This window comes from Vibrio sp. E150_011 (genome assembly GCF_053544015.1).
In genome coordinates this window covers 57,469-115,139 of record NZ_JBHFOL010000014.1, presented here as the reverse complement: position 1 = coordinate 115,139, position 57,671 = coordinate 57,469, and the positions used below count along the sequence as shown (strand labels likewise).

The window sequence follows — 57,671 nt, the reverse complement described above, 5'->3', positions numbered from 1 at the left end:
TGCCACTGAGAGCGTTGTTCTAAGCTAACGTCGGCATCTTCTTCCGATAAGATCGGAATGTCAGGAGTCAGTTGCGAAAGTTGTTCAAGTATGAGTTTGTGCGCCGCTAAATCCGCACTGGTTACAGGGGTGTCGTTGTCCTTGGTGTAAGACTCATACTCATTTTTTTCATAGATATCGAGAATCAGTTGTCCAGCTGAGCGAGCAATATCGATGACATCTGGAATGTGATGAGAAAGGTCAGGTTTGAAATTCGTCACGTTACAGCCCTAGTGTTGGTTTCATTTTGAGCATCAGCAGTAGAGCCGTGATGCAACGAGCTTCTGAGAAATCTAAATGTGTGAGTAATTCATCGGCTTGAGCGAGGGGCCATTTGACTATTTCTAATGGTTCTGGCTCATCACCCTCCAGCTTTTCTGGATAGAGATCCTGCGCCACGAACAGCGTCATGCGACTCGAAAAGTAGGAAGGCGCTAAAATGACTTCTTTGAGTGGTGTTAAAGAATGAGCACCAAATCCAATTTCTTCTTTAAGCTCTCTTATTGCCGCTTGGTCCGCAGACTCGCCCTCATCAACTAACCCTTTGGGAAAGCCTAGCTCATAGCGCTCGGTGCCAGCTGCGTACTCGCGCACTAATAAAAGATCCCCATGTTCAGTAATCGGAACCATCATGACCGCATTCCGGCCGCTTGGCTTCATGCGTTCGTAGGTTCGCTTAACCCCGTTTGAAAACTGTAAATCTAGCGCTTCGATTTTAAACAATCTAGATTCAGCAACGGTTTTTTGGGCTAAGATTTCGGGTCCTTGCTTGGACGACATGGGTATTCTCCTTAGCATTGCGCGACGACATATAGATATTGAGCCCATAGCGCAGTATTTATTGTAGTGGTTAATATATACCTAACTAACTTCAAGATGCTAGGTTAAGCAACAATTACTTATCGTTGGTATCTTGTTTGAGATGGATGCGTTGCGTTACGCCTGATTGTTAATACACGAATATCGACGTATAAAAAACGGAGCGTAAAGATAAACCTTACGCTCCGTTCATTGTGTCGGTGATTTACTCAAGGGTAAATCGTTCAGAGATTGACTCTAGTAGTAAGAGTGCTCGCCGCGATCGTGCTCTGTTACATCACGGACGGCGCTTAGCTCACCTGAGAACTCTTCTAGCAGTTGCTTCTCAATGCCTTCTTTTAGAGTGACATCGACCATCGAGCAACCGTTGCACCCACCACCAAACTGAACAATGGCGACGCCCTGGTCTGTGATTTCCATTAGGTTGACATGACCACCATGACCTGCAAGTTGTGGGTTCACTTGTGTTTGAATTGCGTATTCAACACGCTCCATTAATGACGCATCATCGGAGACTTTACGCATCTTAGCATTAGGTGCTTTAAGCGTGAGCTGAGAGCCCATTTTGTCCGTTACGAAATCAATTTCAGCGTCCTCAAGGAAAGGAAGAGAAAGCTCATCGACATACGCCGTTAAGATCTCGTATTTAAATTCTGTATCGTTGCTTTCAATGGCTTCTGGTGGGCAGTATGACACACCACATTCTGCATTTTGTGTACCTGGGTTCACAACGAACACACGGATGCTGGTACCTTCAGGCTGTTGAGCCAGAAGTTTTGAAAAGTGACTCTGTGCACTTTCTGTAATAGTAATTGGATTTGACACGACGAATACCCGAGTAAATATGTAGGTTATTGCCGCTATTCTACTCTTGAACTAAGCGGAAGCCAAAATTATTTGTTCACTGTCTGTACAGGACATCGAGTGAGCAAAATCAGTTTGGTGTGCGGCACAGACAGTAAATATCAATTTTTTCTACGCCCACTTCAAGTAATAATTCACTTAAATGTTTAACTGTAGCGCCAGTTGTGACCACATCATCAATAATGGCGACGTGTTTAGCGTGTGGTGCTTGTTGTAATGAGAAGGCGCGACGCACATTTTTTTGCCTTGATTTTCGGTCTAATGACTTTTGTTTTGGTGTGTTGAGGTGTTTTTTAAAGACTTGTTGCTGAACCTGACTATCTGGGCAAGCCGCGCTGAGTTGTTGTGCCATCATTTCACTTAGATTAAAGCCACGCCAAAGCTCTTGATACCACACCATTGGAACGGAGATAAGCACTGGTGCCGGTTTAGGCACGTGTTGTTGCAACATCTTAATAAAAGGTGGGAGTAGCCAGAATTGGCGCTGTTGTTTTATTTTTTGAATAAATAATGAAAGTGGATATCGGTAGTCGCCGACGCACTGCATGGTATGCCAAGGTGGTGGTGATTTGAGGCATTGGCCACAGAGGCGTGATTCATGAGACAAAGGTAAGGCACATTGTGTACATCGTGGTGCGCTTTGATCCAAATAGTGTTGGCAATAATGACACCATAGGTTATGCCCTAATGAGTGGGTTATGCTGAAGCCACAAATATAGCAACGCTTACGTATTAGAATAGTATTGCGCATTATGATGGTGCCAGTTGACGTTTGTGAGATAGTGATTAGCATGAAGGAAAATGAAGTAAACAAAGTTGGAAATCAGTAGGAGAGAATGTGAGTCAAGATGTGAAAGTTCACTGGCAAACTGATGGGCAAGGCCCGGACCTTGTTTTAGTCCACGGTTGGGGAATGAATGGTGCTGTTTGGGAGCAATGTACGCAACGCCTGAAAGGCTGTTTTACGGTACATACCGTTGACCTTCCTGGTTACGGATTGAGTTGCGACGTTTCATGTCAGTCACTACCTGAATTGGTCGAGCTTGTTCTACGAGATGCACCTGCGCAGGCTATATGGTTAGGTTGGTCACTAGGTGGTTTGGTTGCGACACAAATTGCGAGTCAACAGCCAGATCGAGTCTCTCAGCTTATTACCTTAGCCAGCTCACCTAAATTCTCTCAGGACTTACCGTGGAAAGGTATAAAAAAAGAGGTGTTGAATGCATTTACAGAGCAGCTTTCAGCTAATTTTTCGCTGACTATTGAGCGGTTTATGGCACTGCAAGCGATGGGAAGCCCAAGCGCACGTAAGGATGTGAAGCAATTAAAAGAAGCGGTATTGTCTCGTCCAGCACCGGCCCAAGAGGCACTCCATTTAGGGCTGGATTGGCTAGGTAATCTTGATTTACGTCCAGTGTTACAAGACCTAGAAATGCCAGTACATCGATGGTACGGACGCCTAGATGGTTTGGTGCCAGTCAATGTCGCCAGTATGCTTAATGATGAGCATCTTGATCACCATAGTCATATTTTTTCTGGGTCATCCCACGCGCCGTTTATTACCGAGTTGGATGCTTTTATCGATCAATTAACCTCGCTAATCGCTAATCGCTAATCGCTAATCGCTAATCGCTAAAGGCATTCTTGACCCTCAGAAAGCCTGAATTCTCGAAAAGCAGTGAGGTAACGTGGTTTTGCTGCTTTTTTATGCTAAATGAGTAAAGGTTTTGGGTAACTTTCCGATACGTTTATTAGACAAACTATAAATGTCATCTTTGTCGTAATGTGATGACGCCGTGAGGCTCATTCGTAAGGGGTGGCAGGGTTTGTGTTTTTCATGGCTTCTTTAAGTCCAGCGCTTAAAGCCCATTTTTTACTAAATTGTGCAGTATTAGTTTTTTCACTCAATAGAAAGGAGAGTGATAAGTGATAGTGTCGCCCAACAGTATTAGTGCCCCCATCGTCGCCTCTTCTGTTAACCCACAGACAGAGCAGGTTGCACGTGATAATAAAGTGCGGGAGCCGATCATCCCTACGGTAGAGCTTGCGAGAACCAATGCAGAGCGGCGACTCAACGAGGAAGAAAAAAGCCGGAAGCGCAATGCTTGGGATCCTGCAGAGCACCCTGAGTATGATGAAGAAGGTGAGCAACGGACATTGGATGACCCGATTGAGCGCTTATTTCACTTACTTTCAATCAATACCTACAGCGCGAGCCAAGGTAAGGGTTACGCCATGCGTTTCAGGTTGCCACCTAAAATATTAGAAGCCGCTATCATGGCTGGGCGTATGGCCAAAAGACGCACCGTGATTCGATATCATTATGGGCATTCGGTTGCCCCTAATACGCCGTCAGATATTATTGCCGTGACATAAAAAAGGAGCACCCACTCGGTACTCCTTTATCATGCTTAAAGACCGCGTGACCTATTTTTTTGCTTTTGCGAAAGCCGCTGCAAAGGCTCCACCCATGGCATTGTCATTAGACTCTGAGCGAGGAGTGCGAGGCTTAGTCGCGGGTTTATGTGTCGGCGTTGATTTTGCGCCGCGTGAGGCTCGGTTGTCTTGCCCAGGCTCGTCGTTCAAGCGCATAGATAGGCCGATTCGTTTACGCGCTGCATCGACTTCCATGACCTTAACCTTAACGATATCTCCGGCTTTGACAACTTCTCTTGGATCCGAGACGTAGCGGTCTGTGAGCGCAGAGATATGCACCAAACCATCTTGGTGCACGCCAATATCGACAAATGCACCGAAATTGGCCACATTGGACACCACGCCTTCCAATATCATTCCCGGTTCTAGGTCTGACACCGCATTAACGCCTTCGGCAAATGTTGCAGTTTTAAACTCAGGTCTTGGATCTCGACCTGGCTTGTCGAGCTCTTTGATGATGTCCGTTACCGTCGGCAGGCCGAAGCTATCGTTGGTATAGTCAACGGCTCTAAGTGAGCTTAAAAACGCACTATCGCCTAGCAACGATTTAATCGGCTTGTTTGTGTGCTCGGCAATGGCTTTAACGACGGGGTAGGCTTCAGGGTGAACGGAGGAAGCATCCAATGGGTTTTTCCCATCCATGATACGTAAGAAACCGGCACACTGTTCGAATGCTTTAGGGCCTAAGCGAGCGACTTTCTTGAGTGTCGTTCGAGCCTCGAATCGGCCATGTTCATCTCGATAATCGACGATATTTTGCGCCAGTGTTGTCGATAGGCCAGCGACTCGGGTTAACAAGGCGGAAGAGGCGGTGTTAACATCCACACCGACGGCGTTTACACAGTCTTCGACAATGGCATCAAGGCGCTTAGCCAGCATGGTTTGACTGACATCGTGCTGGTATTGGCCTACACCGATGGATTTTGGATCAATCTTCACCAACTCAGCGAGCGGGTCTTGTAATCGACGAGCAATCGAGACCGCACCACGCAACGAGACATCCATGTTGGGGAACTCTTTTGCCGCAAGCTCTGATGCAGAATAAACAGAAGCTCCTGCCTCACTCACAATGATTTTCTGAACCTTGTGATTGCCACGTTGAATAACATCAGCAGCAAAACTGTCGCTCTCACGAGAAGCGGTGCCATTGCCAATGGCAATAAGGTCGACATTAAATTTCTTAATCAATTGCTCAATAATATGGGCTGATTTGTCATACTGTTTTTGAGGTACATGAGGGTAAATAACATCGGTTGCCAGTACTTTACCTGTGGCATCAACCACGGCGATTTTACATCCCGTGCGTAAGCCCGGGTCTAGACCTAATGTGGCACGGGGACCGGCCGGCGCGGCCATCAACAGGTCTTTTAGGTTGGTAGCAAACACCTCAATAGCTTCAATTTCTGAGCGCTCTTTTAACGCGCCCATTAGCTCGGTTTCCATATGCATTGACACTTTGATGCGCCATGACCAGCTAATCACCTGCTTACGCCATGCATCGGCGGCAGCCGAGCTTAAGTGAATACCATAATGTTGGGCGATGATACTTTCACAGTAGGATTCACGAACCTTCTCTTCATTCGCTGGGTCGGCGTTAAGAGAGAGTTGCAGGTAACCCTCATTTCGGCCTCTAAGCATGGCAAGTGCTCGGTGAGACGGCACCTTATTAATGCTTTCGTTATGCTCAAAGTAATCTTTGAATTTTTCACCTTCGCTTTCCTTACCCGCGACGACTTTTGATGAGAGCTCAGCATGGCTGGTTAAGTAGCGACGAATTTTCTCAAGTAAGCTGGCATCTTCGGCTATGCGCTCCATGATAATAGCGCGTGCGCCATCTAGGGCTGCCTTGCTATCCGCAATGCCTTTTTCGGAATTGATGTAACCTTGGGCTGTGCTTTCGGGTTCATTATCAGGTTGATTCCATAACAGGTCAGCAAGAGGCTCTAAACCTGCCTCTATGGCAATCTGCCCTTTGGTTCGGCGCTTTGGCTTGTAGGGTAAGTAGAGATCTTCAAGGCGTGTTTTACTGTCAGCCGCGTTGATATCACGAGTTAATGCGTCGGTCAGTTTGCCCTGCTCATTAATCGACTTCAGAATGGTTTGGCGCCTATCGTCAAGCTCTCTTAAATAGCTTAAACGTGAGTCAAGATTACGCAATTGGGTGTCATCAAGTCCCCCGGTGACCTCTTTTCGATAGCGGGCAATAAACGGGACGGTGTTGCCGTCATCAATAAGTGTGACTGCGGCTTCTACTTGCTTTGCACTGACGTTCAGCTCTTTAGCAATTAGTTGACAGATAGCATGGCTCATCCGTGTAATCTCTTTTGTTATGTGAGAGAAAGGAAATATCCTTCCTTTGATATCCTTAGGATATAAGGGCTCGTGGCTAAGTTTGCAATTGCCTCGTCATTTTTCTCCATATTTCAAAGGTGAAAAACGGTATGAATTTGCTAATTTATTGATATGCGCGTGGATATTCCGTTAGTTTTCTGTAAAGTTAATAGAGTAGCGATGAGAAATATGGATGCTCGTTGTCTTATGTAATTCGGATACCCTCAGTCGGTCGGTCAGTGAATGGATGTATTATAATGAAAAAATCAGCAATTAAATTGGCACTAATTTTAGCCTCTATGACCAGCGGGTGGGCGTTGGCCGCACCTGATCTTTCTACGACCCAGGCCCCCTTATTGACGATTGAAGATAAGATCGTATTAGGGCGAGTGGAAAACGTCTATTACCCAAGTATTGAGGCGCTCGATGGCGTGCCATTTGTTGGTAAGATTGATACGGGTGCCGATACAACATCAATGCATGCTGAAGATATTGAAGTTGTCAGTAAAAACCCTAAATACCAAGGGCTGAGCAATGAAAAGCTCATGCAAACTATCGTAGATGAATACGGTGGTTCGGCCAGTGATTGGTGGCTAGAAGAATTCGATAATGATCAGCGTAATTTCCAAGGCACGGTTCGTTTCACTGTGCGTCACCCTTATACGGGTGAGAAAATCAAGATCGAGCGCCCTTTGACGCGAACAAGTGTTATCAGAAGTCGTACTAGCACGACCCCGATTTATAGACCTGTCGTGACCCTTCCAATGACCATTGCAGGTAAAACGGTTGATACTGAAGTCAACCTGACCAATCGTAATGACTTTAGTGCTCCGGTCTTAATTGGTAAAACATTCTTGGCGAACAATGCCTGGGTGATGGCTGGGTATGATTATTTACAGGCACAAAAAGACGCGCAAATCATTGGTCGTCGCGAAGTGGGCTCTGTGAATGATGTGGCTTTAGACGTGAGTGTCTCACTCAAAAATAATTACAGTATTTTGAATGCCCAGAATATCAAGGTGAACAAGAAAGACGCCACGGTGAGCTTTGATTTAGTCGGTAAAGATAAGACCATGAGCAAAGCCGTCACCTATCCTTTAGTCAAAATGCTCTCAGTTGGCGACAATGAATATCCATTGGTCTACGTCACCTTTAAAGGCGAAAAAGAGTTTGAGCAGCCAATCTTAGTGTATTTGAAAGACCGTTCATCAAATAGCACTCAACTTCGTTTGGGGCTTAATACGCTGAATCAGTACTTTATTGTTGATACAAACGCTAAGAATAAACTGACAAAGAAAAAGCAGAGCTTTAAAGCCCGAATGAGTGATGACCCACTCGTGATCTCTCCGGTTGAAAGTGTGATTTTGGATGGTTATAAATTGGCAGCTGAGCCATCGTTTACGGTGAGTACTCCGTTACTTAAAGTAGCCAGTTTCGAAATGATTGAAGCAAAAGGGCGAGATAAAGTGGAGTACTACCTATCCAACGCTCGTGGTAATGATGAGATTATTCGAAAAACCATTTTACGAAAGATAAAAGTAGGCGATACCGTTAGACCCGTGGTTGACGGAGAATTTATTGTTGGTGGTAAAGACGTCAATGTTGAATTTGCGTTGGAGGCTCTGGACAGTGATGAGGGTGATACGCCGTATTTAATCATAGGGAAGAAAGCGAATAAAGCCGGTGTACTGGTGAATACACGTAGCGAAAATTTACTCGATGCCTACCCGGTATTTACCGCAGGGCATATCGAGAATGCGACCGTCGAAGGGCTACAATTCCCAGTCAAACTTGATACTGGTGCAGATGTAAGTTCAATGAATGCCTTAAACATCAAGCAGTTTGAAAAAGACGGTAAAAAGATGGTCTCGTTTACTTATTCAAATGATATGGGCATGAAAGAGCAGTTCACTCGTGAAGTAGTCGATGTCATGCGTATTAAGGGTAAACAGGGAGAAAAAGCCAATGTACGCCCTGTCGTTGAGATGCGAGTAAAACTAGGGGATGTAGAGAAGACCATTCGAGTCAACCTACAAGACCGCGCGCGCTTCCATTACAGTATGATACTGGGGAAAAACTTCCTGAAATATGGGGTGGTAGTAAGCAGTGATGAAAACTTCCTACTTGGCAATGAAATTGGTAGTCATTAAGGCATCGTAGCAATGCGGTTTGTTATCAACACCATCGCGTGTTAATAACAAATGCTGATGTAACAAAAAACGCCAGTGAGAGACTCACTGGCGTTTTTTATGATTCTGATTATTCAGAGTCTTTTTTCGGCTGAGATTCCGAGGACCGTTCTCTGATCTCATCATCATCTTCATCAGAACCATCAATCATGCTGTGCTTTTCTTTCCAGTGCTCCCAGCGCTGTGATGCCAATTCCTGCATGTCTGTTGTTTTATCCGCTTCATCGACAATCTCTTGCCCGAGTAAATGCTCAAAGATGTCTTCCAGCGTGATAATGCCTTGAATCGTACCGTATTCATCAACAATCATAGCAATATGGATACGTGCGGCCATCATTTGCTCAAAGGCTTTGGGCAATATAATCGTATTAAACAGTACATGGATAGGGCGCATGACGGCCCCTAACTGCTGCTCACCGCCCCCTTGTTGCTGAAGCTTAAACAACTCTAATCGATGCACAAACCCCAAGATATTATCTTTCTGTTCACTGTAAACCAATGGTCGAGAGAACGGTGTTTCTTTGTGCTCATCGAGAAACGCATTAATCGTCATCTCTGCCGGCACTCTAAAGACAACCGGTCTTGGCGTCATGACATGGGTTACAGGGATATCTTGAATATTGATGATATTAGTCAACATGGTTGACTCACCCTCAGCAAACTCCCCACTTTCTTTGGCAAGTAACGCCATTGCAGAAAGCTCATCGCGCATTTTAGGCGCTTCATGGCCACGAGCAAGGCGCTTAGTGATTTGTTCAGAAAACCAAACAAAGGGTGTCAGTGCCCATACCATCCAACGTAGCACTGTTGCCGCTGACGGTGCCAATTGACGCCAGTATGTTGCGCCAATGGTTTTTGGAACAATCTCAGATAGGACCAATATACCTAGTGTCAGTACTGCAGAAAATACGCCTAACCATTCACTACCAAATACAACGGCAGCTTGTGCACCGGCCGTTGCTGCACCAATGGTGTGAGCGATCGTGTTGAGGGTTAAAATAGATGCGAGCGGTCGATCGATATCGGCTTTCAGTTGGGTCAGTCTTTCTGCTGCTGGGTGTTCTTGTTGACGCAGCTGCGCCAAGTAACTTGGGGTAATGCTAAGTAGCACGGCCTCCAAGACTGAACAGACAAAAGAAACACCGATCGCAATCGAAATATATACCGTTAAGAGAAACATTTATTTCCTAGTGTGTACACACATCAACCTAACTTTGCTGAAATTTCAACCTGTGCATTATTGGTGAGTGTAAATAAAATAGGGCTGCCAATTGGGTTCATCAGGCTTGTCTTTTGTGCAGCAGTGTCTTTATGCGGCTTTCTGATGCAAATTACAAGGCTTCAAATTCAATCTGCGTATAACAAATTGTGAGTTATTGCTCATAAAACGGCGAAATCTCAATCATTAGGGACAAAGATCGCCTACAAACCTTTGCCAGATGGGGGCTTTATGATTTAGAGTGGGCTTTAACTCGATAACATGAAAGAAGGGAAACCTAATGAATAAGACCCAATTAATCGACTTTATCGCTGAAAAAGCTGACCTATCAAAAGCACAAGCAAAAACAGCTCTTGAAGCAACCCTTTCAGGTGTTTCTGAAGCACTAAGCGAAGGTGACCAAGTTCAACTAATTGGTTTCGGTACGTTTAAAGTAAATCACCGTGCTGCACGTACAGGTCGTAACCCAAAAACGGGTGACGAAATCCAAATCGCTGCTGCAAACGTACCTGCATTCGTTTCAGGCAAAGCGCTTAAAGACGCTGTTAAGTAATAAATTGACACCGATGATACGTCATCGGTGTTTTTATTTCCGTTCAGAGGACTATCGGTAAACCTTTCTCGTCTTATCCGCTATTGTTTTACCAATATTTCCCTTTCTATTTTGTCATAATTGAAATGAACGTCATGCCATTATTGTGGTCTTATTAACATGCTCATTGTTTTGTGAGTGTCTGTCACTATCCAGAATTTATTCGGATACTTGAGGTATTGGAACGTTAATGAAAAAGACGCTATTGGTATCATTGTTCGCCATCGCCCTAGCTGGGTGTGCTTCTACGCCGTCACCAAGTATTAATCAATATTCGCAATTCACGGGCGGACAGACGTTAGGTGATGCAACAAGTTTGTATTGGTATACGGAGCGCTTAAGTAAGCCTTACAGTGCCGCTGATTACGTCGATATGAATGATTATGGTTGGTATAAATCAAACTATCGCTGGAATGGTGGGGAGCTACGTGAATTTGTGCGCGAGGGACTCCAAAAAGACGCGAACAGCAAGTCGATAAAGTATCGTATTCATGTCCGTTTTAATAAAGACGGAGAGGCGGTTTATCAGCAATATCGTCGCGATGGTAAAGTGTTACCGGTGAAACGTGCGCAGCTTGAGAATTATCAGCGTGAAGCGGCGCTTTTAGCGGAACGAGTCAAAGAACAAGATAAAGATGGCTTGGAGCTTATTCAGGGGCATTGGGATGGGAAAACGCTAGAAACATGCAATGACATAGCCTTCCAAAACATAAAGTTTGAGCAGAGTTTGCCTGATTTTGTCGTTAAGCGATTGGCTGAGGTCGAAAGCTATGTCGCCTTTCTCGGCAGTACTCGTTTGACTGGGGTACGCGTTGAGCAGTTGTTAATGTTGTCCGACGGCAGTACAAGTTGTCTCGAGAGACCGGTTTTGATTACCGAAGAATAGGCCACGATGGTTGTAGAAAAGGGCGCTCATAATGAGCGCCCTTTTATTTGCAATAAATAAAACTAAGTCTTTTATTTTTGTTGTTCACGAGCAATCGCGCGGTAGCCGATGTCGTTACGATGGAACATGCCATCCCAACTGACTTGCTTCGCGAGTTCATAAGCGCGTTGCTGTGCTTCTGATACGGTATTTCCCAGCGCGGTTGCGCAGAGAACGCGACCCCCATTGGTAACCACATTGCCGTCTTTATCGGCTGTGCCCGCATGGAAGATTTTTTCACCTTCGACATCTTGGGTGGACAGTCCAGAAATCACATCGCCTTTGTTGTATGCCGCTGGGTAGCCGCCGGCAGCTAAAACGATACCAATAGAAGCTCTAGGATCCCACTTAGACTCTACTTTATCGAGTTTTTTGTCGATAGCAGCAAGGCATAGCTCAACCATGTCAGATTGCATACGCATCATGATTGGTTGTGTTTCTGGATCGCCGAATCGACAATTGTATTCGATAACCTTTGGTGTGCCATCTGCATCGATCATCAAACCAGCATAAAGGAAACCAGTGTATGGATTGCCCTCAGCGGCCATACCGCGAACCGTCGGGTAGATAACCTCGTTCATGATGCGATCGTGGATTTCTTTGGTGACGACAGGAGCGGGAGAATACGCGCCCATACCACCAGTATTTGGTCCAGTGTCTTTGTCACCTACGCGTTTATGGTCCTGGCTGGTGGCCATTGGCAAGACATTCTCACCATCAACCATCACGATGAAGCTGGCTTCTTCGCCATCAAGGAACTCTTCGATAACAACGCGGCTACCGGCTTCGCCAAACGCGTTACCTGCTAACATGTCTTTGATAGCATCTTCTGCTTCTTGTAGCGTCATGGCTACAATCACACCCTTACCCGCAGCAAGCCCATCTGCTTTTACGACGATAGGAGCACCTTGCTCACGAACATAAGCCAATGCTGGCTCAATCTCGGTAAAGTTAGAGTAGTAACCGGTAGGGATATCATGGCGCGCTAAAAAATCTTTTGTGAATGCTTTTGAGCCTTCAAGTTGAGCGGCGGCTTCTGTTGGACCAAAAATTGGTAGGCCAGCAGCGCGAAATGCATCTACAACACCGATAACAAGCGGGGCCTCAGGGCCAACGATCGTTAATTCAATTTTTTTTTCTTGAGCAAATGCCACTAGGCCAGCGATGTCTTCAACATCAATCGCGACGTTTTCTAGCTTTGCTTCAAGTGCTGAGCCTGCATTACCAGGAGCAACATAGACAGTGTCAACATCTTGGTTCTGTGCGACTTTCCAACCTAGAGCGTGTTCACGACCGCCTGCACCAATAATTAATACATTCATTTCATTTTACCTTTGATAGCACCACTATGTTGCTGGGTAGACTCTCGCCTATTGCCCTCTGTTTTTCTTGGGATAGCAAACTAGTTTAGCTCTAAAATTAAAATTTCTAATCACTCTTTAATCAGACTAACGATCTGATATGGAAAGTGATTAGAACGAAAGAAAAGGCTCAAGCGCTTGGCGAGTGCCTTTATTATTTCTTAGTGACGGAAGTGACGCATGCCAGTAAAGATCATGGCCATGCCGTGTTCATCTGCTGCGGCAATGACTTCGTCATCGCGCATTGATCCGCCTGGTTGAATGACGCATTTGATTCCAGCTTCTGCCGCTGCATCGATGCCATCACGGAATGGGAAGAAAGCGTCAGAGGCCATCACACAACCTTCCACTTGCAACCCTTCGTCAGCCGCCTTGATACCTGCAATTTTCGCAGAATACACTCGGCTCATTTGGCCTGCGCCCACACCGATAGTCATGTCACCTTTTGAGTAAACAATCGCATTCGACTTCACGTACTTCGCTACCTTCCAGCAGAATAGTGCATCTTTCAGCTCTTCTTCTGTTGGTTGACGTTTAGAGACCACTTTTAAGTCGTCAGACGAAACCATACCTTGGTCTCGATCTTGAACAAGTAGGCCGCCGTTGACGCGTTTCACGTCAAAACCGGTTGTTTTCGTTGACCATTCACCACATTCAAGCAGGCGAAGGTTTTTCTTCGCTGCGATAATAGCCACGGCTTCAGCAGAAACGGATGGTGCAATAATGACTTCAACGAACTGACGCTCGGTGATAGCTGTTGCTGTCGCGGCATCCAGTTCGCGGTTGAAGGCAATGATGCCGCCAAATGCTGATGTTGGGTCGGTTTGGAAAGCACGGTCATAGGCTTCTAAAACATCTTTACCTAGTGCCACACCACATGGGTTTGCATGTTTCACAATCACACAGGCTGGTGCGTCAAATTCTTTCACACACTCAAGAGCGGCGTCAGTGTCAGCGATGTTGTTGTATGACAGGGCTTTGCCTTGGATTTGGCGAGCGGTAGAGACTGAAGCTTCTTCAGGATTTGCTTCAACATAGAATGCGGCAGCTTGATGGCTGTTCTCACCGTAGCGCATATCTTGCTTTTTCTCGAATTGCTGGTTGAACGTACGAGGGAACTTAGAGGCTTCATCGCCGTCTTTGTTCTCGCCGTAACTAGGAACCATAGTACCGAAGTAGTTAGCAATCATACCGTCGTAAGACGCGGTGTGCTCGAAGGCAGAAATAGCGAGGTCAAAGCGAGTCTCAAGAGTTAGAGAAGTCTCGTTTGCGTCCATTTCTGTAATAACACGTTGGTAGTCATGTGCATTAACAACAATCGCGACGTCTTTGTGGTTTTTGGCCGCAGAGCGAACCATTGTTGGACCACCGATATCAATGTTCTCAACGGCATCAGCAAGTGTGCAGCCTTCTTTTGCAACGGTTTCTGCAAACGGATAAAGGTTAACGACAACCATATCAATTGGGTTGATACCGTGAGTCGCCATGATCTCGTCGTCTTGACCGCGACGGCCTAATACGCCACCGTGAACTTTAGGATGCAGTGTCTTAACACGGCCATCCATCATTTCAGGGAATCCCGTGTAATCAGATACTTCAGTGACAGCGATGCCTTGCTCAGCCAGTAGACGAGCAGTACCGCCAGTAGAAAGGATATCAACACCGCGCTGTGAGAGTGCTTGTGCAAACTCAACAATACCAGTTTTGTCAGATACGCTGATAAGAGCGCGGCGAATTGGACGAGCGTTATTCATGCTTCTGTCTTCCTCAAAATTACAGAGTTAACGTTGCAGTGAGTAAGCCATTTGGTTGAACTTACTCACGGCCAAAGATGGTTGCCAAAACAGATGACTTTCCACGACCCTATGGACGGTTTATTATCTATTTAGGCAATGACCCTTGCACAAAAAAACATCAACGATGCCATTGGCGCGTATTCTAACCAATCTATTACAAAAAAGCTCGCGCAATCGTTTGGCATCGCATAAAAAAGTACATAAAAAAGCTTTTTACATCCATTTTATAATGAAGAGGTTAATTCAAACGGTTATGTTTCAGATAGGTGAGTTAGCAAAACGCTGCAAAGTCACAGCGGATACGTTGCGTTTTTATGAAAAGAATGGCTTGTTTCAACCCGCAGGGCGAAGTGGTTCTGGCTACCGACTGTATAGCGAAGAAAGTCAGGCACAGGTCACATTTATTCTCAAGGCTAAAGCGCTTGGGCTTAGTCTCGATGAGATTAAAGAGTTGTTGGGTATCAAGCTAGAAGCGACTGAGCATAGCTGCTCGGAGGTCAAGTCGATTACGTCGGCCAAACTTAAGGTTATTGACGACAAAATCGCGGAGTTAACTCGAATCAGAAATGCGTTGAAAAGGATTAATGATGCTTGTTGTGGAACTGGGCATGATGCCAGTCACTGCTCGATACTCGCGGCACTAGAATCAGGGGCGGATGATCGCCCTTGATTCTAGTGTGATATGTTTACGATCAAGATACCTTAAATGCACCTACGCCGTTAGTGAGGGTTTGCCCATCTTCTAATAGGCGTTCGCTAGCTTCAGCTAATGCTGTCGCTTCGAGTGCAGACTGGCTACCGTGATCAGCAATCTGTGTCAGATTTTGACTGATTTCATCGGTGGCAAGGGTTTGTTGTGAGCTGGCTTCGGCAATTTGCTGGTTTAATGAAAGGATCGAGTTAACCTGATCGTCGATCTCTGTCAGGGCGTTTTTAGCATTGGCTGCTTGCTCTAATGTCGCTTGTGATTGTTGTTGTGTTTGTGCCATGGATTGGCTTACTTCAGAGGCTTGAGATTGCAGCTTTTGAATAATTTGTTCAATCTCATCTGTACTAGATTGGGTCCGAGTGGCTAACGTTCGGACTTCATCGGCCACGACCGCAAATCCACGCCCTTGCTCGCCTGCTCTGGCCGCTTCGATGGCAGCGTTTAGTGCCAAGAGGTTCGTTTGCTCCGCCACGCCTCTGATGACCTCCAATACCGAACCAACCTCTTGGGTATCATTGGCCAGCATTTGAATATTTGAATCCGTTTCTGTAAGACGAATCGACAACGACTGCATATAGCTCGACGCCAACTCAATGACTTCTGTGCCGTGCCTTCCTTGTTCGCTGGCTTGTTTTGCTGCATTCGCGGCATGTTGAGCTGAATTCGCAACTTCTTGATTACTGGCGTGCAGCTCATTCATCGCTGATGCGACGGTATCGACGGCTTGCTGCTGCTGTTGAGATTTACTGGCACTACCCTGAGCTACCTTATTTAATGATACGGCTGCCTCGGTAATATTTTCAGTCACGGGTTTAATATCGTTAATGATAAGCCCTAGCTTAGTAGTGAAGCGGTTGAATGCTGCCGCAATCTGGCTGAGTTCGTCGCTGCCTTTTTCTGGCAGTTGACGGGTTAGGTCGCCATCACCGCTGGCGATGTCGTTGAGTGCGTTGAGTGTTTCTTGGCAAGGCGTTACGATGCTGCGGCTGAGCCAAGTCGCAAAGGCAAGCATAAAGAGGACAGCAACCCCAACGGAGATCATAACTCTTTTTACCTCTCCCCAGACCTGGGCTTGAATATCATCAACATACACCCCGGTACCCACGATCCAACCCCAAGGACTAAAAGTCTTGATGTAGGAGATTTTTTCTACTGGTGCATCGGCGCCAGGTTTTGGCCACATATAATTGACGAGCCCTTCTTGCTGGCTTTTTGCGACCTGAACGATATCCATGAACAAGCGCTTACCATTTGGATCAGCGACTTGGCTGAGATTTTGTCCGACGAGTGCCGGTTTTAATGGGTGCATGACCATTGTCGGCGTCATATCGTTGATCCAGAAATAATCCCCATGGTCATAACGAAGCGTCTTAATCGCTGCGATTGCGGATAATTGAGCTTCACTTTGAGATAGTTGACCGGATTGTTGCTGCTCGTAATAGTGATTGATGAGCGTGTGTGCGCTTTCAACTAAGTGACGGGTCTTCGTTTGTTTTGCTTCGGTCAAAGACTTGTCATAATCGACAAGCGATAATACGAGCGGAATAAGCAACGCAACTGAAACAACAAGGATCAGTAGGTACAATCGATTCTGAATAGACGTGTGGCGCAAAAACTGGGTATTCATTCTAAGAACTCCTTTTTCTTAAAGTGAACACATTACCAATGAAAAAACATTGGAATGCTGACTTTTAAGTAATCATGAACTAGGCAGTCTGACTGGTATTTATCATTATTATGAATGTACCTTACGGCATTCGCTTTGCGCAGGCTATCCCCGAGTAGCTGAAGATTTGAGCTAGCTTCAACTTTGTGCTGTGGCACGCAGTGGTAGGAGGAGAGGAAGTATTCAAGTGGTTGAGCATAAAAATAAAAAAGCCACGTTCCGAAGGAAGGTGGCTTTGGTGTTCAGCTAGTTACGAGAACCTATTAGTTCATGCCGTATTTTTTTAATTTCTTGCGAAGCGTACCACGGTTGATACCCATCATGGTTGCTGCGCGAGTTTGGTTTCCGCGTGTGTATTGCATGATGGTGTCTAGTAGTGGTTGTTCAACTTCTGCCAGCACTAGTTCATACAACTCAGTGACGTCTTGACCATTTAATTGAGCAAGGTAGTTCTTTAGAGACGCTTTGACAGAGTCACGTAGTGGCTTCTGAGTGATTTGGTCTTGAGATGTTACTGTCGTAACTGTCAATGGTTCTGAAGTCAAATTCTGTTCGAACATAATCGGTTTAGCTCTTCTCGTAATTATGATGCAACGTTTTTAAAATAGCCTTTTAATGAATCGATCTGTTCGTTAGCAGCATCAATAGCATTAAAGGCACGACGAAATTCACTGGCTTGTGCATGTTCTTTTAAATACCAGCCAACATGCTTGCGCGCGATACGTGGACCTAAAAACTCCCCATAAAACTCATGGAGGGCGTGAACATGGCCAAGCAAAATACTCTCAACATCCGCATCTGGACGCTCAGGCATCAGTGTGCCGTTTTCCAAGTAATGTTGGATTTCCTCGAAAATCCATGGCCGTCCTTGGGCCGGACGTCCAATCATCAAAGCGTCAGCGCCAGTATAATCCAAAACAAATTTGGCCTTTTCTGGGGTGTCTATATCACCGTTAGCAATAACGGGAATAGAGACGGCTTTTTTTACCGCTTTGATGCTGTCGTATTCTGCTTCACCTTTATACATGCAAGCTTTACTTCGACCATGAAGGGCGAGTGCTTGTATGCCACAATCTTCGGCAAGCCTTGCAATTTGGACGCAGTTTTTATTATCTGTGTCCCAGCCTGTTCGGGTTTTTAGTGTCACAGGGACATCTACTGCATCAACAACCGCACGCAGAATATCTTCAATAATATCTGGGTGCTTAAGCAGCGCAGAGCCCGCAAGCTTTTTATTTACTTTCTTTGCAGGACACCCCATGTTGATGTCGATGATTTGTGCACCGTTCTCAACACTGAATTGTGCCGCATCAGCCATAAGCTGTGCATCGGCACCTGCAATTTGCACAGAGCGAATACCGGATTCACCCTCGTGCACCATGCGTTGCTGTGACTTAGCTGTTTTCCATAGCTTAGGATTAGAGGACATCATTTCACTGACCGCCATTCCTGCACCGTAACGAAGGCACAACTCACGAAATGGTCTATCTGTCACTCCAGCCATAGGGGCGACGATAAGATTGTTCTTAAGTTGGTATTTTCCGATTTTCAAAACAGCGCCACAGGTTTACACAAGCAAGGGCGCGCATTTTACGCATTTTTTCGATGCGTGAAAAGACTAATATTTGAGCATTTACAATTTGTTTCTGCAAAATGCCTGATTTTCAGCCTTTTAGTGGCGAAAGTAATCTGAATTTGAATGGAGAAGTCGTCATCATTGAGTGGATTTATCGACTTCTCATTTACTTATTGCTATTTAGTGGCGGAAATACGGCACCATTCTTTGAGTTCAACAATCGGATCTACGCTCATGTCATCACGATAGTAGTTCGCTACATCTTCGGCTTGGGTATCGAGAACCCCCGACATCGCTAATTTGCCGTTTTCTTTAATGAGCGATTTAATGACACCAGATAAGTCACGAAGTGGACCGGCCAAAATATTGGCAACGACGACGTCTGCAAGTAGTTGCTCAGGCTGATCTTGCGGTAGGAAAAGCTCAAGTTGATCAGCAACACCATTGCGCTGGGCATTGTCTTTTGAGGCGACAAGTGCTTGAGGGTCGATATCGATACCGATGACTTTTTCCGCACCAAGCTTGATCGCTGCAATCGCAAGGATGCCCGAGCCACAGCCGAAATCGATGACGGTTTTACCGGCAAGATCGAGTGACTCAAGCCACTCTAAGCACAGTGCAGTCGTAGGGTGAGTACCGGTACCAAAAGCCAGACCAGGATCAAGCATCACATTGATTGCGTCAGGCTCTGGGACGTCTCGCCAACTTGGGCAGATCCACAGCCTTTTACCAAACTGCATTGGGTGGAAGTTATCCATCCATTCACGTTCCCAGTCCTTGTCTTCGAGTTGCTCAACCTTGTGTGCGAAGTTAGCGGCTAACATGTTACTTGCCGTGATTTGTGCAAGCACGAGCTTGGTGTCTGTCTCTGCATCATAGAGAGCGACAATATCGGTATCACCCCAAAGACGAGTCTCACCCGGTAGGGGTTCGAAAACCGGAGTATCATGGGCATCTAAGAAAGTGACAGAGAGTGCACCTGTCTCCTCCATTAACATATCACCGATAAGTTCAGCGTTGTCATTTGTGGCGTTGAGTTTGATTTGAATCCAAGGCATGAGTCGGGTCCGTGCTGAGTAATTTTGCGCAGAGTGTAGCAGATTCACGAAAATAGAGCATAAAAAAAGCCCACATGAGTGGGCTTAGTCATTTTGGAATACGGGTTTACTGCAGTCCGAGTTTTTTCTCAAGATAGTGGATGTTGGCACCACCATGTTGGAAGTTTTCGTCATTCATGATAGCGAGTTGTAGCTCAGTATTAACGTTAATACCCTCGACAATCATTTCACCTAACGCATTTTTCATACGAGCGATCGCCACGTCACGGTTTTCACCGTAAGTGATGAGCTTGCCAATCATTGAATCATAATGCGGTGGTACAGTATAACCAGTATAGATGTGAGATTCCCAACGAACGCCCATGCCGCCAGGCGCATGAAAGCGCTCGATCTTACCTGGTGAAGGTAGGAAACGGACGGGATCTTCTGCATTGATACGACACTCGATAGAGTGACCACGCAGTTTAATGTCGTCTTGGGTATAAGATAGTGGTTGCCCAGCCGCAATACGCAGCTGTTCTTTAACCAAATCAATCCCAGTCACCATCTCGGTGATAGTGTGTTCAACTTGAATACGCGTATTCATTTCAATGAAGTAGAATTCGCCGTTTTCATACAAGAACTCAAACGTACCAGCGCCACGGTAGCCTATCTCTAGACAAGCGCGAGTACAGCGTTCGCCGATGTACTTACGCATTTCTTCTGTGATACCAGGAGCCGGCGCTTCTTCCACTACTTTTTGGTGACGACGTTGCATCGAGCAATCACGCTCACCAAGGTGGATAGCATTACCTTGGCCGTCAGCAAGTACTTGAACTTCAATGTGACGAGGGTTTTCTAGGAATTTCTCCATGTAAACCATGTCATTGTTGAAGCATGCTTTTGCTTCCGCACGCGTCATCGCGATGGCTTCAGTCAGGTCAGCTTCGGCACGAACCACGCGCATACCACGACCACCACCACCACCAGAGGCTTTGATGATTACTGGGAAGCCAATACGTTTAGCATGAGCTTTATTCTGTGCTTCGTCGTCGTTTAATGGACCATCCGAACCAGGCACACAAGGCACACCCGCTTTCTTCATTGAATTGATCGCGGAGACCTTGTCACCCATCATTCGAATGGTTTCAGCTTTAGGACCAACAAAAATGAAACCACTTCGCTCTACTTGTTCAGCAAAGTCGGCGTTTTCAGATAAGAAGCCATAGCCAGGGTGAATAGCAACAGCACCAGTGACTTCCGCTGCACTAATAATGCGCGGGATGTTTAGGTAGCTATCGATACCGCGAGCAGGACCGATACAAATGGTTTCGTCTGCAAGAAGTACGTGCTTAAGATCGCGATCAGCCGTTGAGTGAACGGCGACCGTCTTAATGCCCAACTCTTTACAAGCGCGCAGAATACGTAGTGCAATCTCACCACGGTTCGCGATTACTAATTTATCTAACATAATGAGCGCTCTCTATTATTCGATAATGACTAGAGCTTGGTCGAACTCAACAGGTTGGCCGTCTTCAAGAAGAATCGCCGTCACGATACCAGATTTATCTGCTTCGATTTGGTTCATCATTTTCATGGCTTCAACGATACATAATGTATCGCCAGCAGACACTTGTTGGCCAACTTTAACAAATGGTTTTGCATCAGGGCTTGGTGCGCCGTAGAACGTACCGACCATAGGAGAAAGCACTTGGTGGCCCGCTGGAGTAGCCGGCGCTTCTGGTGCCGCTGCTGTTGGAGCTGCAGCAGGCGCCGTTGGGGCGGCCACAGGTGCAGGCGCCGCTGCGTATTGAATCGGTGCAACAGCACTAGCAGGGCTATTACGACTGATTCGTACTGACTCTTCACCTTCAGATATCTCTAGCTCAGAAATACCAGACTCTTCTACTAGTTCAATAAGTTTTTTTATTTTACGAATATCCATGTTTCTTTCTCTTCTCTATGTGAGTTAGATGACTGCTGCGCAGCCATAGAGTATCTATTATGCTTTCAGTGCTTTAATCGCAGCTGAAAGTGCAAATTCATAGCCCTGAGCCCCTAATCCACAAATGACCCCCTGTGCCTTGTCAGACAGATAAGAGTGGTGGCGGAATGGTTCTCTAGCATGAACATTTGATAAGTGAACTTCGATAAATGGGATTGAAACGCCAAGCAGTGCATCTCTAAGCGCAACACTGGTGTGGGTAAACGCGGCAGGGTTGATGATGATAAAATCGATATTACCGTGCGCAGCGTGGATTGCTTCAATGAGTTCGTATTCACGATTAGATTGCAGGTGTGTCAGTTCGACACCTTGCACTTGAGCCAAGTCAGTTAAGTTATCAACTATGTGTGATAGTGTTTCCGAACCATAGTGCCCCGGCTCCCTCAGTCCTAATAGATTAAGGTTTGGGCCATTTAAAACTAGAATTCGTGACTTTGCGGTCATAATGCTGCCATCTTCTGTTAACGTGAAATGAACGTGATTTATCTCAAGTTTATCTAAAGAACAAGCCTAATGTGACACTAATTTTAGGCTGTTTTTTAAAAGTTGACCAAGATTATAGCTAATTCACAGCATTTAGCAGCAATTTACTGGTCTAATCTCCCTATCTTTGTCCAAAAACTTGCAACAGAGTGCACGTTTTTACCTGAGGTTGAAAAAACTTGATACAAAAAAACCGCCTGACAAGCAGGCGGTTTGTTGTTGGTATGTTGCTGATTTACGCGAGTTCAGCCTTTTCTGCGATAAGCTTATCAACCACGCCTGGATCGGCGAGTGTGGAGGTATCCCCTAGGTTGCTAGTGTCTCCAGTGGCAATTTTTCGTAATATCCGGCGCATAATCTTACCTGAGCGTGTTTTAGGTAATGAATCGGTCCAGTGCAACACGTCGGGTGTCGCGATAGGGCCAATTTCTTTTCTTACCCAATCTTTAACTTGCTTGTGCAGTTCTGCCGAAGGATATTCGCCATCATTCAGTGTGATATACGCGTAAATGGCTTGGCCTTTAATATCGTGAGGAATACCCACAATGGCAGCTTCGGCAATTTTATCGAAAGCAACCAAAGCTGACTCGATTTCTGCCGTCCCCATTCGGTGTCCAGACACATTCAACACATCGTCGACACGACCGGTAATCCAGTAGTAGCCATCCTCATCACGTCGAGCGCCGTCACTTGTAAAATACATGCCTTTAAAGGTTGAGAAGTATGTCTGCTCAAAACGGTCATGATCACCGTAGACTGTGCGCATTTGACCTGGCCATGAATCGAGAATAACCAAGTTGCCGTCAGTTGCACCCTCTATAATGTTACCCATGTTATCGACCAATGCGGGTTGAACGCCAAAGAATGGTTTACTCGCCGAGCCCGGTTTTAGGTCTGTTGCGCCAGGTAGTGGGGTAATTAAAATGCCACCCGTTTCTGTTTGCCACCATGTGTCTACGATTGGTGATTGCTCATTACCGATGGTCTTGTAATACCACTCCCAAGCTTCGGGGTTAATAGGTTCACCTACCGATCCCATGATTCGTAGGCTATCGCGCTTGGTACCCTTGACCGCTTCATCACCTTTCGCCATGAGGGCTCGAATCGCAGTCGGGGCAGTGTAGAGGATATTAACTTGATGCTTATCCACCACCTCACTCATACGGCTAGTATTGGGATAATTTGGCACGCCTTCAAACAAAATGGTTTTTGCACCATTCGCGAGTGGCCCATAAACCAAATAAGTGTGACCGGTAATCCACCCTACATCGGCAGTACACCAGAAGGTTTCACCCGGTTGATAGTCGAAGACATATTTGAATGTCATTGCCGCGTAGACGAGATAGCCGCCGGTCGTGTGCAGTACGCCTTTTGGTTTACCCGTTGAGCCAGAAGTATAAAGAATAAATAGTGGGTCTTCGGCGTTCATCTCTTCTGGAGGGCATACCTCCGACGCGCTAGCAGTAGCTTCATGCCACCAAACGTCACGATGTTCATGCCATGCAACCTCTCCACCCGTGCGTTTTAGAACCATCACTTTAGTGATGTTTTTCACGTCTGGGTTGGTGAGTGCTTCGTCTACATTCTTTTTCAAAGGAACGGCGCGTCCCCCTCGAACCCCTTCATCAGCGGTGATGACGACTTTTGCATCCGAATCGATGATTCGACCAGACAGTGCCTCTGGGGAAAATCCACCAAACACCACGGTATGAACAGCACCAATACGAGTACAAGCTAGCATAGCGACAGCTGCCTCAGGCACCATTGGCATATATAGGCATACAACATCGCCTTTGTTGACACCTTGTGCTTTTAGGGCATTGGAGAACTGACACACTTCTTTGTGGAGTTCATTAAAGGTGAGGCTTTTATCATCGTTAGGGTCGTCGCCTTCCCAAATGATTGCCACATCGTCGCCTTTATCTGCAAGATGACGGTCAATACAGTTTGCCGACACATTGAGCGTGCCGTCTTCAAACCAGCGAATATCTACGTGGCCTGTATCAAAAGAGGTATTTTTTACCTGGGTGAAGGGTTTGATCCAGTCAACGATTTTACCGTGTTCTCCCCAAAATGCTTCAGGGTTACTAACAGATTGCTGATACATGGATAGGTAAGTGTCGTTATCCGCGTGCGTATGCGTTTTAATATTTTCTTTTACCGGATAAACATGAACTTCACTCATCGCTTCTCTCCTTGTGAATTGAGCACTTCCAGACTTGGGCTGAATTACATCTGTTATCAACTCTCGACTATATTGGCTTGAACAGCAATTAGACTTTAGGCGTAGTTGTCATTGTTCATTTAAAATCAATAACTTGAGTATGTTGTAAAGTGAGAGGTCAATCGCAAAATCAGTTTTGTAGGGTAAATGGAGGCATTGTGCCCCGCGTGAGCTTCAAATAGACGAGCGCTGCTGCCTTAGCATCATTCAGGGCGTCATGTTTGTTATAGGCTGGGATCTGTAGATGGCGACATATGGCTTCTAAGCTCAGGTCAAAATAACCATTAGGCAGCAAGCGCAATAGCTTGTCATTGTAGAGTTGGCTGACTTCAATAAGTGGGTTGGGTAACGGAAACCCTAAGTGCTTTTTTGTCACCCGGTCGAGAATTTTTTTGTCATAACGGATGTGATAGCCAACAAGGGGGCGATTGCCAATGAAGTCAATTAGAGAACGAATGGCGTGTTGTTCACTGATGCCGTGTTTTAAATCGTGATGAGTAATGTGGTGTATCTTTATTGATGCTTCATCAAGTGACTGAGGGGCTCGAAGGTGGACCTCAAAAGGTGCGCTAGTGATAACACGGTTATCGATGATTTTTGTTGCCGCAATCGTCACAATCTCTGCCACATTTGGGTCTAGGCTAGTGGTTTCACAATCGAGCGAAACGCATTCGTCTATTGATGGGCGAGCAAATAATGCAGCGTATGGGCTGCCTTTCAGCTTCCTTTGCCACCAAAAGCGAGTGATTGGATTCATCAGTGCTCCCTATCTTTACCGTTAGCGCGTTGCGCCGTTATAAGCGAATTTGGTAGTGGTACCCTAGCCATTGCTTGAATTTTTTAACCACATGCAATCCGTGACGCAATAAATCACGTTCAGGGCGCTCTAACCCATCCAGTTGTATCGCATTGTGTGTATGGTGGTTACGGAGTTGCTGTTGCAGTCGTAACTTAAAGAACTGTTTGAGTGCTTCTGAAAGGTTGTCAGCGGTTGACGTTTCTAACACGCGATGTTTAACGAGTTGGTCAATGCGGTCAAAGGTGTTCGTTGCTTCTAAACCGTATTCCAGGCTGAGAGCCCGTACACCGTGAACAATAGGAAAAATGCCGCCTTGTTTAATATCCAACCCCTCTTTGGATGTTTTTACATTACCAAACAAGGTGAGTGGTACACCAAAGGTAAGAGCGGGGCGGGCAAAGTCAGCAAGAATGAGTTCTTGCCCCTTCATTTGTTTTCTTAGCGAGACACTAATCGGTGTTAAAAGGTCAAGGTTGCCAGCCACCGCTCGCGCGTCAGCCAATATGGCCAGTTCCATGATGCTATCTGGTGTCGCTTTTGAAATGAGTTGATTAAGGTATGTATGCCACTCACTGATGCTTTTCACCCATTTATTATTGCTGACCATTACCTTACCGGGGCACAAGGGGTATCCAAGGCGAGCCAGTGTGTGGCTCAGTGTCTCCAGTACAGTTTGCTGGGCGGGCCAATCAAGGCCGTCATCTAAGATCAGGGCGTTGTCTTGGTCGGTTTTTAGTATCTGCTCTCCACGCCCTTCAGAACCTAGTACGATGAAGCAGCAATGATTCTGTATCGCAGGTGGTAAAACGAGTTCGAACGCTTTTTCAATGATTTGTTCATTGACGGCGGAAATGAGCTCCATCATGAATCGTGTGCGAATGCCGTTACTCATTAAGCTGTCGACTAATTGCTGTTGTTTTGTTGACGCTAGGGCAAGCTCTTCAATGCTATTTGAGCGAGCAATACTGAGTGATAGCACGTGAGAATGAGTTGAAAACGTGCTGAGAATTTGAGTCATGTCGAGCATACCAACAGGGAGAGCGCCGTCACAAACCATCAGGCGCTTAACACGCTGTCGGGTCATGGTCACCATGGCATTAAAGAGAAAGTCTTCTTTTTCTACGTGATGAACAGGGAAAGTGGCGATGTCGCTGATGGGGGTATCACATGGCAAGTGCTCAAGCACCACTGCGTGAAGCATATTGGTGCGGGTGACGATACCGTAAGGCAGTGCTGAGTGATGTTCATGTCTTCTTGGATCATCCTTTTTCAATTCGACTAAGGCCGCATCAACACCTTGCGCAAGTAACTGTTGTGTGACATCGGTAATCGTACGATCTGAGTGAATAATTAATGCCGGATGATAAATGTCTTCATCGACTTGAGTAAGAATGAACTCTGCGAGATTTTGCTGTTTTTGAGCATCCTCTACCAGTTGTTGCCTTGTCGCTAGGTTACTATCGAAATACGCTGCAAATTGGCCATTGGCTTGGTATAAGGAGAGAAAAACGTCGGTCGGTAATAGGTAGGTTAATGTGTCTTCCAATGCGACATAGTGGTGTTTCACCGGATCGCCAAACTGAGCTCTGACATCAAACATGTCATCATAAGTGTAGTGAGCGTAAATCTCATGGCTATTGTTATCGCGTTCTTCAACCGCGCCTTTAATGAGGATAAATAGGTGAGGGCTGGTTTGGTTGCTTTTGAGTAAAACGTCTTTTTCCCGAAAGTAGGCCACATCTAGAGATGCACGCAATTGAGATTGCTCGCGCTCAGATAACCGATCGAACGGGGGTAATGACATATTAAATTTATCAGGCATCGGCGTTCTCTGTGTTGTCCTACCATGCCTTTAGTCTGACAACTATTTGGCTAACCTCCAGACGACTTTAGTCGAATGTCGTCTCGATATTTGACGCTGTCGTCATGTTGCCATTATAAGGCTACGTAATGTGGCATCGTGCAATTGGAGGTAATTTATTTCTCGTAACAATTCCCTTTTTTGGAAGGTCATGTCATTGCATAATGTGTGCGATTGCTCGAAAGACTAGGGCATGTGCGAATTTATCTTTTCTTTTTAGGTTGTTGTTATGTTGAACCCTTCCCCTTTTGCCTGGGTGTCCCAGTATCTTTTTGGTTTCTTCTTTTCCTATGGTGTTTATTTACCGTTTTGGGCGCTATGGTTTGAAGATCAAGGCGTTTCTGCAACAGATGTCGGTATGTTGATGGGATTGGGCTTTGCGACTCGGTGTGTCGCCAATCTATTGATCACACCAAGAATTCATCAGGTTGAGCGGTTACTGCCCGCGCTTCGTTGGGCGACGCTCGCTTGTACAATATTCATTGCATTACATCTTGCCGCTGGGCCAAGTTTTGTGCTGCTTGCCCTGGTCACCGTCTTGTTTAATTTAAGCTTTGGCCCAGTGGTGCCTTTGTCTGACGCAATGGCCAATCACTATGCTAGCCGTGGCATATTGGACTATGGTCGTACTCGTCTTTGGGGATCGATAGCCTTTATTGTTGGTTCCTCGGTTGTCGGGTATTTGGCCTCGCAGTTTGGCGCTAATATGATCGTTTACACGGCGCTGGCAGGGTTTGTGTTGTCCATGCTGCTGGTGATGAGAACACCGATGACGCCACCAGCGAGCGAAGGCTCGCATTCGATGGAGCGGCCAAGCCTAAAAGCCCTGCTTTGTGACCGGAACGTCATTCGTTTTCTCGTGCTGATTGCCCTGATTCAAGGCAGTCATGCTGCGTATTACAGCTTTAGTTCCATTTATTGGAAAGAAGCAGGGCACCCTGAGAGTGTGATCGGTTATCTGTGGAGTCTTGGTGTCGTTTCTGAAGTCATGCTGTTTGCTTTTAGCAAAAAATGGTTTGCTGGCTGGTCACTGCGTACGTTGTTTGTGATCTCATCGATTGGTGTGATTATTCGTTGGAGCTTAACTGCATCAACTATTGCATTGCCTGCGCTCGTCATTATTCAGCTATTACATGGTGTGACATTTGGCATTGCTCATATTGCCGCTATTCAATATATCCAAAAATCTGAACCCAATAAGATGGTGGCACTACAGTCACTTTATAATGCGATTCCACTTGGTGCTTTTATTGCGTTGATGATGGCCGTAAGTGGTTGGGGTTACGAGCAGTGGGGGGCAAATATTTTTTGGGGAATGGCAGTGATGGGGGTGCTTGCGCTCTTTATTAAAGTCGAGCCGAGTGGTAAACCCAATGAATACATCAAGGATATTTCTCAGCCTGAACCACAGAAATGACGCTAAGCGTTTGAGTTATTGGGTTATAGCCCTTTAAATAATGGCAATGGTTTTAAAATGCGAGTGGCGTTTTAAGTACTGACAGTGTTTAAGGGATATGATCGATGCAAGGATGGATAGTAGTTCCGGTCTCGCTGGCATACCTTGGGGTGTTATTTCTCATCGCATGGTATGGAGATAGGCAAAAAAAATGGTTATCTAAGTGGCGGCCTTGGGTCTATAGCCTTTCGATTGCGGTTTACTGTACCTCTTGGACTTTCTACGGAACCGTTGGGCAAGCGAGTAATAATCCTTGGTCATTCTTGCCGATTTATATTGCCCCTATTTTGGTGTTTACCTTAGGGTGGCGATTGATTGCTCGTCTTGTGTTGATAGCCAAGCGTGAGCACATCACCTCCATAGCCGATTTTATCGCGGCTCGATACGGAAAATCTCAAGGCCTAGCGGTGGCGGTGACCCTCATCGCTGTCGCGGGCATCTTGCCTTATATTGCACTACAACTGCGTGGCATCACGATGGGGCTGGATGTTGTTGCGCCGACTTTAGCTACCGACCTTGGTTATCAAGATACTCATATTTCGTGGTTTGTCGTCGGTGCTCTGGCGGTCTTTACCATGCTGTTTGGTACGCGCCATGTCGATAATACAGAGCATCATCGTGGCATGATGATGGCCGTAGCGTTTGAATCTATCGTTAAGCTGTTCGCTTTTTTAGTGGTCGGCTTTTTTATCCTTTATCTTGCTTGGGAAAGACCCGATATTCAGTTGTCTGAGTTGGCGGCGAGTACTTATCAATCACCCAATATCGCAACGCTGCTGATTCATACCGCTCTGACCATGATGGCTATTATCTGTCTACCAAGGCAATTTCATACTATGGTGGTTGAGAACGAGCGTGCTCAAGATCTTCATACTGCTCGCTGGTTATTCCCTGTGTACCTTATCTTGATGGGGCTATTTGTTTTGCCCATTGCTTGGGTTGGCCAAGGGCTATTAATGGGGGCGTCACCTGATACGTATGTGATCAGTATTCCTAAGTTTGCTGATGCCGACCATATTGCGTTATTGGCCTTTCTTGGTGGTACTTCTGCGGCAAGTGGCATGGTCATTGTATCGACAATTGCGCTGGCAATTATGGTCTCGAATGACTTGGTGATGCCGCTGTTATTACGTCGAATTAAGCTTGCCCATCGTTCTCATCGTCACCTTTCTGGCTTGTTACTGATTATTCGTCGAGCCTTGATTTGTTTGTTGCTGCTTGGAGCGTGGCTGTTTTATCAAGCTCTGGATAGTATTCATTCCCTCTCTGCGATTGGCTTTTTATCTTTCTCGGCAATTACTCAATTTGCTCCAGCGCTTATCGGTGGGTTGTACTGGCGCTTGGGTAATCGTAAAGGCGTGTATGTCGGCTTGTTGGTTGGTTTTACAATTTGGTTGATTACATTAATGGGAGAGACCGGGTTGCTGGCCGGTGATGCACAAAATAACCTGTTGATATGGGTGATTACGCCCCCAGAAATGTTCGCATCGCTCGATATTGCTAACTCGGATTGGGGTATGCTGATCAGCGTGGTTCTTAATGCCATATGTTTTGTTGCCGTGTCATTATCGACACGCGCGAGCCTAACTGAGCGCTTACAGTCCGCATCATTCGTTGGCACCCCCTTGCCTGAGAGTGAGAATATCAGTCTCTATCAAAGCCGCGTTACGGTGGCTGAGCTAGAGATGTTGGCCTCTCGATTTGTCGGTCGCACGCGGGTGCGCAGCGCGTATCGACAATTCTGGCGACAACAGCAACAAGATGGGCTGCCCAATCAACAAGCATCGGCAGAATTAATTCGCCACACGGAGCGAGTGTTGGCAGGGGTATTTGGTGCTTCTTCGGCTAAGCTCGTGCTGACCTCTGCACTGCAGGGGCGAAATATGCAGTTGGAAGAAGTGGCGACCATCGTTGATGAGGCTTCTGAGCTTTACCACTTTAGTCGCGGCTTGTTGCAAGGCGCGATTGAACATATTGGGCAGGGTATTGCGGTGGTGGATAAGCAGCTTAGGCTGGTGGCATGGAATCGTCGCTATCTGGAGTTATTCACCTTTCCCCCAGGTTTGATTCAGGTGGGGCGACCCATTGCTGATGTGATTCAGCACAATGCAGAACAAGGGTTATGTGGCCCTGGTGATCCCAATGAGCATGTGCGTCGACGGATCTATCATTTAGAGCAGGGCTCACCCCATACGTCTTCAAGAATTAGAGCCGATGGTAGCGTCATTGAGGTGCAAGGAAACCCAATGCCTGGCGGAGGGTTTGTGATGAGCTTTACCGATATTACCGTCTTTCGAGAGGCTGAAAATGCACTAAGAGATGCGAATGAGCGGCTAGAAGTTAGGGTTGTTGAGCGGACAAAAGAGTTAGAAAAACTCAATACACGACTGGTGTTAGCGACACAGAAATCTGAAACAGAATCACATTCTAAAATGCGTTTCCTAGCGGCAGTGAGTCATGATCTAATGCAGCCCCTTAATGCGGCGCGTTTGTTTGCCTCCTCATTGTCGGAGGTGAGTAAAGATAATGAAACTAAAAAGTTATCGTCACACATAGAAAGTGCACTGGGTGCGGCAGAAGAATTAATTGGTGATCTGCTGGATATTTCTCGCTTAGAGTCAGGAAAGCTACAAACCAAAATGCGTGGCTTTGCCTTGTCTGAGGTTTTTGACACATTAGAGGCTGAGTTTAGTGCAATATCGGTCGGGCAAAATATTCGCTTTTCGGTGGTCTCTTCAAGTCTCATTGTACGTTCCGACCCTAAGTTGTTACGTCGGGTATTACAAAACTTTTTGACGAATGCTTTTCGCTATAATCCAGAAGGTAAAGTGGTATTAGGGGCGAGGCGCGTTAATGGGCGTGTCAGGATTGATGTGTGGGATGATGGCATTGGTATTCCTGAAGATAAACAAAAAGAGATTTTTGATGAGTTCTCTCGAGTTGATCAAGCTCGCGCTGATCAAGGTTTAGGTTTAGGTTTGGCGATATCAAGAGGGATCGCTCGTGTGCTTAATCATCAAATATCAATGCAGTCCTGGCAAGACCAAGGAAGTGTTTTTTCAATCACGCTTGATAAGGCGAGCGTGGTTGAATCTATTTTGAAACCTATCCCATCCACCCATAATGAGGCATTGCAGCACCTTAAGATATTGTGTGTTGATAATGAACCAGACATTTTAGTGGGTATGGAGACCCTACTGGCGCGCTGGGGGTGTGACGTCAAAACAGCCTTAGATTTGGTTAGTAGCCTTAAGCATCTAGAAGATGACTGGCAACCTGATGTTATCTTTTCGGATTACCGTTTAGATAATGGTAGGACGGGGTTAGAGGTTCTCCAGCAGTGCCGATTGAGACTTGGCGATTCATTTAAAGGCGTGATCATCAGTGCCGACCGCACGGAAACCATGCTCGAAGGTATCAAATCTAATGGCTTCAGCTTTTTACCCAAACCAGTGAAGCCCCTCAAATTAAGAGCGATGCTGAATCGTCCTTAGTCAGATGAAAGTGATGGGAAGCATAAGTGTCACGATTATGTTATTAAGCTTGCCATTACTTTACCTTATATAACACTTCATTTACCTTGCTTGACAGACTCTTTACAGATGGAGCGTTACGATAGACTCCTCTTCAAACAAGTCAGTTGGAAAGGTGAATATATGAAAAAACTAATAATGGTAGCGTCTATCGCTCTTATGTCTGGAAGTGTATTCGCAGGAAGCGATATCGGTAATACCAAACTTGAAACAGAAAGTTTTCAGAGTAAGCAACAAGCCTATGAAGCTGGTTATCAGTTGGTTGATGAACTCAATGAAATGACCAATGGGGCTTTAGCACACCAATTAAAGTTGAATGGGCACAGTGAAAACATTCAAGATATTGAATTAAAAAACACAGAAATTTCTGTTCAAGAATACGCTGAAAAACAAGGTGTTATTAAATACCGAGCTTCAGTGAACGTAAACTACGAATATGACGCGAAAGATAGTTAAGCTCCGAGAGGTCTTATCTTAGGAATGTGTCGTATTTTTAAGCAAAGAATGCAGTCTGCTTATTAAAGTGAAGGGTATGAATAGAACATACTGACTGCTATTCCGCGCTCTATTTTTGAAGTTCAGCTGAACTTCGGTAAGTAAATGTCAAATACACGGGACAGCCCTCAACGTTGTTGGTCGCATCGTTATTAGCGACATGCTTATAGCGATGGCGATTCAGAGAGTGCAATACCGATAAAACAATGAGGTGTCATCATGAAAAAATTAACATTAATCACCGCGTCTTTACTTCTTTCTTCAGCAGCAATGGCGACGACAACATCACTCGTGGGTGATATTGATTTGCACTCCGATGGTTTTAGTTCGAAACAGCAAGCATACGATGCTGGTTTTCAAATTGTAGAAGATCTGAAGGCGATGCCATCAACGGACTTGGTGTACAAGCTTCGAGTGCATGAAGGTGACTTACTTCGAAATAGTGTGAAGGTTGATGATGCACAGATAACGGTTCAAGAATTCGCGGAAAATCGTGGCGAAATTAAGTATCGCGCTGTTGTCGACGTAGAATACTCTTATAAAGAGCGTTCATAGGCTATTTTGGGCTTAATGGCTTAATGGCTTAATGGCTTAATGGTGAAATAAGAAAGACCGATGTGCAAACATCGGTCTTTTTCGTTGTTAAGCCAACTTTATAGTAACGTTGTTATTGTTTGTCAGTTGATTAATGGTCGTGAGCTTCGCCTGCGCCTTTCGGGTAACGAATAGACTCAACCATTTCTTGTACGTCATTTGGTACTTCAGCGGTAAATTTATTGACCACAATGGATACAACAAAGTTTAGACACATACCCAGTGTACCAATCCCTTCAGGGCTGATTCCAAACCACCAGTTTTCAGGTGAGCTTGCTGCTGGGTTAATGAATTTGAAGTAAATGATGTAGCTTGCAGTGAAGGCAATACCCGTCAACATACCGGCAATGGCTCCTTCCTTATTCATCTTCTTGTAGAAAATACCCAAGATGATGGCAGGGAAGAAAGAGGCAGCGGCTAGACCAAAGGCAAAAGCAACCACTTGTGCAACGAACCCAGGAGGGTTTATACCTAAGTACCCCGCCCCGACAATCGCGACCATTGCTGCAATACGAGCGGCGAGTAGCTCTTGCTTATCGGTCATGTTTGGTCTGAAGCCTTTCTTCAGTAAATCATGAGAGATAGAGGTAGAGATTACTAATAATAGACCCGCAGCCGTTGACAGTGCAGCCGCTAGGCCACCCGCTGCAAGCAATGCAACCACCCAGTTAGGTAATTTTGCCAACTCAGGAGAAGCCAGTACGATAATATCGCGGTTGATCTTCATTTCGTTGCGTTCGTCACCCGAGTAGAACATCTTACCGTCGCCGTTTTTATCTTCCCAGCCGACTAGGCCTGTGCTTTCCCAGTTTTGATACCAACTCGGTGCTTCAGCGGCAGGAACCCCTTTCATGTCGGGACCGTTGATGGTCTCAATCATGTTAACGCGAGCAAATGCGGCAACCCCAGGTGCAGTTGTGTACAGCAATGAGATGAACAGAAGTGCCCAACCTGCCGAGATACGAGCATCACGTACACGTGGCACTGTGAAGAAGCGAATGATGACGTGAGGAAGACCGGCAGTACCTACCATTAGAGCGGCACAGATGAAGAACACATCCACCATGCTCTTGTTGCCTTCGGTATAGGCGGTAAACCCGAGCTCTTCAGTTAATCCATCAAGTTTATCAAGTAGATAAACATCCGTTCCGGTAAGTGTGGAGCCCATACCAACCTGTGGAAGTGGGTTACCTGTCATCATGATAGAGGTGAAAATTGCAGGGACAAGGAAAGCGAAAATGAGAACACAGAATTGAGCTACCTGTGTATAAGTGATGCCTTTCATGCCACCTAGTACCGCGTAGAAGAACACAATACCCATACCGATAATGATGCCGAGGTTAATGTCGACCTCTAAGAAACGAGAGAATACGACACCAACACCACGCATCTGGCCTGCGACGTAAGTGAACGATACGAAGATCGCACAAAAGACGGCAACCATACGTGCGGTTCTTGAGTAATAACGCTCACCAATAAAATCGGGAACCGTAAACTGCCCAAATTTGCGAAGGTAAGGTGCTAAACATAGCGCAAGAAGTACATAACCTCCGGTCCAACCCATAAGGTAAACCGCGCCGTCGTAACCGACGAAGGAAATAATACCCGCCATTGAAATAAACGATGCTGCCGACATCCAGTCTGCGGCTGTCGCCATGCCGTTAGCAACAGGGTGTACACCACCACCCGCCACGTAAAACTCACTGGTTGAACCCGCACGAGCCCAGATAGCGATGCCGATATACAATGCGAAGGTAATACCGACGAGAATAAACGTCCAAGTTTGAATATCCATGTTCTAGCCTCTAGTCTTCTTGTACGTTGTATTTTTTGTCGAGCGCATTCATGCGAGCAACGTAAATAAATATCAGCGCCACGAAGGTATAAATCGAACCTTGCTGAGCAAACCAAAACCCGAGTTTAAAACCGCCAAATTGAATGGTATTGAGGGCATCAACAAATAAAATGCCGGCGCCGTAAGATACGACAAACCAAACCGTGAGCAGTGTACCCATGATTCCCAAATTTTCTTTCCAGTAGGCTTGCGCATGTTCCGATGATTCGAACGCCATGGCCATCTCCTTATTAAGTGGTGTTAACGTAATGTTACGCTTAATAAGGTAGCAGGGTCTTGACTAGAACTCTGTGCAACTTTAGTCGAGCAGTGAAAGCTATAAATGCATTAACTAACAGTGTGTTATGTCTTTGCATGCAAAAAGTGTGATGTTAATTTGCTGTTAAATTAGCCAAAGGTCTAATATTTAACAGTATCAACAAGCGGTGATAGGTCAATTAAGTACACATTAATACACAAGTGCCTTGTAAATTAACGAAGTTGAACGTGAACAATTATGTTTTAATTGCCGTGTTAGTAATAAGTTACAAGCATTGTGGAGAGGAATGAGTGGACGCAGATTCGATTAATAGCCTTTTTTTAACGGGCGCCGTTCTTGTGGCATTGAGCGTGGTCTTTAGCCAGGTGTCAGCAAAGCTAGGTGTCCCGATTCTCGTCATGTTTTTAGGCATCGGGATGCTGGCTGGAGAAGATGGCCCAGGTGGTATTTATTTTGACGACTATTCGATAACCTACCTAGTGAGCAATCTAGCACTGGCTGTCATTTTGCTGGATGGCGGGATGCGTACCCGAGTTGCTAGTTTTCGCGTTGCTTTTTGGCCGTCGATTACAATGGCAACGCTTGGTGTCGCTTGTACCACCACGCTTACTGGTTTGATGGCGATGTGGTTGTTTGACCTCGAACTCTTACAAGGCATCTTGGTCGGCGCTATCGTGGGGTCAACAGATGCTGCGGCCGTTTTCTCTTTACTGAAAGGGCGTCAACTCAATGAACGTGTTGGTGCGACTCTTGAGATTGAGTCTGGAACCAATGACCCTATGGCTGTATTCCTGACCGTTACATTGATTGCGGTTCTTGGTAGTTCAGGCTCTGACTTGGGGGCAACGTTCCTGGTTAAGAGTTTTCTGATGCAATTTGGTATTGGTATCTTCATCGGTTTGGCTGGTGGTTGGTTGCTTTGGAAGCTGGTTAATCGAACACAGTTGCACGAAGGGTTGTATTCGATATTAGTGATCAGTGGCGGCGTTGCGCTACTTGCGCTCGCAAACCAACTTGGTGGTAGCGGTATTCTGTCGATTTATCTGGTGGGGTTATTACTGGGTAATAAACCGACTCGTTCTCGTCATTCCATATTGAGCGTATTGGATGGCATGACTTGGCTTAGCCAAATCGTGATGTTTTTGGTACTCGGTTTATTGGTGACCCCATCCAGCCTGATTGAAATTATGCTCCCTGGCTTTGCATTAGCGTTTGGTATGATCTTTTTTGCAAGGCCAATCTCCGTCTGGTTAGGCTTGTCTCTGTTTAAGAGTTTTGGTGCTCGTGAGAAATGGTTTATCTCATGGATTGGGCTAAGAGGCGCGGTGCCTATTATCCTCGCGGTGTACCCTATGATGGCGGGGCTTCCTAATGCCCAATTGTATTTCAACATTGCGTTCTTTGTGGTGTTGGTTTCGTTGGTGGTACAAGGCGGCACGTTAATGAAGGCCGCAGCCTTAGCTAAGGTCGAATTACCACCTAAACCTGAGCCTATGTCTCGCTCCGGTGTCGAAATATTTCCGACAAGTGAGTGGGAACTGTTTATTTATAAACTGAAACTGGAAAAGTGGTGTGTAGGTGAACCATTACGTAAATTAAAGATGCCGAAAGGTACTCGTATCGCGGCACTATTTAGAGATAACCAGCTCCTACATCCATCAGGAAGTACGGTATTACGAGCGGACGATACGCTGTGTGTTTTGGCTCAAGATAAAGACTTAGACGCGTTAAGTGCCTTGTTTAGTGACGCGCCAGAAGATGAAAGTTTGGCACGATTCTTTGGTGACTTCTTTTTGGATGCTACTGCTAGGTTATCCGATGTATCGACTTTTTATGGCCTAGATTTTGATGACGTTGATGAAGATATGACATTGAAAAGCCTAGTGGAAAAAGAGCTCGGCGCTCAACCCGTGTTAGGTGACAGTTTTGAATGGCATGGATTGCAGTGGGTGGTGGCGGCAATTGAAGAGAATAGCGTCACTAAATTAGGACTTTGTTTGCCTGAAACATTGGACGAGTCATGATTATATTGTGCGTTAGGGTGTGATTGTCGAAAACGATTTATGAATAACTCGATAACCCTTGCAGGGCTATCGAGTTAATTTATTCACTAGCGTCATTAAGTAAAATAACCGCCTGAGTTCGATTTTTTACCCCTAACTTTCTAAATATGGCAGTCATATGGGCCTTGATCGTCGCCTCAGAAACATTCAAATCATAAGCAATTTGCTTGTTGAGTAGGCCATCTGACAGCATGCCAAGAACCTTGTATTGTTGAGGGGTTAGGGTCGAGATTTTTTCAGCCAGATCACTATAAACCGAGTCATCGGAAAGCAATTCAGGCGGAAAGTAAGGTTCTCCCTCAAGGACTTGGTTTAAGGCACCGATTAGCGCTTTCATATCACTTGATTTGGGAATGAAACCAAAGGCCCCATGTATCTTAACTTGAGAGACGATACTGGCTTCTTCACTTGCAGAAATCACCACAATAGGAATATCTGGGTGATCCGCTCTAAGCTGAATCAGACCGGACATACCGTTTGCTCCGGGCATCTTGAGATCGAGCAATATCAGATCGGGTTCTTCACTTTTCTCGAGCAAGCTGAGTAAAGAGGAGAGGGAATCGGCTTCCAATAAATTGGCACCACTTATCGCCATGTGCACCGATTGAAATAGTGCATTTCTAAACAGTGGATGATCGTCAGCGATAATGATGGTGTACGTCGGTTCCATGTTATCTCGATATTTTACAAAAATGTTAACACTATTATTGATGCTCTTGAGATAGCAAACAATTAACTCAATGCAAAACTCTGATGCGAATCGAATTTTTTATTGAGTTAGTTGGCTTTTTCTCAGGTGTTGTAAGAAATCCTCGGCCGGAACAAAGCCTGTGAGTCGGGCGCTGGGTTGAGCTTGCCCTTTAGAGTCCCAAAATTCAATGGTTGGAAGCCCTAGTACATTCATTGCTTTTAGCAATTCAATGTCCTGTGGTTGATTTTTAGTGACGTCGGCTTGCAGTAAGACAAACCCTTTTAATACAGGCTCAACCGATGGGTCATGGAAGGTGTATTTTTCAAACTCTTTGCAAGCGACGCACCAGTCAGCGTAGAAATCGAGCATGACAGGCTTGCCAACCAGTTTGGCTTGCTCAAGAGCTTGATTTAGTTCTGCTACGTTACTTACTCGAGTAAATGAAACTTGTGCTTCTGAGCGAGTATGCAAAGACTCTCCAAACCAATACTGTAAGGCGGGTTGCGCAGAGGCAAAAAGGCCAAGTATGGCCACAATGCCGACAAAGCTTTGTTTCCATCCCCCGAAAGTGAGGGTATTTTTCTGATGATACAGCCAGCCAAACGCAGCAATACCTAACCCAGACCAAAGTACTGTGCTCCAAAGCTCAGGCAAAATACGCTCGAGTAAGAAAATAGGCGCCGCAAGTAGGACAAATCCAAAGAGGGTTTTGACTCGATCCATCCATGCCCCTGCTTTAGGAAGCAGTTTATTGCCAAATACAGCCGCCGCGATAAGTGGGATCCCCATGCCTAAGGCTAACGCATACAAGGTAATGCCACCGGTTAAGAGGTCACCACTTTGTGCGACATAAAGTAATGCCCCAGAGAGTGGCGCGGTCGTACATGGTGAGCAAACAAGGCCAGAAATAGCGCCCATCAAAAAGACACCGACGAGGTTGCCTCCTTGTTGTTGATTGCTGATACCGTTTAACCAAGTTTGAGCTCTGGACGGTAACTGTATGGTGTATAAGCCGAACATGGATAATGCCAGTGCGACAAAGAGAATGCTGAGCCCAATTAATACATATGGGTGTTGCATCGCCGCTTGAAATTGCATGCCAGCAGAGGCAACAATAAGCCCAAGTAAGGTATAGGTTAAGGCCATGCCTTGAACGTAAACAAATGAAAGCCCAAGGGCTTGCTTTTGTGTACGCTTACCCCCCCCTAATACAATGCTGGTGAGGATAGGGTACATGGGTAACACGCAAGGGGTAAACGCAAGACCAATACCCAGTAACAAGAAGAGCGCCGGGGCCCACCATACTTGAGCGAGCTTATCGGTGAGGTCATTGTTTGATGACGTAGTGGTATCAATCGTTGTTGAGCTTGTTGTGATTGGCCTTTGTGGGGCAACGGCAGAGTCATCGAAGTTAAATGGCTCTATCGTAATGGTTCTAGTTTCGGGTGGGTAGCAAAAGCCCGCTTTCGCACAGCCTTGATACTGAACAATCAGTTGTCCCCCTTGCTGATATTTCTCTAGTGGGACCTGGATGAAGAGCGGTTCAGTATAGATGTTTACTTTGCCAAAGAATTCGTCTTCGTATGGCGTACCATCCTCCATTTCAAGAGCGCCTATGGTGACGTTATCGCCACTGATACTGATCCTATCTTGATACAAATAATAGTCATCTTTGACTTGCCAATCGATGAACACCCGTTGCCCTTGTTGGTAGTAATTGAACGGAAATGCTTGATCAACTGGAACAAAGCTATTGGGGGCTTGAGGTGAAAATACCGCACCTGAGTCTTGTTCGAATTGAGCAAGGCTTGGCCATGATATGGCGACAAGAGAAAGTAGGATGAGCTTATAAAGTATTCGTATCATAAGGAAATATTGGCAAGTTCATGTCTAGGGTTATCAAGAGTTATCTTAACCTAAGACAGGCAGATAGGAAGTTTTGTTTCAAATGAAGGATAAAAAAAGAGCTACGTATTACGCAGCTCTTGATGTTTTTCAAAACCACATTCGCCTTTGCTTAGCCGATGAGCAATCCACCAAAAGCAAAACCAAGTGCAACGGCTGTGCTGATCGTAGCGACGCCAGGTAAGAAGAACGGATGATTGAAGACATACTGGCCAATGCGTGTCGAACCCGTGTCATCCATTTCTACTGCCGCGAGTAGTGTTGGATAGGTCGGCAATACAAACAGTGCGCTAACGGCAGCAAAAGAGGCGACCGCTGTCAGTGGGGCGACGCCAATCGCGAGAGCTGCCGGCATAAGTGCGACGGTTGTGGCACCTTGAGAATATAGGAGCATCGACGCGAAGAATAATACTAACGCGAGCATCCATGGGTAGTCTTGCAGTAATGCGCCCGCAAAGTCTTTAATTTCATCCACATGAGCATTAACAAAAGTGGAGCCTAACCATGCGACACCGAGCACGCAGACACAAGCGGTCATACCTGAACGGAAGGTCGCTGCCGCGGGAATCTGTGATGCATCAATCTTGGTAAACAGTGTAATGGCACCAGCGGCGGCAAGCATGACCGTCATGATGGCTTCATTGCGTCCCAATGCTGGATTCTCGATGAGGCCGACAGAGCTTGAGATCGCAGCGGCATAGCAGACGACAAAAGCAATGGCGGCTAAGAAGATATAAGTGGCGGTTTTTGCCGTCGGTAATATTTCACGCTTTTGAGTGGTGTTCAGCTTGATAAGACCTTGAGCAAGACGTTCTTGATAGACGGGATCATCTTTGAGTTCACTGCCCATAAAGTTGGCAACAAAAGCGCCAACCATACAAGCGATAAAGGTGGTTGGAATACAAACCGCAAGCAGGGTCAAATAATCGACACCCATTGGTGCAAGCATGGCAGCGAAGGCAACGACTGCAGCAGAGATTGGCGAAGCGGTAATAGCAATTTGAGAAGCAACAACTGCAATCGAAAGCGGTCGAGACGGACGAACGCCTTGGCCTTTGGCTACTTCTGCAATCACAGGAAGTGTTGAGAATGCCGTATGACCGGTACCGGCAAGTAGCGTCATGACAAACGTGACGATAGGGGCATAAAAAGTAATTCGTTCAGGGTGTTTGCGTAAAAAGTTTTCTGCGATTTGTACTAACCAATCCATACCACCAGCGACCTGCATTGCGGCAATCGCGGTAATAACCGACATGATGATTAAGATGACATCGACAGGAATATAAGATTGGCTGGTAGGAACCCCTAACACGAGGGACAAAGCAATGACACCTGCGCCCCCCGCTAAACCGATACCAATACCGCCGATACGTGCGCCCAAATAAATGAACAGCAGTACCACGGCCAGTTCTAGAGCAATCATAGCAAATCCTCTTATTGTGGTTCGTTGATCCAATCTACAGCTTAGATTGAATAAGAACGTTTATGTTGTGTTAAGTCAGTGTTATCGAGAGTGATGTGTTCGTAATGACCAGCAAAAAGGCCCCCTATAAGGGAGCCTTGAGTGCGGATTATTCGTAGCGCTTGGCTTTATACTGAGGTTTCATGAGATTGTCTACCGAGAAAATGTCATCAAGTTCTTCTTCCGATAACAGACCGCGCTCAAGAACCACTTCTTTAACGCTCTTGCCGGTTTCTGCGCAGATTTTTCCAACGATATCACCCTCGTGATGACCGATGTATGGATTGAGGTAAGTGACGATGCCAATCGAGTTGTAAACATAGCTCTCACAGACTTCTTTATTGACAGTAATACCATCCACACACTTATCGCGCAGGTTTACGCAGGCATTTTTGAGGATCTCTAGTGATTCAAACATGCTTTGTGCAATTACGGGCTCCATAACATTCAGCTGTAACTGTCCGCCTTCGGCAGCAAAGGAAATGGTCGTGTCGTTCCCCAACACTTTGAAGCACACTTGGTTAACCACTTCTGGAACCACTGGGTTAACTTTTGCGGGCATGATTGAAGAGCCAGCTTGTAACTCAGGTAGGTTGAGTTCATTGAGTCCTGAGCGAGGGCCAGAAGATAACAACCGTAGGTCATTACAAACCTTAGACAGCTTGACTGCTAGGCGCTTTAACGCACTGTGTGTCATGACGTAAGCGCCGCAATCTGACGTCGCTTCAATCAAGTCTTCGGCAGGCACGCACTCGAGTCCCGTAACCGCTGAAAGGTGTTTTACTGCTAACTCTTGGTAACCTGGGGCGGCATTCAAGCCAGTACCGATAGCGGTAGCACCTAGATTCACCTCTAGTAAAAGCTTAGAGGTATAGTCAAGATTACGGATCTCTTCGTTAAGCGTGACAGCCCATGCGTGGAACTCTTGTCCAACGGTCATCGGTACAGCATCTTGCAGTTGAGTACGACCCATTTTAAGAATGGTGGAGAACTCTTGGCTTTTGGCTTCAAATGCCCCTTTTAGGTATTCGATCGAGTCCATGAGCTTATGGACACTGTTGTAAACCGCGATACGAAAACCGGTAGGGTAAGCACAGTTAGTGGATTGGCTCTTGTTAACATGGTCATTTGGGTTGATGAACTCATACTGGCCTTTTTCCTTGCCCATAAGTTCTAGCGCAACATTGGCAATGACTTCATTGGTGTTCATATTCACTGACGTGCCAGCGCCACCTTGAAATACGTCTGATGGGAATTGGTCCATACATTTCCCAGTTTCAAGAATGACATCGCAGGCTTGAATGAGGTACTGAGCGACATCTTTAGGTAAGACACCTAACTCGCGGTTTGCTAACGTTGCTGCTTTCTTCGTCATCACCATGCCACGAACAAAATCAGGCACATCAGAAATGGTGGCATTCGAGATATTAAAGTTTTCAATGGCACGCAACGTATGGATACCATAGTAAGCGTCCGCAGGGACATGACGTTGACCTAATAGATCTTCTTCGAGGCGAGTGGCTTTAGCCGCTGTGTTTGGAGCGAGGGTAGAAGTAGCCATACATGGATCCTTAGATAATAGTTCTGCTTAAATTACAGTGTCTTTGCCATATCTGTTTTTAAGAATCCATTCGCCAGAATAATTGGCTGATTTTTACGTCCTGATTTATAGGAAACATATTACTCAAAGTGGCACATAAAAATAGTAGCTGGATCACCTTTTTAACCGAATTTTTGCAGAAACATCATCAATTCATGTGGGATGAGATGAGTATCAAGTTATTCGCTTTCGAGACACAAAATACATACTTTGTAATACTATTTTGTGGTTGCGATCCTTCATTGCGACTGAATTATTTGTGGTTTGCTTCTATGTGCGCGTAAACTGACAATAAAACAAGGAGGACGCTGTGTTTCCGATATTATTATTACTCTTTATTTGTGTGCCGATTATTGAAATTGGTTTGTTTATTCAAGTGGGTGGCTTTTTGGGGCTTTGGCCTACGATAGGGCTCGTCCTCATTACGGCATTTGTAGGTGCGACTCTTGTGCGCAGCCAAGGGCTACAAACCTTAATGTCGGTACAACATCGCTTACAGCAAGGTGAGATGCCTGCGCAACAAATCGTTGAGGGTGTCATGCTTGCTGTCTCTGGGGTGTTGCTGTTGACGCCAGGGTTTATGACCGACGCAATGGGTATGATCGTGTTGATACCTGGACCTCGAGCTATGATTGCGAAATATCTCATGAGTAAAGTGGTGGTCAACACTATGCAGGGCGGCTTTCATCAAGGTGGCGGTCCACAAGGTGGTTTTTATTCGAATGACCCTTTTCAGCGAGGTCCTTTTGATGGCTCACGCCAAGAAAAAGATGACAATACGTTTGAAGGCGAATTTGAACGAAAGGATGATAACGATAGAAACAAGTTGAACTAGCCATTTATGTTATCTCGTTTCAAATTGACTCGACGACGTTGGAATAGCGTATTGATGGCGGCCATTATTCTCTTTATGGGAGTGATGGCGGCACCATCATTGATCAAGCAGTATTTGATATTGCCTCACGATGCCACACCACCTGGCATGATTTTGAACCCAAGCTACTCAGTGATTGAGATAAACGCTGCGGGTCTGCAGCTTTATATCAATGACAAATCTAGCGTATTGGGGGATGAGCAATGGCGAAGCATTCCCGAGCGCTTTGACCGTCAAGCGTCGCAACTTGTGGCTAACTGGCAAGCGATTCACGGCACCATTGTCGATGAATCCACACTCCAGCAATTGAAACCTGCACTGGAGAGCCCTGTGACCATTGAGGTATGGTATCAAGAGGTTGAAGAGCCTCAACGTATCACGGCCTATCGATTTGATCAGTTCTGGTTAATGAAAACCTATAATCAAGAGTGGGTTGCGGTGAGTTTTGATGAACAAGAACTGCTCCCACTCTACGTGACGAAATAAAACTGAGGAACATCATGCCTGAGTTACCAGAAGTTGAAGTATCCCGCCTTGGCATTAGCCCGCATTTACTTGACCAAACCATCCAGAAAATTGTCATTCGCCAGCGTCAGTTACGCTGGTTGATCCCTGAGGAAATTCATCAGTTACATGGTGAAAAAATCCTGACGATTCGTCGTCGAGCTAAATACTTATTGATTGATACGGCTAAAGGGACGGCCATTATTCACTTAGGGATGTCTGGCAGCTTGCGAGTATTGGATACGCCCCCTGAGGCTGAAAAGCATGATCACGTTGATTTGGTGTTAAGTAGTGGCAAGGTGATGCGTTACAACGACCCTCGTCGCTTTGGTGCTTGGTTGTGGTGTGGGCCCGGTGAATCACATGAGCTTTTAGACAACTGCGGACCAGAGCCATTAACCGATGATTTTTCTGTCGAATGGATGATGACTCGAGCGAAGAATAAGCGTGTCGCGGTGAAAACATTTATTATGACCAATGCTAATGTAGTCGGCGTCGGGAATATTTATGCCAGCGAATCCTTATTTCTGGCGGGCGTTCATCCGTTAACGCCGACTCATCGCTTGAAAAAATCCGATTGGACCCGCCTCGTTGCTGAGATTAAAACCGTATTGGCTCAGGCTATTGTCCAAGGTGGCACAACACTAAAAGACTTTTCTCAGACGGATGGCAAGCCGGGTTACTTTGCGCAAGAGTTGCTTGTCTATGGACGTGGTGGCCAACCGTGTAAACAATGTGGCCGTGTGATTCAAGAACTAAAGATTGGGCAGCGAAATACGTTCTTTTGTGAGCAATGCCAAAAATAGCCACGATGGAATGGATTCTCGCCTTAACGCAAGAACCGATGTAAATATAAAAAGGGCTTACCGATATGGTAAGCCCTTTTTTGATATTAAATGCAGACTACTGATAGATTCTTGAGCCGTCGCGCTGTGTCTCTAATAGATATAAGTTCCACATGTATTGCTCAGGTCTTTCTCGGAGTAAATCCTCAATGGCTTTGTTCATTGCTCTCGCATCGGATTCTTCATCACCGGTCGGAAAATCTTCAATCGCAGGCAGAATGTGCACTTCATACTGGCTTGTTTTGTCGTTGTAAGCAGGTAATACAGGGATTACTTTTGCTCGTGACAATCGAGACATCTTACCAAAACCTTTTAGTGTGGCTTTTTCCGTGGCGAAGAAGGGCACAAAGACGGAGTTTTGTGGGCCATGATCTTCATCTGGTAACCAATAGCCGATGTAGCCATCTTTTATTGAGCGAACGAAAGGTTTGACGCCAGCACTACGAGCAAAAATCCGGCCGCCATATTGCATCCGCTGAACATGCATGAGCCAATCTCCAATGGGATTGTTCTGAGGCTTCATGATGGTGGTCACTTTATGCCCTTGTGCGGCGAGCATCACGGCAGGGTAATCGACAGCCCAAGCGTGTGGCGCGAGAATGATAACATTCTCTCCTGCTTCGATTAGCGGTAAAAGGTTTTCTTCACCAATCATGACGCCGCGTTTCTGGTTGTGTTTGGTCGAGCGAACTAAGAACTCAGAGTAACCCAACAGATATTGAGCGGCCTTGGCAAAGGTCTCTTCCACGATATCTTGGATTGCTTGTGGCGATTTTTCAGGAAAGCACTTTTCTAGGTTGATTCGAGCACGGCGAACCACGCGGCCATTTTTCTTGACGATGAATGTAGAAAGGTAACGAGCAAAACGATCGCGAGGCTTTGCAGGAATAAACGCTAAGAACACCGCCAATAAGATGCCTAACCAAGTTCCCCAGTGTTTCGGATGCAGAAACGACCATTGAAAACGAGGATTGTAGAGATGCTTCTCAGTGTTATTTTGGTTGCTCATAGCATCCCTATTGATAGCGAGAGTTAGTGAGTGAATGGTCGGGTAGAGACTTAAAGCGTTTGTGCATCCAAAGCCACTGCTCGGGGGCTCGCAAAATAACGTCTTCAATGTAACTATTCATATAAGCGGCGGCGGCGATATCGTCTTTTTGAGGGTACTGTTCTTCAATCGACTGATTCGCAATGATCTCGTATTTTCCATCAGCATTCCTAAACCCCGAACCAGGGACAATGGCGCATTTGCTCGTTTGGGCTAGGATGCTGGTGCCAGTGGTGGTACAAGTTTCTTTAACGGCAAAGAAGGGCACAAATACGGATTTGTTATGACCATAATCTTGGTCTGGTAAATAGAAAAGGCGATGGCCTTGACGCATGACTTTAATCATTTTTTTAAGGTCGGTGCGGTAAATGAGTTTGTTGCCATTGCGTGTGCGCCCACGATATTGAATAAATTCATACGCAGGGTTACTGTGTGGTCGATAAGCACCATAACCAGGGAGACCTAGAACGGCAAAAGCCCGAGCTGTTATTTCTAAATTCAGTGCATGAACACAGCATAGTAATACGCCTCTGTTATTCGCCTCATGCTGCTTGAGAGCATCAATGTTATTCACTTCAAGCAAGCGCTTAAAACGCCAAGTTGGCCAAAACCACGTAATACCCGTTTCAATAAGGGCCATTCCTGAGTTCTTGAAATTTTCCTCAATAAAACAATCTACTTCTTGGTTTGTTTTTTCGGGGAATGCGAGTTCTAAATTTCGACGGGCAATATCAGCTCTTTTACCCCCAAACCGCATTCCAAATTTACCAATGCCTCGACCAAGCTTAAACAATAATGCGTAAGGCAGAATATTAACAATCAGTGCAAGTAGTCCAAAGCCGATCCAAACACCCCAGTGTTTTGGATGCAGTAAGGAAAACGTAAAGTCAGGTTTCTTATCTATTTTCATAAGGCTTACTGTAGTTGTAGTTTTAGAAGTGCCCAATACTCATCAAATGTTGCGGTGGGTGAGTATTTAAAATCAGAGCGAACAAAGCGATTTAGGCTGCCTTCAACCTGCCCAAGGAGTTGAGCTGCGAGAATTTTATCATCGACAGGAAAGCTTTTTCCTTCACGAATCTTACGCTCACGTAAGATTTGACGTAAAGATGTCTCAATTCTTTCATAGAGCTGATTGATACGTTCGCGTAATCGTTCATTCTCAAACATTAGAGCATGTCCGGAAAGTATGCGACTTAAACCCGGGTTGCGCTCAGAGAAAACGAGAATGAGCTGCAATACGAGCTGGATACGAGTCAGCGTGTCTTTTTCTTCGTCGAGAATACGATTGATACGAGACATTAAGGACTCCTCAATAAACTCTATCAGCCCTTCAAACATGCGAGCTTTGCTTGGAAAATGACGATAGAGCGCAGCCTCAGAAACCCCAACCTGCTTGGCAAGTTTGGCGGTAGTGATGCGCGAGGTGCCCTCATTAGACTCTAGCATTTGTGCTAGGGCCTGTAGGATTTCCTCTTTTCTATTCGACTTTCTCGTAACGGACATAAATCCTATTCCTTTTGATTACAGCAATGCCTATGTGCGCGTCATAATAACGATAGGCGACAGGTTAGTGTACCTAAGGTCATTTTATCCACGTAGCGTTAGATATTAAATGGTTGAGCCAGTTAACAATCTCATTTTGAGCGTCTCATCGTGATCACTGGCTATACCCATGAGTAAGATTGACACCTGAAAGAGGGGTCAGTCGGGTGACATTATCTGGGTGACCTAGTTATGATTCACCCTGTGAGAGCTGCTCGGCGATCGTGGATACGATTATATGACTGAGTTCAGTTTTTGTCGCACAGCCTAATAATTGCTGACCACCTTTCCAATACACGGTAATCGCATTTGTATCACTGTTAAAGCCTTGTCCCTCGATAGACACATCATTTGCACAAATCATATCCAGATTCTTGCGTTTGAGCTTATCAAGTGCATAGGCCTCGACATCTTGTGTCTCCGCCGCAAAGCCGACAGTAAATGGACGCTGGCTCTTCATGGAGGCGACAGAAGCAATAATGTCAGGATTTTTGACCATATCAATATTCATGCTATCAACGTGGGTTGTTTTTTTAAGTTTTTGTTCGGCAACATTCGTCGGTCGGTAATCAGCGACAGCGGCGCAGCCAATAAACACATCGTAGTTTGACGCTTGGTCAGTGACCGCGCTCAGCATATCATCTGCACTGACCACATCGATGCGCGTAATCCCATGTGGTGTGGCAAGTGAGACGGGACCACTAATAATGCAAACCTCTGCCCCTTGTTCACGAGCGGCTTTGGCAAGGGAATAGCCCATCTTCCCCGAGCTATGGTTTGAGATGTAGCGCACAGGGTCAATCGCCTCTCGGGTGGGACCTGCGGTGATCAACACCCGCTTACCTACTAAGGGTTTTGCTGCAAAGAACGATTCACACTTTTCGACAAGCTGCATCGGTTCTAGCATGCGGCCTGGCCCGACATCACCACAGGCTTGTTCTCCTGCTGCCGGTCCCCAAATAGACATGCCTCGGCGCGCTAAAGTGGCAATGTTTTCTTGTGTTGCGGCGTTCAGGTACATTTGTTGATTCATGGCAGGCGACACGGCAATAGGTGCATCACTTGCTAGAACGAGAGTCGTGAGTAAATCATTCCCCATACCGGCGGACATACGCGCAATCAGGTCGGCCGTCGCCGGAGCCAGTAGAATTAGATCGGCCCATTTCGCCAGTTCAATGTGACCCATGGAGGCTTCAGCTGCTGGGTCGAGTAGGCTATCAGAAACGGGGCGACCAGAAACGGCTTGCATGGTTAATGGAGTAATGAACTCTTTTGCTGCTTTGGTCATCACCACTTGGACTTGTGCGCCTCGCTCAATGAGTCTGCGAGTCAACTCTGCACATTTATATGCGGCGATACCGCCACTGATTCCAAGTAGTATTTTCTTTCCCGCCAATGTTTGCATAACCAGCTCCTTAAATTTTGCTGCGGCTAAGATAGCAAATGCGTCCTGATCCCGCTACTTTCAAGGGACTTGCCAGTGCCGAACGATATAAGGAAACATCATTATTACAGGAAAATTGAGTTCCCCTCGCGTTTAAAGTGTGAGCCGCTTTCTTTCTTTGAGTCGTTAAGAAATAACGAGTGAATTCGTTATTTATCCATTAAAGAGATGTCAGTATGGGGCTAAAGTTATTACCTTCAGAATCACTCCCTCGAGAAAAATTGCTGCAAAAAGGCAGTGGCGCATTAACGGATGCAGAATTGCTAGCGATTTTCTTGCGTACCGGTACGCAAGGTATCAATGTGATTCAATTATCTGATGCGTTAATCAACGACTTTGGATCACTTCGTGCGCTTTTTTCTTCATCGCAGGATGATTTTTGTCAGCGAAAAGGGTTGGGTGTCGCCAAATATGTGCAACTGCAAGCGGTACTTGAAATGAGTAAGCGCTATTTGTTAGAAGGCTTGCAAAGAGGGGGTGCGTTGCAAAGTGCGGAACAAACCAAGCGTTATCTCTCCACAATGCTTCGAGACCGCCAGCGAGAAGCCTTCTATGTACTTTATCTTGATAATCAGCATCGCTTAATTGCCGATGAGGTGATGTTCGAGGGCACCATTAATGCTGCGTCTGTATATCCAAGAGAGGTGGTGAAATGTGCGCTTTCTCATAATTCGGCCGCCGTGATTCTGGCACAAAAATTACCTGATAAACTACATACTCATAATTAACTTTTAAAGTTGAGAATACTGTATACGCTGTTCGTATGCACAGTATTGGATTTAGTATGTCTAGTAACGATAAAAATCAAAAAAAGCTCATACGAAAAGAGATAGAAATTTCAACTATACCTAACTTCGTTTACGAGAAACCACTGGTATCCATTGATGATAATGGAGAACCTCAAGTTACATACCGTGCCAATGGCAATAAGATCCCCGTAAAGAAACTCCCTTTACTAAATATCACTGGGTATAGCGATAAAGACAAACTAGTCAGCTACCAACCATTAGACATGGTTAATGAGTTCTTATTGTCAAAAGCAATCGATGATGGCGTGCTTGAGCTTGGTACAGATGCACAGGGGCTTGCCCATTACTTCAGTTTTGTATTAGACAAACAGGCAGAGTGGGATGCTAAATACGATAAAGAGGACTTTGACCCTCTCTATGATGATCCCCGCTCAGAATGGAATACCTTTCCTCGTAATAAACAGGAACGATTAACCTACCAATATCGAGATGGAATCAAACAACTCGCTATTGAGGGTGTATTGGCTAGAACAACGGCTAGGCAATACATGAGCAGTGTCGTTGGTTTTTATAAACACTGCCTTCGTCAGGGCGTCCGCTTTAATAACCCTCCTTTCCAATTTGAGACAGTGAATATCCATTTTGAGGCGTCTGCATCCAGTATGAAAGCATACCAACGTAAGCAGGTGCACACGACGGATATGCGGATTAAGTTTACTAAATCATCGCGCAGTGGCGGCACAAACCTCAGTAATCTACGCCGTGACTTAAAACCGTTTACCAATAATGAATGGAATATCCTGCAAACCATCTTAATGAAATCCCGCAGGGTGGTTCGTCATGGTGACAACAATAAACTGCATTCATTGCCGATTGAGTTCTGTCTGCACCCCATAATTTGCCGTAATACTGGATTGCGGAGAGAAGAAGCAGCGAGCCTTCACTTAGGACAGATAGTTAACCCCGAAACTATGATTCAGGACGGCAAAGAGGTGTTTAAAAAGCCTGTGATGGATTTGGGTGTTGGTGATAAGTATAAATCACTCACAAAGACGGCTGAGGGCTTTGCAGAGAATAATAAAAGTCGGGTTACCATTATCCCCGCCACATTGATGAAGATGCTTTACGATTACTCTCAGTCTGACAGGTATCAAAAGCGCCTGGAGAAATTCAAAGCATGGTGCAAGGAGCAGAAAGAAGAAGGAAATACGCATTTCTTTGAGGGAGATGATGCGATTAACCCCAAGCTGGAATACTTGTTTATTACCCAATCAGGGAAACCGATGTTTACGCGGCTACAAGACTTTACCGGGCGCTGGGTGGAGATACGTAACACTGCAAACCTAACCCGAGGTCTTGACCATCCTATTGTCGGCTCCCTACATAATTTACGCTCAACGTTTGCCGTGAATATCTTCCGTCACCTTTTAAATAAAAAAGATGACTATGGCAACCCGTTAATCACACCCGATGAGGCATTGGATAGGGTATCAATCTTACTTGGTCACGAAGATAGGTCGACGACGATAGAATACCTGAAAATAGCACAAGATATGCCTTCCGCTGATGAAATCTACGAGGACGTACTGGACTATATTGGCGCTTTTGATGATCTAGAGGGGGCATTATGATTCAAGGTCGAAAACGTACCAAAATTGCGATAGAGAATACCCGAGCACCAATTATCCCACTTCACTTTGAAGATATGGTTTTAGACAATGGTAATGGCATAAAATCTCACATTTATCGCCTGCGCTATCGTAACGTCCCGACAGTAAAGCAAATTAGATCAGGGAATGAGGTGTTAGCAAATCGGGATGATATTGTCAGGGAAATTTACCAAAGGCTAAGCTTCCTACCTCACAAAATAACAAAGCAGCACTACTTTTCTGGGCTTGTTAGTTACTTCCGGTATCTTGACGGAATTGGTTATAACGGTGACCTTTTCAGTAATGCAGCCATGACTGATAGCATTAAACACTTCAATAAATTATCCGAAAAAGGCTTGCAGATATCGGAAGCAATGCGGATTAAAGACGGCTTGTCAGTGTTATTAAAACTGTGGAACCGAGAAGCCGACGTTAAGGTGCTACCGAACGTTGCAAATAGATCTTCTGCTACGAATAAAGCGTTCCATATAGAAACAGAGTTGAAACCATTATCCAAGATATTGGTTAGGGGAGCGCTGGCCTTTCAGGAAGCAATTGATAAAAATGGTCTGCTAGATATTCATCCGTTTTTTGATGAAGAGCTTTTTTCTGAGCAAGCGAAGCTCCAAGGATGGACACCACCGCTAACTGCAAATAAGAAATATGGTTTCAAGCAGTGCATGATCCCCGTGCCTGGAACAATAAAGAACAGCTCACTTTCACTTGAGCGACTTCATCGACAGGTTTTTTATAACCAGGCATCACGCAATTGGTTTTTCGTGCTCTCAATGCTGACAGGCATGAACAAATCAGTGCTCGCCAACGTGCAGCATAAGGATGTTTCATTCAAAAGTATTGGTAGTGGACGGTTTGTTTTTGACGGTGAAAAATCCAGGGCTGGCTATAAGGATTTGGATAATACCGCTGGCTTTAGCCTGAGAACCAAAGAACTGCTCAACCGATGGCTAGAAACGTCTAAATTGATGTTCCAAACACTGGGGATCCCGATTGCAAGTGAACTGCCGCTTTGCCCTTTCTTTAGCGCTAGTGGTGAGATTTGGACATTCGGCACACATGGTACAAATCTTAGTTATATCAATACACAACTTGAGAAAATAACGGGGTTAACGGTTACTGCAAGCCGATTCAGGGCCACAAAATCTGATGTACTGATGCGAGTCACTGAAGATATATTCCTTGTGTCACAGGGGATGAATAATACCGTGAATGTTGTCGCTAAACGGTACTCTAGTGGTGTCCAAGCAGACCATGATAATAACCTCAATGCCACGTTTAGTGCGTTAAGCGCTATTGCCAAAGGAGAGGAGATTGGTAAAGCCATCGAGGATGCTAAGGCGATGCGCAGCGATATTTTATCAGATTATGATTATAAGAAATTGCGTACCCGCGAAAGCAAAGAGCAGCCATTAATGACAACACCCAGTGGTATCAAATGCGCGGGGGCAACACCAGAGAAGCTTGTTGCTGAAGCGAGGCGCATGAAGCAGTTGGGCATTGATTTTTCCAAAGATACGGGCCGTTGCTCGGATTTTCTTGCTTGCTTTGATTGTGACAGCCATAAATTGGTGGCGTCAGAAAATGATATCTGGTTGATGTTGTCTTTTTTGGAGCAAATTGAAGACCTTAAAGAGATAGTGGCGAGTAATTCCGCACCTAAGGGTGAGTATTTCGTTGTGGAAGGTATGTTGAAAAAAGTTCTTCTCAGGCTGAAACAAAAAGCACCTAAAAACTACGCTCAAGCAAAACAAAAAGTGGATGATGGTGATTACCACCCGCTTTACCAAGACAGAGCCAGCGCAAGCCAATTTTTTAAGGGATAATTTTATGTCTGAACAGCCTATACAGCTTCGCCCAGAATTAGCCGGAAATCCGTATGTATCGTTTGACTCTTACGGGAACGGAGTGTCACGTGTCTTTGATCTAGAGTGGGACTTTTACGCACTAAAACAGAACAAAAAAATAATCTCTTTTGGCAATATTGATGAGAAGTACCGCCAAGATATTCAGTCTTACCTCTATGCATTGATGCAGTGGCAGAAGAAAGAATCAAGCTCTGATTCACATGCACCGGTTGGTTCGTTAATAAATATTAGGGCTCGTTTGAACACCCTCGCAACACGCTGGGGAAAAAGTGAATTCAGCTTACTTTCGAGCGAACGAGAATGGAAAAAACTCACACAAACATTACATGGGGTTGGGCGTAAAGCAACGTGCAGTCATCTTGCCACTGTGATTAATGCAATGTACAAAGCGGGTCTTGTATCTCGTTATGTCTATAAGCGAGACTATATTCAGTGGGCTAAACCTGATGCTGGTAACGGTCAATCCATCGCATTTCCTGAAGCTATTCATGTCAGTATTTTAAAAACTGTGGTTGAGTTTGTAGAAACCTACCACCCCTACCGCCATCAAATTTCCGCGGCCATGGAGAAGCTCTACACTTATCAAGATGAAATGCACAACGCTAAGCTTAAAAAGCTACGTGTGAGTGCCCTAAGGCGTACACAAAAGAGTGCACTCGATGACAGGATGTCTCGCATAACACGCCAATGGCCTGAACGAAAAACCATTCCTAATTTCTCATTTGACAGGGGAGGCTCATGGTTGAATACATTGCTCAAGATGTGCTTTATCTGTGTGGGGTTATTCTCAGCTGCCCGAAAGGAAGAGTTACTCTCCATGAACAAAGAGAGTTATGACAATTCAACTGCTGCCGTACCCAAGGTCTCAGGGTTTTCTACAAAAGGAAACAAGGGTGAAAGAGTTTATACGACTTGGAATACTGCCCCTATTGCAAAGCTGGCACTGGAGCTAGCTTTTGATTCCATGCAAGCCACGAGAAAATATTGGTTAGAGCTACTGGATGACGGTTACCAAAATGGTCTGTTAACCAAAGGAAAATATAATGCAATGCAACAAGACCTAGAGAGTGCCTTCGTTTCTTCTTCGATCCCTTATGGCTGCAAAGCACTCATCAATAAAGTGTCGCTAAAAAGTGGGGATGGGGGTGGATTAAATTTGAAAGCGTTCAACATTAATGCGACCGAAGAAGACGTTGAAGAATTTGACCTTTTGAATCCAGAACGCGCAGGAAGCTTAAAAATCGGAGGAGGTTTACCAAGGCTTAGTCCACATGATTTACGACGAAGTTTTGTGGTCTTTATGGTAAAAAAACGTCTGGGGAACGTACTTACAGTAAAGTACCAGCTTAAACACCGCAATACTAACATGTCTAACTGGTATGCGAATTACTTCGAACTAGCGCGTACCAACCAACTGCTGATGGATACTCGGTTAATGAGTGAGTTTGATGCAGCTATTGAAGCATCAACAGTGGATGCATGGGATGAAATTTACAATGTATCCGTTACCTTAAGCGGTGCAGAAGGTGAACGCATAGCCAAAAATAAAGCAGAGCGACTGGCACAGGGTGAAGAAATAATTATGTCCCGAGATGAATTGCTCTCTTTGGTAAGGGCGGGTGAAAAATCCATTGTATTGCTGCCTACAGGTGGCTACTGCACCAACCGTAATTGTGAACGTCTTTGCTCCCTGATGGATATTGTTGAAGCCCCTTGTGATCATAAAGTAATCACTGATAAAGCTGCGAAAAGTCTATCGAGGGAACGGGATAACCTCATTGCTTCATTTCGAGCAATAAATGACATGGGTGACCATGCCAATGAATTAATTCTGGATGCCAGAAAGAAGAAAATACAATCTATCGAGCCAACATTGGTCAAACACGGCATTCCTTTTGATAGCTTCAATGATGATATTAAGGCGGTATGGACATGAAAGTAGAATATAAGGCAACTAGCAAGGCTGAGGGACTGCTTGTTAATGCATTTCAGCGTTTATTAGATGGTAAGCCGATTCATGTAAAAGCAGCGGGTAAGCTTACGTTGAACCGTATCAATAATGAAGCGCAGCTTGGCAATAGCTATGTCCATAAGTTCAAAGCGTTCGTGGCCTACGCGAAACCTATTATCGATGAATACAACCTCAACCGTGATAGGGCGATGATAACAGGTTTAGATATTGAGCTAGATGCCCCTTTGCCTGAGCTTGATAGGCTAAAACACGAATTAAAAAAAGCCAATGAACTTAAAGATAAATACAGGGTGCAACGTAACAATGCTGTTGAAGCCCGAAAGCAGTTAGAGGCTGAAAATGCGAGACTTTGTTTTAGAGTGTTTGACCTACAGCAAGAGTTATTGGATGAAAACTCAGTTGTGACGCCAATCAAGTAAAATGTTTACACGGTCAAAGTGTAATGGGGCTTAGGTTCATCGTTTCTGTGCAAAAGCCTGTTGCAGAAACGAGCCAAGGCATTTGTGGATAATTCTGAGTTACGTCGTGTTCGCATGGTTCTGGACAACAGACTAGCTTTAAATTATTATATCGCACACGGTACTGTAAGTGGTGGAAGTAAATAATGTACTATGCGATTTTACACTATCTATACAAAATACGTGATGCAGTCCTGTTCGTGACCTGTTTGCCATTCGTACTGGCTTGGATGCTACTGAAGCTCATTGGGAAGATATATATGTTCCCCACATTGTTGGCCGCTCAGAAGACAGGAGAAAACTTCGTTACAAACCTAATGTTTTGGCTAAATATTTTCTTCGGCTGGACTCTTATCGGTTATTTCATCCTGCTCGCCGTAGCGCTTGCATTGCCCATGAATCGTGCGCTTTAATCGGAAAAGCATGCGCTCCCCCGAACGTATCAACTTCGCCTTAAATTAATGTTTACTTCGATTGTCAAACTTTGAAGGGCAGTAGATTATCAAATTCGTTCTAGCACACTTTGGGGCATTTCAGAGTTAGAAAGCAAGGAAAGGCTCTGAGACAGACCTTTCCTTGATTTCGGAAGAACTAATTCGGTCAGTCTCGCTTCTGTGCAGCTTTAGTAAATAGTATTTGTTTGAAGTGGCATCGTAGATTGATAAAAGCGAGCTCTCTGGTTACAAAAAACCTCCCGATAATCCTCGCGAGAATCAACAACAAAAACCACTCTCAGATTTTTGATGGCTCTCACGGTTAACCTAGAGCGTAACCAACCCGAAAAACGGGAATCTTTTAAGACGTCCACACCGAAAATCCATAAAAACTTAGGGTATTCGTTTTCCACAATTAATTTATTTAGAGTTTCTGACGTCATAAAGTCATGCTTGTAGTCATTTAAATCAATGCTCTGTACAGTAACCCCTAAAGACTTATTAATTTTGTTGATCTTTTGAACAAATGAATCTGAAAGGTTTACACTAAACACATGCTGCATGTACATATGTAGGGTCCATGTGCACCTAACAGAACGTTCTATGCCGAGACCAAAATCATGATACCCCGCACCCAACTCATCAAGTTTTTTTAAATTCACTGAGGTTTGAACCCTTATCATTTGATTTAGAAAGTGCTTCTGGCATATTAATGGTCACATACGGGATGGATTAGTAAATTTAACTACATAGTTAGAGTCTTAGTCATAAGGAAAGGTAAAGGTTCAGCGTACAATACGAGAGCTATGACAGCAGAGAATAGGATTCTCGCCCCTCCCCCCCGATTTACAGATGCATTACCGTTGAGTACGCTGTTAAGTACAAGTAGCCAGAAAGCATAAAACTGCGACATTAACAACCAAATCACTGAGACGTTAATTTTTCCAGTAACATCACCTTTTCTTCATCACTCAACTTATCAATTGCACACGCTAACTCTGCACTTAACTCGCTCCGACAGAAAAAATAGTTCAGCGGCACATCTAACTCTTCAGCCATACGTTCAAGCGTACCAATATCCGGTACATGCCTACCTTTTTCGTAATGATTCATGCGGCCACTTGCCGAGCTTTGTTCCATACCGATTTTCACCCCTAAATCTTTTTGGGTGATTTTGGCTTTTTTACGCGCAGCTTTGAGCCTCGCTGGGATTGGGTTGTTTTTTTGCACTTAGACATTTCTTATCAACCTTTCGATAACTTAGATTGTCTAAGTTTTACTGATTTTTGTATACTTAGCAATCCTAAGTTTGTAAGTGTATGAATGTTCAAATGATGCAGTCCAAAAAAATTAATGCTCACATGTTTAACCTATTGATAAAAAAAGAGATGGATGACTTCTCGGTGACAGAAGCAAGGGATG

At 45.4% G+C, this 57,671-nt stretch carries 50 protein-coding genes and 1 pseudogene (2 of these 51 only partly in view); 21 read left to right on the top strand and 30 right to left on the bottom strand.

The features are described 5' to 3' along the window. The 4 genes from cysQ to ACE1OE_RS18580 all read right to left on the bottom strand — a co-directional run. Nucleotides 1-260: the 5' portion of a 3'(2'),5'-bisphosphate nucleotidase CysQ gene (cysQ, locus tag ACE1OE_RS18595; protein WP_102470960.1), read on the bottom strand. The gene continues 568 nt to the left of window position 1, outside the view; only the first 260 of its 828 coding nucleotides appear in the window; the start codon lies at nucleotides 258-260; its stop codon lies off the left edge, out of view. A 1-nt stretch (nucleotide 261) separates the two neighbouring features. Next, nucleotides 262-819, bottom strand: a complete 558-nt coding sequence (nudE, locus tag ACE1OE_RS18590; protein WP_372062949.1) for an ADP compounds hydrolase NudE — start codon at nucleotides 817-819, stop codon at nucleotides 262-264. 276 nt (nucleotides 820-1,095) lie between these two features. Then, a complete protein-coding gene (gene nfuA, locus ACE1OE_RS18585; RefSeq protein WP_102470962.1) occupies nucleotides 1,096-1,683 on the bottom strand; it encodes a Fe-S biogenesis protein NfuA in 588 nt (195 codons plus the stop codon). Between the two features lie 109 nt (nucleotides 1,684-1,792). After that, a complete protein-coding gene (locus tag ACE1OE_RS18580; RefSeq protein WP_241907203.1) occupies nucleotides 1,793-2,329 on the bottom strand; it encodes a ComF family protein in 537 nt (178 codons plus the stop codon). 231 nt (nucleotides 2,330-2,560) lie between these two features. Between ACE1OE_RS18580 and bioH the strand changes: the two genes are divergently transcribed. Next, nucleotides 2,561-3,337, top strand: a complete 777-nt coding sequence (bioH, locus tag ACE1OE_RS18575; protein WP_102470964.1) for a pimeloyl-ACP methyl ester esterase BioH — start codon at nucleotides 2,561-2,563, stop codon at nucleotides 3,335-3,337. Between the two features lie 311 nt (nucleotides 3,338-3,648). Further along, nucleotides 3,649-4,098 (top strand): ATP-dependent Lon protease, encoded by a 450-nt coding sequence (locus tag ACE1OE_RS18570; protein WP_102470965.1) that lies wholly within the window; start codon nucleotides 3,649-3,651, stop codon nucleotides 4,096-4,098. A gap of 51 nt (nucleotides 4,099-4,149) precedes the next feature. Here the strand turns inward: ACE1OE_RS18570 and ACE1OE_RS18565 are convergent, their stop codons facing one another. After that, on the bottom strand, nucleotides 4,150-6,468 hold the full coding sequence (locus ACE1OE_RS18565) for a Tex family protein (protein ID WP_449211921.1): 2,319 nt from the start codon (nucleotides 6,466-6,468) through the stop codon (nucleotides 4,150-4,152). A gap of 278 nt (nucleotides 6,469-6,746) precedes the next feature. Between ACE1OE_RS18565 and ACE1OE_RS18560 the strand changes: the two genes are divergently transcribed. Then, a complete protein-coding gene (locus tag ACE1OE_RS18560; protein ID WP_102470967.1) occupies nucleotides 6,747-8,639 on the top strand; it encodes an ATP-dependent zinc protease family protein in 1,893 nt (630 codons plus the stop codon). A gap of 109 nt (nucleotides 8,640-8,748) precedes the next feature. Here ACE1OE_RS18560 and ACE1OE_RS18555 read toward each other — a convergent pair whose 3' ends face one another. Then, nucleotides 8,749-9,858 carry a CNNM domain-containing protein gene (locus ACE1OE_RS18555; protein WP_449211920.1) on the bottom strand — a complete coding sequence of 370 codons (1,110 nt, stop codon included), beginning with the start codon at nucleotides 9,856-9,858 and terminating at the stop codon, nucleotides 8,749-8,751. A 319-nt stretch (nucleotides 9,859-10,177) separates the two neighbouring features. Between ACE1OE_RS18555 and hupA the strand changes: the two genes are divergently transcribed. Then, nucleotides 10,178-10,450 carry a nucleoid-associated protein HU-alpha gene (gene hupA / locus ACE1OE_RS18550; protein WP_102470969.1) on the top strand — a complete coding sequence of 91 codons (273 nt, stop codon included), beginning with the start codon at nucleotides 10,178-10,180 and terminating at the stop codon, nucleotides 10,448-10,450. A gap of 229 nt (nucleotides 10,451-10,679) precedes the next feature. After that, a complete protein-coding gene (locus tag ACE1OE_RS18545; RefSeq protein WP_102470970.1) occupies nucleotides 10,680-11,375 on the top strand; it encodes a DUF1481 domain-containing protein in 696 nt (231 codons plus the stop codon). A gap of 71 nt (nucleotides 11,376-11,446) precedes the next feature. Here ACE1OE_RS18545 and purD read toward each other — a convergent pair whose 3' ends face one another. Both purD and purH read right to left on the bottom strand, forming a co-directional pair. Continuing rightward, nucleotides 11,447-12,736 carry a phosphoribosylamine--glycine ligase gene (gene purD / locus ACE1OE_RS18540; protein WP_449211919.1) on the bottom strand — a complete coding sequence of 430 codons (1,290 nt, stop codon included), beginning with the start codon at nucleotides 12,734-12,736 and terminating at the stop codon, nucleotides 11,447-11,449. A gap of 200 nt (nucleotides 12,737-12,936) precedes the next feature. After that, nucleotides 12,937-14,529: a bifunctional phosphoribosylaminoimidazolecarboxamide formyltransferase/IMP cyclohydrolase gene (gene purH / locus ACE1OE_RS18535; protein WP_449211918.1), complete on the bottom strand. Its 1,593-nt coding sequence runs from the start codon at nucleotides 14,527-14,529 to the stop codon at nucleotides 12,937-12,939. A 295-nt stretch (nucleotides 14,530-14,824) separates the two neighbouring features. On the opposite strand from purH, the gene zntR reads away from it, so the two are divergent. Beyond that, nucleotides 14,825-15,241, top strand: a complete 417-nt coding sequence (gene zntR, locus ACE1OE_RS18530; protein WP_102468213.1) for a Zn(2+)-responsive transcriptional regulator — start codon at nucleotides 14,825-14,827, stop codon at nucleotides 15,239-15,241. 22 nt (nucleotides 15,242-15,263) lie between these two features. Here the strand turns inward: zntR and ACE1OE_RS18525 are convergent, their stop codons facing one another. The 10 genes from ACE1OE_RS18525 to ACE1OE_RS18480 all read right to left on the bottom strand — a co-directional run bounded on the left by ACE1OE_RS18525 (nucleotide 15,264) and on the right by ACE1OE_RS18480 (nucleotide 26,892). Continuing rightward, entirely contained in the window at nucleotides 15,264-16,907 is a 1,644-nt protein-coding gene (locus ACE1OE_RS18525) for a methyl-accepting chemotaxis protein (protein WP_449211917.1), read from the bottom strand. Between the two features lie 302 nt (nucleotides 16,908-17,209). Then, the gene (gene fis / locus ACE1OE_RS18520; protein ID WP_006073423.1) at nucleotides 17,210-17,506 is read right to left on the bottom strand and encodes a DNA-binding transcriptional regulator Fis; all 297 of its coding nucleotides are present in this window, start codon (nucleotides 17,504-17,506) and stop codon (nucleotides 17,210-17,212) included. Nucleotides 17,507-17,529: 23 nt separating this feature from the next. After that, a complete protein-coding gene (gene dusB / locus ACE1OE_RS18515) occupies nucleotides 17,530-18,498 on the bottom strand; it encodes a tRNA dihydrouridine synthase DusB (protein WP_102468215.1) in 969 nt (322 codons plus the stop codon). A 200-nt stretch (nucleotides 18,499-18,698) separates the two neighbouring features. After that, nucleotides 18,699-19,580, bottom strand: a complete 882-nt coding sequence (gene prmA / locus ACE1OE_RS18510; RefSeq protein WP_449211916.1) for a 50S ribosomal protein L11 methyltransferase — start codon at nucleotides 19,578-19,580, stop codon at nucleotides 18,699-18,701. A gap of 106 nt (nucleotides 19,581-19,686) precedes the next feature. Next, the gene (gene accC, locus ACE1OE_RS18505) at nucleotides 19,687-21,030 is read right to left on the bottom strand and encodes an acetyl-CoA carboxylase biotin carboxylase subunit (protein WP_449211915.1); all 1,344 of its coding nucleotides are present in this window, start codon (nucleotides 21,028-21,030) and stop codon (nucleotides 19,687-19,689) included. Between the two features lie 15 nt (nucleotides 21,031-21,045). Further along, nucleotides 21,046-21,504 (bottom strand): acetyl-CoA carboxylase biotin carboxyl carrier protein, encoded by a 459-nt coding sequence (accB, locus tag ACE1OE_RS18500; protein WP_449211914.1) that lies wholly within the window; start codon nucleotides 21,502-21,504, stop codon nucleotides 21,046-21,048. A 57-nt stretch (nucleotides 21,505-21,561) separates the two neighbouring features. Beyond that, entirely contained in the window at nucleotides 21,562-22,008 is a 447-nt protein-coding gene (aroQ, locus tag ACE1OE_RS18495; RefSeq protein ID WP_102468219.1) for a type II 3-dehydroquinate dehydratase, read from the bottom strand. A gap of 274 nt (nucleotides 22,009-22,282) precedes the next feature. Continuing rightward, nucleotides 22,283-24,232: an acetate--CoA ligase gene (gene acs, locus ACE1OE_RS18490; RefSeq protein ID WP_449211913.1), complete on the bottom strand. Its 1,950-nt coding sequence runs from the start codon at nucleotides 24,230-24,232 to the stop codon at nucleotides 22,283-22,285. A gap of 169 nt (nucleotides 24,233-24,401) precedes the next feature. Next, the gene (locus tag ACE1OE_RS18485; RefSeq protein WP_449211912.1) at nucleotides 24,402-25,028 is read right to left on the bottom strand and encodes a 3'-5' exonuclease; all 627 of its coding nucleotides are present in this window, start codon (nucleotides 25,026-25,028) and stop codon (nucleotides 24,402-24,404) included. Between the two features lie 37 nt (nucleotides 25,029-25,065). Next, nucleotides 25,066-26,892, bottom strand: a complete 1,827-nt coding sequence (locus tag ACE1OE_RS18480; protein WP_449211911.1) for a putative nucleotidyltransferase substrate binding domain-containing protein — start codon at nucleotides 26,890-26,892, stop codon at nucleotides 25,066-25,068. A 268-nt stretch (nucleotides 26,893-27,160) separates the two neighbouring features. Here ACE1OE_RS18480 and ACE1OE_RS18475 point away from each other — a divergent pair, with 268 nt between their 5' ends. From ACE1OE_RS18475 to ACE1OE_RS18460, 4 genes are all read left to right on the top strand, one after another. After that, entirely contained in the window at nucleotides 27,161-28,348 is a 1,188-nt protein-coding gene (locus ACE1OE_RS18475; RefSeq protein WP_449211910.1) for a 3-phenylpropionate MFS transporter, read from the top strand. Between the two features lie 104 nt (nucleotides 28,349-28,452). Then, entirely contained in the window at nucleotides 28,453-31,881 is a 3,429-nt protein-coding gene (locus tag ACE1OE_RS18470) for a hybrid sensor histidine kinase/response regulator (protein WP_372062938.1), read from the top strand. A 162-nt stretch (nucleotides 31,882-32,043) separates the two neighbouring features. Continuing rightward, nucleotides 32,044-32,376 (top strand): DUF3316 domain-containing protein, encoded by a 333-nt coding sequence (locus ACE1OE_RS18465; RefSeq protein ID WP_372062937.1) that lies wholly within the window; start codon nucleotides 32,044-32,046, stop codon nucleotides 32,374-32,376. A gap of 258 nt (nucleotides 32,377-32,634) precedes the next feature. Beyond that, nucleotides 32,635-32,970, top strand: a complete 336-nt coding sequence (locus tag ACE1OE_RS18460; RefSeq protein WP_102468226.1) for a DUF3316 domain-containing protein — start codon at nucleotides 32,635-32,637, stop codon at nucleotides 32,968-32,970. Between the two features lie 130 nt (nucleotides 32,971-33,100). Here ACE1OE_RS18460 and ACE1OE_RS18455 read toward each other — a convergent pair whose 3' ends face one another. Both ACE1OE_RS18455 and ACE1OE_RS18450 read right to left on the bottom strand, forming a co-directional pair. Beyond that, nucleotides 33,101-34,804 carry a sodium:solute symporter family protein gene (locus ACE1OE_RS18455; RefSeq protein ID WP_102471187.1) on the bottom strand — a complete coding sequence of 568 codons (1,704 nt, stop codon included), beginning with the start codon at nucleotides 34,802-34,804 and terminating at the stop codon, nucleotides 33,101-33,103. 10 nt (nucleotides 34,805-34,814) lie between these two features. Beyond that, the gene (locus ACE1OE_RS18450) at nucleotides 34,815-35,081 is read right to left on the bottom strand and encodes a DUF4212 domain-containing protein (RefSeq protein ID WP_102471186.1); all 267 of its coding nucleotides are present in this window, start codon (nucleotides 35,079-35,081) and stop codon (nucleotides 34,815-34,817) included. A 332-nt stretch (nucleotides 35,082-35,413) separates the two neighbouring features. Here ACE1OE_RS18450 and ACE1OE_RS18445 point away from each other — a divergent pair, with 332 nt between their 5' ends. After that, nucleotides 35,414-37,147, top strand: a complete 1,734-nt coding sequence (locus ACE1OE_RS18445) for a potassium/proton antiporter (RefSeq protein ID WP_372062935.1) — start codon at nucleotides 35,414-35,416, stop codon at nucleotides 37,145-37,147. Between the two features lie 79 nt (nucleotides 37,148-37,226). On the opposite strand, the gene ACE1OE_RS18440 is transcribed toward ACE1OE_RS18445, so the two are convergent. The 4 genes from ACE1OE_RS18440 to aspA all read right to left on the bottom strand — a co-directional run bounded on the left by ACE1OE_RS18440 (nucleotide 37,227) and on the right by aspA (nucleotide 42,805). Next, on the bottom strand, nucleotides 37,227-37,856 hold the full coding sequence (locus ACE1OE_RS18440; RefSeq protein WP_449211909.1) for a response regulator: 630 nt from the start codon (nucleotides 37,854-37,856) through the stop codon (nucleotides 37,227-37,229). A gap of 99 nt (nucleotides 37,857-37,955) precedes the next feature. Next, nucleotides 37,956-39,740, bottom strand: coding sequence for a protein-disulfide reductase DsbD (locus ACE1OE_RS18435; RefSeq protein ID WP_449211931.1), 1,785 nt, complete (start codon nucleotides 39,738-39,740; stop codon nucleotides 37,956-37,958). 154 nt (nucleotides 39,741-39,894) lie between these two features. After that, nucleotides 39,895-41,205: an anaerobic C4-dicarboxylate transporter gene (locus tag ACE1OE_RS18430; protein WP_372062934.1), complete on the bottom strand. Its 1,311-nt coding sequence runs from the start codon at nucleotides 41,203-41,205 to the stop codon at nucleotides 39,895-39,897. A gap of 148 nt (nucleotides 41,206-41,353) precedes the next feature. Then, on the bottom strand, nucleotides 41,354-42,805 hold the full coding sequence (gene aspA, locus ACE1OE_RS18425) for an aspartate ammonia-lyase (RefSeq protein WP_449211908.1): 1,452 nt from the start codon (nucleotides 42,803-42,805) through the stop codon (nucleotides 41,354-41,356). Between the two features lie 349 nt (nucleotides 42,806-43,154). Between aspA and ACE1OE_RS18420 the strand changes: the two genes are divergently transcribed. The 3 genes from ACE1OE_RS18420 to mutM are packed head-to-tail and all read left to right on the top strand — an operon-like array spanning nucleotide 43,155 to nucleotide 45,028. Next, nucleotides 43,155-43,679 (top strand): FxsA family protein, encoded by a 525-nt coding sequence (locus ACE1OE_RS18420; RefSeq protein WP_102471180.1) that lies wholly within the window; start codon nucleotides 43,155-43,157, stop codon nucleotides 43,677-43,679. Nucleotides 43,680-43,685: 6 nt separating this feature from the next. Next, complete coding sequence (locus ACE1OE_RS18415) at nucleotides 43,686-44,204, top strand: hypothetical protein (protein ID WP_449211907.1); 519 nt, start codon at nucleotides 43,686-43,688, stop codon at nucleotides 44,202-44,204. Nucleotides 44,205-44,218: 14 nt separating this feature from the next. Further along, nucleotides 44,219-45,028 (top strand): bifunctional DNA-formamidopyrimidine glycosylase/DNA-(apurinic or apyrimidinic site) lyase, encoded by an 810-nt coding sequence (mutM, locus tag ACE1OE_RS18410; protein WP_449211906.1) that lies wholly within the window; start codon nucleotides 44,219-44,221, stop codon nucleotides 45,026-45,028. A 97-nt stretch (nucleotides 45,029-45,125) separates the two neighbouring features. On the opposite strand, the gene lpxM is transcribed toward mutM, so the two are convergent. The 4 genes from lpxM to coaBC all read right to left on the bottom strand — a co-directional run bounded on the left by lpxM (nucleotide 45,126) and on the right by coaBC (nucleotide 49,065). Further along, nucleotides 45,126-46,076: a lauroyl-Kdo(2)-lipid IV(A) myristoyltransferase gene (gene lpxM, locus ACE1OE_RS18405; RefSeq protein WP_102471177.1), complete on the bottom strand. Its 951-nt coding sequence runs from the start codon at nucleotides 46,074-46,076 to the stop codon at nucleotides 45,126-45,128. A gap of 7 nt (nucleotides 46,077-46,083) precedes the next feature. Continuing rightward, nucleotides 46,084-47,025 carry an LpxL/LpxP family Kdo(2)-lipid IV(A) lauroyl/palmitoleoyl acyltransferase gene (lpxL, locus tag ACE1OE_RS18400; RefSeq protein WP_449211905.1) on the bottom strand — a complete coding sequence of 314 codons (942 nt, stop codon included), beginning with the start codon at nucleotides 47,023-47,025 and terminating at the stop codon, nucleotides 46,084-46,086. A 5-nt stretch (nucleotides 47,026-47,030) separates the two neighbouring features. Next, nucleotides 47,031-47,621 carry a nucleoid occlusion factor SlmA gene (gene slmA, locus ACE1OE_RS18395; protein ID WP_102471175.1) on the bottom strand — a complete coding sequence of 197 codons (591 nt, stop codon included), beginning with the start codon at nucleotides 47,619-47,621 and terminating at the stop codon, nucleotides 47,031-47,033. Between the two features lie 229 nt (nucleotides 47,622-47,850). Beyond that, complete coding sequence (gene coaBC, locus ACE1OE_RS18390; RefSeq protein WP_449211904.1) at nucleotides 47,851-49,065, bottom strand: bifunctional phosphopantothenoylcysteine decarboxylase/phosphopantothenate--cysteine ligase CoaBC; 1,215 nt, start codon at nucleotides 49,063-49,065, stop codon at nucleotides 47,851-47,853. 215 nt (nucleotides 49,066-49,280) lie between these two features. On the opposite strand from coaBC, the pseudogene radC reads away from it, so the two are divergent. The 6 genes and pseudogenes from radC to ACE1OE_RS18360 all read left to right on the top strand — a co-directional run. Continuing rightward, nucleotides 49,281-49,808 (top strand): annotated as a pseudogene (gene radC, locus ACE1OE_RS18385) (RadC family protein); the annotation flags it as partial. An 80-nt stretch (nucleotides 49,809-49,888) separates the two neighbouring features. Then, the gene (locus ACE1OE_RS18380; RefSeq protein WP_449211903.1) at nucleotides 49,889-51,484 is read left to right on the top strand and encodes a site-specific integrase; all 1,596 of its coding nucleotides are present in this window, start codon (nucleotides 49,889-49,891) and stop codon (nucleotides 51,482-51,484) included. Beyond that, complete coding sequence (locus tag ACE1OE_RS18375) at nucleotides 51,481-53,343, top strand: hypothetical protein (RefSeq protein ID WP_449211902.1); 1,863 nt, start codon at nucleotides 51,481-51,483, stop codon at nucleotides 53,341-53,343. The genes ACE1OE_RS18380 and ACE1OE_RS18375 overlap by 4 nt, the downstream gene beginning before the upstream one ends. A gap of 4 nt (nucleotides 53,344-53,347) precedes the next feature. Continuing rightward, the gene (locus ACE1OE_RS18370) at nucleotides 53,348-55,321 is read left to right on the top strand and encodes a hypothetical protein (RefSeq protein WP_449211930.1); all 1,974 of its coding nucleotides are present in this window, start codon (nucleotides 53,348-53,350) and stop codon (nucleotides 55,319-55,321) included. Next, nucleotides 55,318-55,776, top strand: coding sequence for a hypothetical protein (locus ACE1OE_RS18365; RefSeq protein ID WP_449211901.1), 459 nt, complete (start codon nucleotides 55,318-55,320; stop codon nucleotides 55,774-55,776). The genes ACE1OE_RS18370 and ACE1OE_RS18365 overlap by 4 nt, the downstream gene beginning before the upstream one ends. A gap of 299 nt (nucleotides 55,777-56,075) precedes the next feature. Continuing rightward, nucleotides 56,076-56,228: a superinfection immunity protein gene (locus ACE1OE_RS18360; RefSeq protein WP_449211900.1), complete on the top strand. Its 153-nt coding sequence runs from the start codon at nucleotides 56,076-56,078 to the stop codon at nucleotides 56,226-56,228. A 209-nt stretch (nucleotides 56,229-56,437) separates the two neighbouring features. Here ACE1OE_RS18360 and ACE1OE_RS18355 read toward each other — a convergent pair whose 3' ends face one another. Together ACE1OE_RS18355 and ACE1OE_RS18350 are read right to left on the bottom strand one after the other, a co-directional pair. Further along, on the bottom strand, nucleotides 56,438-56,911 hold the full coding sequence (locus ACE1OE_RS18355) for a hypothetical protein (protein WP_449211899.1): 474 nt from the start codon (nucleotides 56,909-56,911) through the stop codon (nucleotides 56,438-56,440). A 262-nt stretch (nucleotides 56,912-57,173) separates the two neighbouring features. After that, nucleotides 57,174-57,479 carry a helix-turn-helix domain-containing protein gene (locus ACE1OE_RS18350; protein ID WP_449211898.1) on the bottom strand — a complete coding sequence of 102 codons (306 nt, stop codon included), beginning with the start codon at nucleotides 57,477-57,479 and terminating at the stop codon, nucleotides 57,174-57,176. 101 nt (nucleotides 57,480-57,580) lie between these two features. Between ACE1OE_RS18350 and ACE1OE_RS18345 the strand changes: the two genes are divergently transcribed. Further along, nucleotides 57,581-57,671: the 5' portion of a hypothetical protein gene (locus ACE1OE_RS18345; RefSeq protein WP_449211897.1), read on the top strand. It continues 458 nt past the right edge of the window; 91 of the gene's 549 nt are visible here — the first part of the coding sequence; the start codon lies at nucleotides 57,581-57,583; its stop codon lies beyond the right edge, outside the window.

What these genes read in the sequence shown, in the direction of transcription:
- nudE (WP_372062949.1), bottom strand. Translation starts at nt 819, where the DNA reads ATGTCGTCCAAGCAAGGACCCGAAATCTTAGCCCAAAAAACCGTTGCT.
- ACE1OE_RS18565 (WP_449211921.1), bottom strand. Translation starts at nt 6,468, where the DNA reads ATGAGCCATGCTATCTGTCAACTAATTGCTAAAGAGCTGAACGTCAGT.
- ACE1OE_RS18560 (WP_102470967.1), top strand. Translation starts at nt 6,747, where the DNA reads ATGAAAAAATCAGCAATTAAATTGGCACTAATTTTAGCCTCTATGACC.
- ACE1OE_RS18555 (WP_449211920.1), bottom strand. Translation starts at nt 9,858, where the DNA reads ATGTTTCTCTTAACGGTATATATTTCGATTGCGATCGGTGTTTCTTTT.
- hupA (WP_102470969.1), top strand. Translation starts at nt 10,178, where the DNA reads ATGAATAAGACCCAATTAATCGACTTTATCGCTGAAAAAGCTGACCTA.
- ACE1OE_RS18545 (WP_102470970.1), top strand. Translation starts at nt 10,680, where the DNA reads ATGAAAAAGACGCTATTGGTATCATTGTTCGCCATCGCCCTAGCTGGG.
- purD (WP_449211919.1), bottom strand. Translation starts at nt 12,736, where the DNA reads ATGAATGTATTAATTATTGGTGCAGGCGGTCGTGAACACGCTCTAGGT.
- purH (WP_449211918.1), bottom strand. Translation starts at nt 14,529, where the DNA reads ATGAATAACGCTCGTCCAATTCGCCGCGCTCTTATCAGCGTATCTGAC.
- zntR (WP_102468213.1), top strand. Translation starts at nt 14,825, where the DNA reads ATGTTTCAGATAGGTGAGTTAGCAAAACGCTGCAAAGTCACAGCGGAT.
- ACE1OE_RS18525 (WP_449211917.1), bottom strand. Translation starts at nt 16,907, where the DNA reads ATGAATACCCAGTTTTTGCGCCACACGTCTATTCAGAATCGATTGTAC.
- fis (WP_006073423.1), bottom strand. Translation starts at nt 17,506, where the DNA reads ATGTTCGAACAGAATTTGACTTCAGAACCATTGACAGTTACGACAGTA.
- prmA (WP_449211916.1), bottom strand. Translation starts at nt 19,580, where the DNA reads ATGCCTTGGATTCAAATCAAACTCAACGCCACAAATGACAACGCTGAA.
- accC (WP_449211915.1), bottom strand. Translation starts at nt 21,030, where the DNA reads ATGTTAGATAAATTAGTAATCGCGAACCGTGGTGAGATTGCACTACGT.
- accB (WP_449211914.1), bottom strand. Translation starts at nt 21,504, where the DNA reads ATGGATATTCGTAAAATAAAAAAACTTATTGAACTAGTAGAAGAGTCT.
- aroQ (WP_102468219.1), bottom strand. Translation starts at nt 22,008, where the DNA reads ATGACCGCAAAGTCACGAATTCTAGTTTTAAATGGCCCAAACCTTAAT.
- acs (WP_449211913.1), bottom strand. Translation starts at nt 24,232, where the DNA reads ATGAGTGAAGTTCATGTTTATCCGGTAAAAGAAAATATTAAAACGCAT.
- ACE1OE_RS18485 (WP_449211912.1), bottom strand. Translation starts at nt 25,028, where the DNA reads ATGAATCCAATCACTCGCTTTTGGTGGCAAAGGAAGCTGAAAGGCAGC.
- ACE1OE_RS18480 (WP_449211911.1), bottom strand. Translation starts at nt 26,892, where the DNA reads ATGCCTGATAAATTTAATATGTCATTACCCCCGTTCGATCGGTTATCT.
- ACE1OE_RS18475 (WP_449211910.1), top strand. Translation starts at nt 27,161, where the DNA reads ATGTTGAACCCTTCCCCTTTTGCCTGGGTGTCCCAGTATCTTTTTGGT.
- ACE1OE_RS18470 (WP_372062938.1), top strand. Translation starts at nt 28,453, where the DNA reads ATGCAAGGATGGATAGTAGTTCCGGTCTCGCTGGCATACCTTGGGGTG.
- ACE1OE_RS18465 (WP_372062937.1), top strand. Translation starts at nt 32,044, where the DNA reads ATGAAAAAACTAATAATGGTAGCGTCTATCGCTCTTATGTCTGGAAGT.
- ACE1OE_RS18460 (WP_102468226.1), top strand. Translation starts at nt 32,635, where the DNA reads ATGAAAAAATTAACATTAATCACCGCGTCTTTACTTCTTTCTTCAGCA.
- ACE1OE_RS18455 (WP_102471187.1), bottom strand. Translation starts at nt 34,804, where the DNA reads ATGGATATTCAAACTTGGACGTTTATTCTCGTCGGTATTACCTTCGCA.
- ACE1OE_RS18450 (WP_102471186.1), bottom strand. Translation starts at nt 35,081, where the DNA reads ATGGCGTTCGAATCATCGGAACATGCGCAAGCCTACTGGAAAGAAAAT.
- ACE1OE_RS18440 (WP_449211909.1), bottom strand. Translation starts at nt 37,856, where the DNA reads ATGGAACCGACGTACACCATCATTATCGCTGACGATCATCCACTGTTT.
- ACE1OE_RS18430 (WP_372062934.1), bottom strand. Translation starts at nt 41,205, where the DNA reads ATGATTGCTCTAGAACTGGCCGTGGTACTGCTGTTCATTTATTTGGGC.
- aspA (WP_449211908.1), bottom strand. Translation starts at nt 42,805, where the DNA reads ATGGCTACTTCTACCCTCGCTCCAAACACAGCGGCTAAAGCCACTCGC.
- ACE1OE_RS18415 (WP_449211907.1), top strand. Translation starts at nt 43,686, where the DNA reads ATGTTATCTCGTTTCAAATTGACTCGACGACGTTGGAATAGCGTATTG.
- mutM (WP_449211906.1), top strand. Translation starts at nt 44,219, where the DNA reads ATGCCTGAGTTACCAGAAGTTGAAGTATCCCGCCTTGGCATTAGCCCG.
- lpxM (WP_102471177.1), bottom strand. Translation starts at nt 46,076, where the DNA reads ATGAGCAACCAAAATAACACTGAGAAGCATCTCTACAATCCTCGTTTT.
- lpxL (WP_449211905.1), bottom strand. Translation starts at nt 47,025, where the DNA reads ATGAAAATAGATAAGAAACCTGACTTTACGTTTTCCTTACTGCATCCA.
- slmA (WP_102471175.1), bottom strand. Translation starts at nt 47,621, where the DNA reads ATGTCCGTTACGAGAAAGTCGAATAGAAAAGAGGAAATCCTACAGGCC.
- coaBC (WP_449211904.1), bottom strand. Translation starts at nt 49,065, where the DNA reads ATGCAAACATTGGCGGGAAAGAAAATACTACTTGGAATCAGTGGCGGT.
- ACE1OE_RS18380 (WP_449211903.1), top strand. Translation starts at nt 49,889, where the DNA reads ATGTCTAGTAACGATAAAAATCAAAAAAAGCTCATACGAAAAGAGATA.
- ACE1OE_RS18375 (WP_449211902.1), top strand. Translation starts at nt 51,481, where the DNA reads ATGATTCAAGGTCGAAAACGTACCAAAATTGCGATAGAGAATACCCGA.
- ACE1OE_RS18370 (WP_449211930.1), top strand. Translation starts at nt 53,348, where the DNA reads ATGTCTGAACAGCCTATACAGCTTCGCCCAGAATTAGCCGGAAATCCG.
- ACE1OE_RS18365 (WP_449211901.1), top strand. Translation starts at nt 55,318, where the DNA reads ATGAAAGTAGAATATAAGGCAACTAGCAAGGCTGAGGGACTGCTTGTT.
- ACE1OE_RS18360 (WP_449211900.1), top strand. Translation starts at nt 56,076, where the DNA reads ATGTTCCCCACATTGTTGGCCGCTCAGAAGACAGGAGAAAACTTCGTT.